55 protein-coding genes and 4 tRNA genes (1 of these 59 running past the window's edge) are annotated in these 56303 nt (G+C 69.9%); 42 read left to right on the top strand and 17 right to left on the bottom strand.

Translation table 11 applies throughout. The features are described 5' to 3' along the window. Positions 1-174 precede the first annotated feature (174 nt). Positions 175-1005 (top strand): NAD(P)-dependent oxidoreductase, encoded by an 831-nt coding sequence (locus tag ACFWZ2_RS28155; RefSeq protein WP_384550473.1) that lies wholly within the window; start codon positions 175-177, stop codon positions 1003-1005. Positions 1006-1153: 148 nt separating this feature from the next. Continuing rightward, the gene (locus ACFWZ2_RS28160; protein WP_384550335.1) at positions 1154-2248 is read left to right on the top strand and encodes a hypothetical protein; all 1095 of its coding nucleotides are present in this window, start codon (positions 1154-1156) and stop codon (positions 2246-2248) included. Here ACFWZ2_RS28160 and ACFWZ2_RS28165 read toward each other — a convergent pair. Beyond that, complete coding sequence (locus ACFWZ2_RS28165; RefSeq protein WP_384550337.1) at positions 2152-2652, bottom strand: winged helix-turn-helix transcriptional regulator; 501 nt, start codon at positions 2650-2652, stop codon at positions 2152-2154. The two genes, ACFWZ2_RS28160 and ACFWZ2_RS28165, sit on opposite strands and share 97 nt — an antisense overlap. A gap of 91 nt (positions 2653-2743) precedes the next feature. Here ACFWZ2_RS28165 and ACFWZ2_RS28170 point away from each other — a divergent pair, with 91 nt between their 5' ends. After that, positions 2744-4333, top strand: a complete 1590-nt coding sequence (locus tag ACFWZ2_RS28170) for an MFS transporter (RefSeq protein WP_384550339.1) — start codon at positions 2744-2746, stop codon at positions 4331-4333. On the opposite strand, the gene ACFWZ2_RS28175 is transcribed toward ACFWZ2_RS28170, so the two are convergent. Beyond that, positions 4273-5244: an AraC family transcriptional regulator gene (locus tag ACFWZ2_RS28175; RefSeq protein WP_384550341.1), complete on the bottom strand. Its 972-nt coding sequence runs from the start codon at positions 5242-5244 to the stop codon at positions 4273-4275. The genes ACFWZ2_RS28170 and ACFWZ2_RS28175 overlap by 61 nt on opposite strands. A gap of 80 nt (positions 5245-5324) precedes the next feature. Between ACFWZ2_RS28175 and ACFWZ2_RS28180 the strand changes: the two genes are divergently transcribed. Further along, complete coding sequence (locus ACFWZ2_RS28180) at positions 5325-6188, top strand: NAD(P)H-binding protein (RefSeq protein WP_384550343.1); 864 nt, start codon at positions 5325-5327, stop codon at positions 6186-6188. A 62-nt stretch (positions 6189-6250) separates the two neighbouring features. Here ACFWZ2_RS28180 and rarD read toward each other — a convergent pair whose 3' ends face one another. Together rarD and ACFWZ2_RS28190 are read right to left on the bottom strand one after the other, a co-directional pair. Further along, positions 6251-7159, bottom strand: coding sequence for an EamA family transporter RarD (gene rarD / locus ACFWZ2_RS28185; RefSeq protein WP_384550475.1), 909 nt, complete (start codon positions 7157-7159; stop codon positions 6251-6253). Between the two features lie 191 nt (positions 7160-7350). Further along, positions 7351-8211 carry an SDR family oxidoreductase gene (locus ACFWZ2_RS28190; RefSeq protein WP_384550345.1) on the bottom strand — a complete coding sequence of 287 codons (861 nt, stop codon included), beginning with the start codon at positions 8209-8211 and terminating at the stop codon, positions 7351-7353. A 101-nt stretch (positions 8212-8312) separates the two neighbouring features. Here ACFWZ2_RS28190 and ACFWZ2_RS28195 point away from each other — a divergent pair, with 101 nt between their 5' ends. Beyond that, a complete protein-coding gene (locus tag ACFWZ2_RS28195) occupies positions 8313-8696 on the top strand; it encodes a winged helix-turn-helix transcriptional regulator (RefSeq protein WP_384550347.1) in 384 nt (127 codons plus the stop codon). 36 nt (positions 8697-8732) lie between these two features. Here ACFWZ2_RS28195 and ACFWZ2_RS28200 read toward each other — a convergent pair whose 3' ends face one another. The 6 genes from ACFWZ2_RS28200 to ACFWZ2_RS28225 all read right to left on the bottom strand — a co-directional run bounded on the left by ACFWZ2_RS28200 (position 8733) and on the right by ACFWZ2_RS28225 (position 17092). Then, the gene (locus tag ACFWZ2_RS28200; protein ID WP_384550349.1) at positions 8733-9824 is read right to left on the bottom strand and encodes a 2-oxoacid:ferredoxin oxidoreductase subunit beta; all 1092 of its coding nucleotides are present in this window, start codon (positions 9822-9824) and stop codon (positions 8733-8735) included. Further along, the gene (locus tag ACFWZ2_RS28205) at positions 9817-11748 is read right to left on the bottom strand and encodes a 2-oxoacid:acceptor oxidoreductase subunit alpha (protein WP_384550351.1); all 1932 of its coding nucleotides are present in this window, start codon (positions 11746-11748) and stop codon (positions 9817-9819) included. The genes ACFWZ2_RS28200 and ACFWZ2_RS28205 overlap by 8 nt, the downstream gene beginning before the upstream one ends. A 380-nt stretch (positions 11749-12128) precedes the next feature. Further along, positions 12129-12788 carry a LuxR C-terminal-related transcriptional regulator gene (locus ACFWZ2_RS28210; protein WP_384550477.1) on the bottom strand — a complete coding sequence of 220 codons (660 nt, stop codon included), beginning with the start codon at positions 12786-12788 and terminating at the stop codon, positions 12129-12131. Between the two features lie 110 nt (positions 12789-12898). Continuing rightward, positions 12899-14344, bottom strand: coding sequence for a hypothetical protein (locus ACFWZ2_RS28215; RefSeq protein ID WP_384550353.1), 1446 nt, complete (start codon positions 14342-14344; stop codon positions 12899-12901). An 86-nt stretch (positions 14345-14430) separates the two neighbouring features. Then, on the bottom strand, positions 14431-15789 hold the full coding sequence (locus ACFWZ2_RS28220) for a sensor histidine kinase (RefSeq protein WP_384550355.1): 1359 nt from the start codon (positions 15787-15789) through the stop codon (positions 14431-14433). A gap of 100 nt (positions 15790-15889) precedes the next feature. After that, the gene (locus ACFWZ2_RS28225) at positions 15890-17092 is read right to left on the bottom strand and encodes a sensor histidine kinase (RefSeq protein ID WP_384550357.1); all 1203 of its coding nucleotides are present in this window, start codon (positions 17090-17092) and stop codon (positions 15890-15892) included. 230 nt (positions 17093-17322) lie between these two features. On the opposite strand from ACFWZ2_RS28225, the gene ACFWZ2_RS28230 reads away from it, so the two are divergent. The 14 genes from ACFWZ2_RS28230 to ACFWZ2_RS28295 all read left to right on the top strand — a co-directional run bounded on the left by ACFWZ2_RS28230 (position 17323) and on the right by ACFWZ2_RS28295 (position 30310). Then, positions 17323-17712 (top strand): NADH-quinone oxidoreductase subunit A, encoded by a 390-nt coding sequence (locus ACFWZ2_RS28230; protein WP_384550359.1) that lies wholly within the window; start codon positions 17323-17325, stop codon positions 17710-17712. After that, a complete protein-coding gene (locus tag ACFWZ2_RS28235) occupies positions 17703-18437 on the top strand; it encodes an NADH-quinone oxidoreductase subunit B (RefSeq protein WP_384550361.1) in 735 nt (244 codons plus the stop codon). Before ACFWZ2_RS28230 ends, ACFWZ2_RS28235 begins: the two co-directional genes overlap by 10 nt. Then, the gene (locus ACFWZ2_RS28240; RefSeq protein WP_384550363.1) at positions 18434-19540 is read left to right on the top strand and encodes an NADH-quinone oxidoreductase subunit C; all 1107 of its coding nucleotides are present in this window, start codon (positions 18434-18436) and stop codon (positions 19538-19540) included. Before ACFWZ2_RS28235 ends, ACFWZ2_RS28240 begins: the two co-directional genes overlap by 4 nt. Continuing rightward, positions 19537-20505 (top strand): NADH-quinone oxidoreductase subunit H, encoded by a 969-nt coding sequence (locus ACFWZ2_RS28245; RefSeq protein WP_384550365.1) that lies wholly within the window; start codon positions 19537-19539, stop codon positions 20503-20505. Before ACFWZ2_RS28240 ends, ACFWZ2_RS28245 begins: the two co-directional genes overlap by 4 nt. After that, a complete protein-coding gene (locus tag ACFWZ2_RS28250) occupies positions 20505-21107 on the top strand; it encodes a NuoI/complex I 23 kDa subunit family protein (protein WP_384550367.1) in 603 nt (200 codons plus the stop codon). Before ACFWZ2_RS28245 ends, ACFWZ2_RS28250 begins: the two co-directional genes overlap by 1 nt. Continuing rightward, positions 21104-21739 (top strand): NADH-quinone oxidoreductase subunit J, encoded by a 636-nt coding sequence (locus ACFWZ2_RS28255; RefSeq protein WP_384550369.1) that lies wholly within the window; start codon positions 21104-21106, stop codon positions 21737-21739. Before ACFWZ2_RS28250 ends, ACFWZ2_RS28255 begins: the two co-directional genes overlap by 4 nt. Further along, positions 21739-22164 carry an NADH-quinone oxidoreductase subunit NuoK gene (nuoK, locus tag ACFWZ2_RS28260; RefSeq protein ID WP_384550371.1) on the top strand — a complete coding sequence of 142 codons (426 nt, stop codon included), beginning with the start codon at positions 21739-21741 and terminating at the stop codon, positions 22162-22164. Before ACFWZ2_RS28255 ends, nuoK begins: the two co-directional genes overlap by 1 nt. After that, entirely contained in the window at positions 22161-24224 is a 2064-nt protein-coding gene (locus tag ACFWZ2_RS28265; RefSeq protein ID WP_384550373.1) for an NADH-quinone oxidoreductase subunit L, read from the top strand. Before nuoK ends, ACFWZ2_RS28265 begins: the two co-directional genes overlap by 4 nt. Before the next feature lie 6 nt (positions 24225-24230). Next, positions 24231-25820: an NADH-quinone oxidoreductase subunit M gene (locus ACFWZ2_RS28270; protein ID WP_384550375.1), complete on the top strand. Its 1590-nt coding sequence runs from the start codon at positions 24231-24233 to the stop codon at positions 25818-25820. Then, positions 25817-27358, top strand: a complete 1542-nt coding sequence (locus tag ACFWZ2_RS28275; RefSeq protein ID WP_384550377.1) for an NADH-quinone oxidoreductase subunit N — start codon at positions 25817-25819, stop codon at positions 27356-27358. Before ACFWZ2_RS28270 ends, ACFWZ2_RS28275 begins: the two co-directional genes overlap by 4 nt. 173 nt (positions 27359-27531) lie before the next feature. Beyond that, entirely contained in the window at positions 27532-28395 is an 864-nt protein-coding gene (gene htpX / locus ACFWZ2_RS28280; RefSeq protein WP_384550379.1) for a zinc metalloprotease HtpX, read from the top strand. Next, positions 28392-28787 carry a YccF domain-containing protein gene (locus tag ACFWZ2_RS28285; RefSeq protein ID WP_384550381.1) on the top strand — a complete coding sequence of 132 codons (396 nt, stop codon included), beginning with the start codon at positions 28392-28394 and terminating at the stop codon, positions 28785-28787. Before htpX ends, ACFWZ2_RS28285 begins: the two co-directional genes overlap by 4 nt. A gap of 15 nt (positions 28788-28802) precedes the next feature. Next, a complete protein-coding gene (locus ACFWZ2_RS28290; protein WP_384550382.1) occupies positions 28803-29669 on the top strand; it encodes a barstar family protein in 867 nt (288 codons plus the stop codon). Positions 29670-29764: 95 nt separating this feature from the next. Then, entirely contained in the window at positions 29765-30310 is a 546-nt protein-coding gene (locus ACFWZ2_RS28295) for an SMI1/KNR4 family protein (protein WP_384550384.1), read from the top strand. Positions 30311-30353: 43 nt separating this feature from the next. Here ACFWZ2_RS28295 and ACFWZ2_RS28300 read toward each other — a convergent pair whose 3' ends face one another. Next, on the bottom strand, positions 30354-31589 hold the full coding sequence (locus ACFWZ2_RS28300) for an APC family permease (protein ID WP_384550386.1): 1236 nt from the start codon (positions 31587-31589) through the stop codon (positions 30354-30356). A 155-nt stretch (positions 31590-31744) separates the two neighbouring features. Here ACFWZ2_RS28300 and ACFWZ2_RS28305 point away from each other — a divergent pair, with 155 nt between their 5' ends. After that, entirely contained in the window at positions 31745-32011 is a 267-nt protein-coding gene (locus ACFWZ2_RS28305) for a GlsB/YeaQ/YmgE family stress response membrane protein (RefSeq protein ID WP_384550388.1), read from the top strand. Between the two features lie 119 nt (positions 32012-32130). Here ACFWZ2_RS28305 and ACFWZ2_RS28310 read toward each other — a convergent pair whose 3' ends face one another. Then, positions 32131-32619: a YajQ family cyclic di-GMP-binding protein gene (locus ACFWZ2_RS28310; RefSeq protein ID WP_384550390.1), complete on the bottom strand. Its 489-nt coding sequence runs from the start codon at positions 32617-32619 to the stop codon at positions 32131-32133. A 196-nt stretch (positions 32620-32815) separates the two neighbouring features. Here ACFWZ2_RS28310 and ACFWZ2_RS28315 point away from each other — a divergent pair. Then, a tRNA-Tyr gene (locus ACFWZ2_RS28315) sits at positions 32816-32897 on the top strand. 167 nt (positions 32898-33064) lie between these two features. Next, positions 33065-33277: a hypothetical protein gene (locus tag ACFWZ2_RS28320; RefSeq protein ID WP_384550392.1), complete on the top strand. Its 213-nt coding sequence runs from the start codon at positions 33065-33067 to the stop codon at positions 33275-33277. Between the two features lie 48 nt (positions 33278-33325). On the opposite strand, the gene ACFWZ2_RS28325 is transcribed toward ACFWZ2_RS28320, so the two are convergent. Both ACFWZ2_RS28325 and ACFWZ2_RS28330 read right to left on the bottom strand, forming a co-directional pair. Next, positions 33326-33982, bottom strand: coding sequence for an SDR family oxidoreductase (locus ACFWZ2_RS28325; RefSeq protein ID WP_384550394.1), 657 nt, complete (start codon positions 33980-33982; stop codon positions 33326-33328). Between the two features lie 172 nt (positions 33983-34154). Continuing rightward, a complete protein-coding gene (locus ACFWZ2_RS28330; protein ID WP_384550395.1) occupies positions 34155-35438 on the bottom strand; it encodes an amidohydrolase family protein in 1284 nt (427 codons plus the stop codon). Between the two features lie 242 nt (positions 35439-35680). Between ACFWZ2_RS28330 and ACFWZ2_RS28335 the strand changes: the two genes are divergently transcribed. The 8 genes from ACFWZ2_RS28335 (at position 35681) to ACFWZ2_RS28370 (ending at position 40491) form a co-directional block, all read left to right on the top strand. After that, positions 35681-35753 (top strand) — tRNA-Thr (locus tag ACFWZ2_RS28335). A gap of 47 nt (positions 35754-35800) precedes the next feature. Beyond that, positions 35801-35873, top strand: a tRNA-Met gene (locus ACFWZ2_RS28340). A gap of 88 nt (positions 35874-35961) precedes the next feature. Continuing rightward, positions 35962-36126, top strand: coding sequence for a 50S ribosomal protein L33 (gene rpmG, locus ACFWZ2_RS28345; protein ID WP_004571794.1), 165 nt, complete (start codon positions 35962-35964; stop codon positions 36124-36126). An 86-nt stretch (positions 36127-36212) separates the two neighbouring features. After that, a complete protein-coding gene (locus ACFWZ2_RS28350) occupies positions 36213-36665 on the top strand; it encodes a MaoC family dehydratase N-terminal domain-containing protein (protein WP_384550397.1) in 453 nt (150 codons plus the stop codon). Between the two features lie 4 nt (positions 36666-36669). Next, entirely contained in the window at positions 36670-37098 is a 429-nt protein-coding gene (locus tag ACFWZ2_RS28355; protein ID WP_384550399.1) for a MaoC family dehydratase, read from the top strand. Between the two features lie 109 nt (positions 37099-37207). After that, positions 37208-37780 carry a TetR/AcrR family transcriptional regulator gene (locus tag ACFWZ2_RS28360; protein ID WP_384550401.1) on the top strand — a complete coding sequence of 191 codons (573 nt, stop codon included), beginning with the start codon at positions 37208-37210 and terminating at the stop codon, positions 37778-37780. A 121-nt stretch (positions 37781-37901) separates the two neighbouring features. Continuing rightward, positions 37902-39329, top strand: coding sequence for an MFS transporter (locus ACFWZ2_RS28365; RefSeq protein ID WP_384550403.1), 1428 nt, complete (start codon positions 37902-37904; stop codon positions 39327-39329). Positions 39330-39363: 34 nt separating this feature from the next. Beyond that, on the top strand, positions 39364-40491 hold the full coding sequence (locus tag ACFWZ2_RS28370) for a UDP-N-acetylmuramate dehydrogenase (protein WP_384550405.1): 1128 nt from the start codon (positions 39364-39366) through the stop codon (positions 40489-40491). A gap of 21 nt (positions 40492-40512) precedes the next feature. On the opposite strand, the gene ACFWZ2_RS28375 is transcribed toward ACFWZ2_RS28370, so the two are convergent. After that, on the bottom strand, positions 40513-41145 hold the full coding sequence (locus tag ACFWZ2_RS28375; RefSeq protein ID WP_384550407.1) for an NAD(P)-dependent oxidoreductase: 633 nt from the start codon (positions 41143-41145) through the stop codon (positions 40513-40515). Between the two features lie 87 nt (positions 41146-41232). Here ACFWZ2_RS28375 and ACFWZ2_RS28380 point away from each other — a divergent pair, with 87 nt between their 5' ends. Further along, positions 41233-41829, top strand: a complete 597-nt coding sequence (locus ACFWZ2_RS28380; protein ID WP_384550409.1) for a TetR/AcrR family transcriptional regulator — start codon at positions 41233-41235, stop codon at positions 41827-41829. Here ACFWZ2_RS28380 and ACFWZ2_RS28385 read toward each other — a convergent pair. Then, positions 41822-42841 (bottom strand): adenosine deaminase, encoded by a 1020-nt coding sequence (locus tag ACFWZ2_RS28385; protein ID WP_384550411.1) that lies wholly within the window; start codon positions 42839-42841, stop codon positions 41822-41824. The genes ACFWZ2_RS28380 and ACFWZ2_RS28385 overlap by 8 nt on opposite strands. Positions 42842-42984: 143 nt before the next feature. Then, on the bottom strand, positions 42985-44211 hold the full coding sequence (locus tag ACFWZ2_RS28390) for a pyridoxal phosphate-dependent aminotransferase (RefSeq protein ID WP_384550413.1): 1227 nt from the start codon (positions 44209-44211) through the stop codon (positions 42985-42987). Positions 44212-44392: 181 nt separating this feature from the next. Between ACFWZ2_RS28390 and ACFWZ2_RS28395 the strand changes: the two genes are divergently transcribed. The 11 genes from ACFWZ2_RS28395 to ACFWZ2_RS28445 form a co-directional block, all read left to right on the top strand. Further along, positions 44393-44465 (top strand) — tRNA-Trp (locus ACFWZ2_RS28395). Positions 44466-44572: 107 nt separating this feature from the next. Beyond that, positions 44573-44860 carry a preprotein translocase subunit SecE gene (secE, locus tag ACFWZ2_RS28400; RefSeq protein WP_055564537.1) on the top strand — a complete coding sequence of 96 codons (288 nt, stop codon included), beginning with the start codon at positions 44573-44575 and terminating at the stop codon, positions 44858-44860. 77 nt (positions 44861-44937) lie between these two features. Continuing rightward, positions 44938-45831, top strand: coding sequence for a transcription termination/antitermination protein NusG (gene nusG, locus ACFWZ2_RS28405; protein ID WP_384550415.1), 894 nt, complete (start codon positions 44938-44940; stop codon positions 45829-45831). 167 nt (positions 45832-45998) lie between these two features. Further along, complete coding sequence (gene rplK / locus ACFWZ2_RS28410) at positions 45999-46433, top strand: 50S ribosomal protein L11 (protein ID WP_055698212.1); 435 nt, start codon at positions 45999-46001, stop codon at positions 46431-46433. A gap of 87 nt (positions 46434-46520) precedes the next feature. Then, entirely contained in the window at positions 46521-47243 is a 723-nt protein-coding gene (gene rplA / locus ACFWZ2_RS28415) for a 50S ribosomal protein L1 (RefSeq protein WP_362332636.1), read from the top strand. Between the two features lie 159 nt (positions 47244-47402). Beyond that, positions 47403-48305, top strand: a complete 903-nt coding sequence (locus ACFWZ2_RS28420) for a hypothetical protein (RefSeq protein ID WP_384550418.1) — start codon at positions 47403-47405, stop codon at positions 48303-48305. A 79-nt stretch (positions 48306-48384) separates the two neighbouring features. After that, entirely contained in the window at positions 48385-49362 is a 978-nt protein-coding gene (locus ACFWZ2_RS28425; protein ID WP_384550419.1) for a hypothetical protein, read from the top strand. Between the two features lie 261 nt (positions 49363-49623). Further along, complete coding sequence (gene rplJ, locus ACFWZ2_RS28430; protein WP_362332628.1) at positions 49624-50154, top strand: 50S ribosomal protein L10; 531 nt, start codon at positions 49624-49626, stop codon at positions 50152-50154. A 108-nt stretch (positions 50155-50262) separates the two neighbouring features. Further along, positions 50263-50649: a 50S ribosomal protein L7/L12 gene (gene rplL, locus ACFWZ2_RS28435; protein WP_384550421.1), complete on the top strand. Its 387-nt coding sequence runs from the start codon at positions 50263-50265 to the stop codon at positions 50647-50649. A gap of 574 nt (positions 50650-51223) precedes the next feature. Beyond that, positions 51224-54709: a DNA-directed RNA polymerase subunit beta gene (gene rpoB / locus ACFWZ2_RS28440; RefSeq protein WP_384550423.1), complete on the top strand. Its 3486-nt coding sequence runs from the start codon at positions 51224-51226 to the stop codon at positions 54707-54709. 97 nt (positions 54710-54806) lie between these two features. Next, positions 54807-56303, top strand: partial view of a DNA-directed RNA polymerase subunit beta' gene (locus tag ACFWZ2_RS28445; protein WP_384550425.1) — the beginning only. 2403 nt of this gene lie beyond the right edge of the window; 1497 of the gene's 3900 nt are visible here — the first part of the coding sequence; the start codon lies at positions 54807-54809; its stop codon lies beyond the right edge, outside the window.

A 56303-nucleotide genomic window follows, 5' to 3' on the forward strand; every position in this document is an offset into this window, starting at 1 on the left:
CCCCGAAACCGTGGACGTTTCGGGGGCGGCGCTTCCTCATCACTCGCACAGGACAGGAGTTACGACATGACGGACGGCACGCACACGCGCGCACGCACGCGTACCGATACCGGCGCCGATGCGGGCGCCGATACCGGGACCCGTACACCCGTGACGGTCGTCGGGCTCGGCGCGATGGGCGCGGCCCTGGCCGATGCGTACCTCGACGCGGGCCATCCGACGACCGTGTGGAACCGCAGCGCGGGGAAGGCGGCACCGCTCGTCGCCAAGGGCGCGACGCACGCGGCGGAGATCGGGGACGCGGTCGCCGCGAGCCCGCTGGTCATCACCTGTCTGACCACGTACGAGGCCACGCGCGAGGCGCTGGAGCCGGCCGCCGAGGCGCTCGCGGGACGCACGCTGGTCACCCTGAACTCGGGCACCCCGGCGGGGGCCCGCACGATGGCGGCCTGGGCGGCGGACCGAGGGGCGCGATTCCTCGACGGCGCGGTCAAGAACGTGCCCGTGGCCGTGGGCAAGCCGGACACGCTGCTCTACTACGGCGGCGACCGCGCGACCTTCGACGCGTACGCGGACACCTTGCGGGTCCTCGGCGGCGACACCGTGCACCTGGGCACCGACCCCGATCTCGCCGCCCTCTACGAATCGGCCGTGGGCGCCACCCTGCTGCCCGCCCTGGTCGGCTTCTTCCAGGGGGCCGCGCTGGTGCAGGCGCGCGGCCTGCCGGTGAGTTCGATGGTGCGCTACGAGGTGAAGTGGCTGGAGATGATCGGCTCCATCCTGCCGACGCTCGCGGCGGAGATCGACTCCGGCGACTACACCAGGCCCGGCTCCTCCGTCGGCGTGTTCCATGAGGCGATCGGTTACGAGAAGGAGCTGGGTGAGGAGGGGAACGTCGACGGCTCCTGGATCGAACCCCTGAATGAGCTGGTCCGCCGCGCGGTCGAGCAAGGACATCGCGAGCACAGCATCTCGTCGCTGATCGAGGTGCTGAAGCGGGCGTGAACTCCCGTCACCTAGGGGCTCATTGAGGGTCGAGTCGGGGTGGTCCCGGATCTCCCGGACGTGCCGCTCGGGCCACTCTTGAAGGGCACGAGCGGGATGCGCCCGGCCGTGCGGCGGAGTAGACCGGCGGCTGGGAGGGGGCAAGGTCATGCGGCGTGGAACCCTCGTGCGCGCGGCCGACGCGGCCGTCTCGCTGAACGTCTTCGCGCTGACCGGTATCGCCACGGTCCTCGTCACCCGCGCCTTCCTCGCCCAGACCGGCTATCCCAAGCTCGGCGGGGGCGGCGGCAGCCGGCTGCACATCGCGCACATGCTGTGGGGCGGGCTGCTGATGATGGCGGCGATCCTGCTCGCGCTCGCCTTCCTCGGGCGCGCCGCCCGTCTGACGAGTGCCTTCGTCGGCGGCATCGGCTTCGGGCTCTTCATAGACGAGATCGGCAAACAGATCACGGACGAGCCGGGGTACTTCTACCAACCGGCCGCGGGGATCATCTACTTGAGCTTCGCCCTGCTGCTCCTGCTCACGCATCTCATACGCCGCCGCACCGCGGACGCCGCGGCCCTCGGCGCGCGGCAGCGCACGGCGAACGCCGCGGACCTCGCCCTCGCCGGGGTCACCGGTGGACTCACGGCCGACCAGCGCCGGGCGGCGATACGCCTCGTGGAGGGCTCGGACCGCGAGGTGGACGCCGCGCTGCTCCGGCTGCTCGCCGCCGTCCCCGAGCGCCCCTCTCCGCCGCCCGCGTGGTGGCGGGACTGGGCGGCGGGCGCGGGCCGTGCGCTGCGGTGGCTGGCAAGGACCCGGCTGGTGTGCGGCATCGCCGTGTTCTGTCTGCTGACCGAGGCGCTGCTGTTCGCCGTCTGGATGTCCTTCGACCTCTTCGCGGGACAGCTGGCGCACGAACCGCAGCCGGGCGCCAATCTGGCCGTCGCGCTCACCGAGGTCGCGTCGGCGGCCCTGGGCGTGGCCGGGCTGATACGCCTGCGCGGGGACCGGACGGCGGCCCTGCGGCTGTTCAGGGCGGCCCTGCTCGTGGACATCCTGGTCGGCCAGATATTCAAGTTCACGATGGACCAGTTCGCGGCGGTCGTCGAGCTGGGCGTTGACCTGGGGCTGCTCTGGGTGGTCTCCGCGTTCCTCGCCGCTCAGCGTGCCCCGGCGGCGGGCGTGGCGACGGGCGTGGCGACAGGTGCGGCGGCGGGCGTGGCGGCGGACTCCTCCTCGGCGGCGCGTGCGTCGTAGTCGGCGCGGGCCGCGGCGATCTCGTTCTGGTGCTCCTCGGTCCAGGAGACGAGCGTCCGGATGGTGTGGTGCAAGGTGCCGCCGAGCGGGGTGAGTTCGTACTCGACGCGGGGCGGCACGACGGGGTGCACGGTGCGCTTCACCAGGCCGTCGCGCTCCAGCTGCCGCAGGGTGACCGTCAGCATGCGCTGGCTGATCCCGTCGATCTCGCGCCGCAGCTCCGTGAAGCGCAGGCGGCGGCGGTCCAGGAGCGCGATGACGAGCAGCGACCACTTGTCGGCGACCCGGTCGAGGATCTGCCGCACCTGGCAGTCCTCGCGGGTGTCCCACTGGAAGGGGTCGGCGTCCCCGTAGTCCACGGTGCCTTCGCAGTTACTCGGTGACTTCAAAGTGCCTTCTTCCATGCCTGTTGATGGTGCCGCAGGATTCCATTGGTTACAAGAGGGAACCGACCCTCGGGCGAGTAACCACCTCTGGCCACAAAGGAGTTCGATCATGGGTGCACGCGCCTGGGCGCTGCTGCTCGTCCTCTGCGGGACGATCTTCCTGGAGGGCATCGACATCGCCATGGTCGCGATCGCGATCCCCTCGATCAGGTCGGACCTGGGTCTTTCGACCGGCATGGCGGCCTGGGTCGTCAGCGCCTACGTCCTCGGGTACGCGGGCTTCACCCTGCTCGGCGGCAGGGCGGCGGATCTGCTCGGCAGGCGGCGGATGTTCCTCACCTGGCTCGGGGTCTTCATGGTCTTCTCGGGGCTCGGCGGCTTCGCGACCGAGGGGTGGATGCTGGTCGTCGCGCGGTTCGTCACCGGGGTGGCCGCGGCGTTCATGACGCCCGCCGCGATGTCGATCATCACCACCTCGTACGCGGAGGGGCCCGAGCGGAACAAGGCGCTGCTGGTCTTCGCCGGGACGTCGGCGGGCGGCTTCTCGCTCGGCCTGGTCGTCGGCGGGCTGCTCACCGAGATCGGCTGGCAGTGGGTGTTCTTCACGCCGGTGTTCTTCGCGGCCGCGGTCCTCGCGGCGGCGCTCCGGCTCATCCCGGCGGAGCGGGAGCGTGCCGGTACGGGCCGGGCGCGGCGGTTCGATCTGCCGGGGGCCGCGGCGGCGGCCGGGGCGATGCTGCTGCTCGCGTTCGGCATCGTGCGGCTCGAACACGGCGTCGCGGACTGGCCGTTGACGGTCGCCGCGGCGGTCGCGGGGCTGCTGCTCGTCGGGACCTTCGTGCGGATCGAGCGGCGTACGGCGGATCCGCTGGTGCGGCTCGGGATCTTCCGTACGGGGTCGGTGGTGCGGGCCGGGCTCGGGGCGCTGCTCTACCTCGGGGCCTTCATGGGCTTCCAGTTCGTCCTGACGCTCTACCTCCAGGACCTGCGCGGCTGGTCGTCCTGGCAGACCGCCGTCGCGATGATCGTCCTCGGCTGCGACGTGATCCTCTCGCCGACGCTCACGCCACGCCTGGTCAGCCGGTTCGGCAACGCGCGCGTGATTTTGGGCGGCTTCCTCGTGGCCGCGGTGGGGTACGGCCTCTTCCTGCCGGTCGGCGCGGACTGGCCGTACGCCGCGATGTTCCCGACCCTGCTGCTCGCGGGCACCGGCTTCGCGCTCACGCTCGGGCCGCAGATGATCGCGGCGACGGACGGCGTCGCCGAGCGCGAGCAGGGTCTGGCGAGCGGACTGCTGCAGACCGCCACGCAGTTCGGCGCGGCGATCGGCATATCGGCCGTGACGGCGGTGTACGGCCTGGTCTCGGCGGGCTCGCATGGGGGCTCGCACGCGGGCCCGGGTGCTGCCGGTGCCGGTGCCGGTGCCGGTGCCGGTGCGGCTGGCGGGGCGGACCTGGCGGCGTTCCGTTGGGCGCTGGTGGTGCCGGTGGTCATGGCGGTCCTGGGCACGGTCGTCGCGGCGGTCGGTGTGCGCGGGAGCCGGGGCGGAGGGCGGGGCGAGGGTGGCGGCAGGACCCGGACGGTCGCGGGCAGGACCCGGAGGTCCGAGGGCAGCGCTCAGACCGTCGCGGGCAGTGCTCAGACCGCCGTCCTGAGCGACCCGGAGTCCGACCGGCGCGCGGTCAGGGAGGCCCGGTAGCCGCTCGGCGCGATGCCCCGGATCCGCTTGAAGGCGTCGCTGAAGCCGAACCCGTCGGCGTACCCCACCTGCCCCGCCACGGCGGCGACCGTCGCGCCCGGCTCGGCGAGCAGTTCGGCGGCGAGCGTCATCCGCCACTCGGTGAGGTAGGCCATCGGGGGCTTGCCGACCAGCTCGCTGAAGCACTTGGCGAACGCCGCGCGCGACACCCCGGCGTGCGCGGCGAGCGCCGCCACCGTCCAGGGCCTGGCCGGCTCGTCGTGCAGGGCGCGCAGGGCGGGGCCGACCACGTCGTCGCCGAGCGCGCGGTACCAGGCGGGCGGGCAGGACTCCGGCAGGTCGAACCACTCGCGCAGGGTGCAGGCCAGCATCCAGTCGAGCATGCGGTCCATCACGTACTGGCGGCCCGGCCGGTCGGCGGCCACCTCGGCGGCGATCAGCTCCACGATCGGCAGGCACTCCTCGTCGGACGGCACGACGAGCAGCGGCGGCAGGGCGCTGATCAGCCGCCGTCCGACGGAGCTGTCCAACTGATAGGCACCGGTGACCAGTTCACACTCCCCGGCACTCGCACCCGCACTCGCACTCGCACCCGAACCCACGCCCGCACCCGAGCCCACGCCCGCACCCGAGCCCACGCCCGCACCCGAGCCCACGCCCGCCCCCGCGCCGGGCTCCGCGGCAGTCAGCGTGAACGGCTCCGTCGTACAGACGACCGCGGTACCGCCCTCGTACAGGGTCCGTGGCTCGCCCGGTACCGCGGTGATCCGCGCCGCACCGCGCACCACCGTGATCAGTTCGAGCGCCGCGCCATCGGTGCACGTCATCTCCCACGGGCCCGCCAGGACGGCACGGTCGAACCGCGCGCCGTCCGCGCGCACCCCTCGCAGCAGATCACCCAGAGCGTCCATGCCTCCACGGTAGACGCACACCCATCCATGGGAGACAGCTGCCCATGTCCCCGCTGCGGCCAAGGCAGTTGGCTTGACCCATGACGAACACCGAGCAGAACACCACGACCCCCACCCCCGACACCGCCCCCTTCCTCGTCCTCGGCGCGACCGGCAAGACGGGCCGCCGCGTGGTGGCCGGGCTGCGCGAGGCGGGCCACACCGTCCGCGCCGCGTCGCGCAGCGCCGACACCCGCTTCGACTGGGCCGACCGCGCCACCTGGGGCCCCGCTCTTGAGGGTGTGCGGGCCCTCTACCTGGTCGCCCCGAACGACCCCGAGCCGATCGCCGACTTCGTCGCGCAGGCGAAGGCGGCGGGCGTGCGCCGCTTCGTGGTCCTTTCGGGCCGCGGCATCGAGGTGTACGGCGAGTCGTTCGAGCCGGGCATGGCGGAGGCGGAACGCGCGGTGCGCGAGGCGGGGGTCGACTGGACCTTCATCCGCCCCAACAACTTCTCGCAGAACTTCGACGAGGACATGTTCCACGCGCCGCTGCTCGCCGGGCGCCTCGCCCTGCCCGTCGGCGATGTGCCGGAGCCGTTCATCGACGTGGCGGACATCGCCGACGTGGTGGTCGCGCTCCTCACCGAGGAGGGTCACACCCACCGTACGTACGAGCTCACGGGCCCGCGCGCCCTCTCCTTCGGCGACGCGGTCGCGGAGATCGCCGCGGCGTCGGGGCGCCCGATGCGCTTCGAGCACCTCACGGGGGACCAGTACGTGGCCGAACTCCTCGCGGAAGGAGTCCCCGAGTCCGTCGCCCGCGCCCTGGCCGACGTCTTCGTCTTCCTCTCCACGGGCCACAACTCATCCACCACAACGGCGGTCAGCGACATCCTGGGCCGAGAGCCGCGCGACTTCTCCACCTACGTCAAGTCCCGCGCGGAGGCAGGCGCCTGGGCCTGACGAGCCCCGAAGGGGCGCGGGAAACTGCGCGCCCAGCCACAACGAGCCCGCAGCAGAAGACGTCAGACGGCAGGCTCCCGCTCACCCCGGTCCGAGGCGGACGCCCGCGCAGCGCCCCCCTTGGCCGCAGCCACCCGCACCGCGTTGCGCCGCGCGACGCGCAACGCGTCCCACGTCAGCAGCGAGAGCGCGAGCCACACCAGCGCGAAGCCCGCCCACCGCTCGGCCGGCATCGCCTCGTGGAAGTACAGGATCCCGAGCAGGAACTGGAACACGGGCGCGAGGTACTGCAGCAGCCCCAGCGTGGAGAGCGGCACCCGGATCGCCGCGGCCCCGAAGCAGACGAGGGGAGCGGCGGTCACCACGCCGGTGGCGGCGAGCAGCGCCGCGTGCCCGACGCCCTCCGTCCCGAACGTCATGTCGCCCTGCGTGCCGATCCACACCAGATAGCCGACGGCGGGCAGGAACTGCACGGCGGTCTCGGCGGCAAGGGACTCCAGGCCGCCGAGGTTGACCTTCTTCTTGACCAGGCCGTACGTCGCGAAGGAGAACGCGAGGACGAGCGAGATCCAGGGCGGGCGGCCGTAGCCGAAGGCGAGCACCAGGACCGCGGCGAGCCCGACGCCGACCGCCGCCCACTGCACGGGCCGCAGCCGCTCGCCGAGCAGCAGGACGCCCATGGCGATGGTGACGAGGGGGTTGATGAAGTAGCCGAGCGAGGCCTCCACGACGTGGCCGGAGTTCACGGACCAGATGTAGACGCCCCAGTTGACGGTGATGACCGCCGCGGCGAGCGCCACCAGGCCCAGCCTGCGCGGCTGCCGGATCAGCTCGCCCGCCCAGGCCCAGCGCCGTACGAAGAGCAGCGCGATGCCGACCACGACGAGCGACCAGGCCATCCGGTGGGCGAGGATCTCGGCGGCACCGGCCGGTTTGAGCAGCGGCCAGAAAAGGGGAACCAGGCCCCACATTCCGTACGCGGCGAAGCCGTTCAGCAGCCCGATCCGCTGCTCGCTCCCCGACTGCCCGGCTGCTCCGCTGTTCACGGCCCCTCCTCGGTGCTCGGCAGCCCCACGCTGCCCACTGAAGGTAGCGCCGGGAGCCCTCACCTGTCATGCCCGTATCGACGAGACGCTCATGACACGGTGGAGCCCGCCCCGCGTCAGCCCTTGAGCGCGCCGGACACGGCGTCGGCGAGCGGCGTGGTGGGCCGCCCGATCAGCCGCGCCAGGTCCCCGCTCGTCCCGGCGAGGCGCCCCCGCCCGATGGCCGCGTCCACGTCGACGAGGATCGCCGCCATCGGCTCCGGCACCCCCGCGCCGGTCAGCACCGCGAGGTGCTGCTCGGCGGGGACGTTCGCGTACGAGATGTCCTTGCCGCTGCGGGCCGCGACCTCGGCGGCGTACTCGGCGAGGCTCCACGCCACGTCGCCGCTCAGTTCGTAGGCCTTGCCCTCGTGGCCCTCGCCGGTCAGCACGGCGACGGCGGCCGCGGCGTAGTCGGCGCGGGAGGCGGAGGCGATGCGGCCGTCGCCCGCGGAGCCGACGACGGCGCCGTGCTCCAGGACGGGGGCGAGGTGCTCCGTGTAGTTCTCGTGGTACCAGCCGTTGCGCAGGAAGGTGTGCGGCAGGCCGGAGTCGAGGATGAGCCGCTCGGTCTCCTTGTGCTCGGCGGCCAGGTCGAAGTCGGCGTCGGGGCCGCCGAGGATCCCCGTGTACGCGAGGAGCGCGACGCCCGCCGCGCGCGCGGCGTCGATCACGGCGCGGTGCTGCGGGACGCGGCGGCCGACCTCGCTGCCGGAGATCAGCAGGACGCGGTCGCCCGCGGCGAAGGCGCCGCGCAGCGTCTCGGGGGCGCTGTAGTCGGCGACGCGCAGTTCGATGCCGCGCGCGGCGAGGTCGGCGGCCTTGTTCTTGTCGCGGACGACGGCCGCGATCTGCTCCGCGGGGACCTGGGCGGCGAGCAGACCTTCGACGACGAGGCGGCCGAGGTGTCCGGTGGCTCCGGTGACGACGATGCTCATGACTGAAATCTCCTGTTTCGACCGGCGAAGTTCGGTATGGCACTCACCCTAGCTCCGGCACTAACTATTCGTAAGTACCCACTTTGAAGTAAGGTACTTGCATGGCTGTAAGTAACGAGGCGGGCCGCGGCAGCGAGGCGATGTGCCCCTACCGACTGGTCCTGGAGCACGTCACCAGCCGCTGGGGCGTCCTCATCCTGATCGCGCTCGAAGAGCGCTCGTACCGCTTCAGCGAGCTGCGCCGCGCGATCAGCGACATCAGCAGGGTCAGCGAGAAGTCGCTGACCCAGACCCTGCAGACCCTGGAGCGCGACGGCCTGGTGCACCGTGACGCCAAGCCGGTCATCCCGCCCCGCGTCGACTACTCCCTCACGGAGCTCGGCCGCGAGGCCGCCGTCCAGGTCAGGACCCTCGCGACCTGGACGGAGCGGCGCATGGACGAGGTGCAGAAGGCCCGCCGGGCGTACGACGAAGCCCGGTCCTGACGGATCAGGACCGGGCTTCGCGCACAGCGGTTCGGGCTAGCCGACGACCGTCCAGGTGTCGCCGCCCGCGAGCAGCGCGGCGAGGTCGCCCTTGCCGTTCTGCTCGATGGCGCTGTCGAGCTGGTCGGCCATGAGCGTGTCGTACACCGGGCGCTCGACGTCGCGGAAAACGCCGATCGGCGTGTGGTGCAGGGTGTCCGGGTCGGCGAGCCGGGAGAGCGCGAACGCCGTCGTCGGCGACGTGGAGTGCGCGTCGTGGACGAGGATGTCGCCCTCGTTCTCCGGGGTGACGGCGACGACCTTCAGGTCACCGGTCACCGCGTCGCGGACCACGCCCTTGGTGTTGTCGGCGCCGAAGCGGATCGGCTGCCCGTGCTCCAGGCGGATCACCGCCTCCTCGGCCTGCTGCTTGTCCTTGAGGACCTCGAAGGCGCCGTCGTTGAAGATGTTGCAGTTCTGGTAGATCTCCACCAGTGCGGTGCCGGGGTGCTCGGCGGCCTCGCGGAGCACCTGCGTGAGGTGCTTGCGATCGGAGTCGACCGTCCGTGCCACGAAGGACGCCTCGGCGCCGATCGCCAGCGAGACCGGGTTGAAGGGCGCGTCGAGCGAACCCATCGGCGTCGACTTGGTGATCTTGCCGACCTCGGACGTCGGCGAGTACTGGCCCTTGGTGAGGCCGTAGATCCGGTTGTTGAAGAGCAGGATCTTCAGGTTCACATTGCGGCGGAGGGCGTGGATGAGGTGGTTGCCGCCGATGGACAGCGCGTCGCCGTCACCGGTGACCACCCAGACGCTCAAGTCCCGCCGCGATGAGGCGAGTCCGGTGGCGATCGCCGGGGCGCGGCCGTGGATGGAGTGCATCCCGTACGTGTTCATGTAGTACGGGAACCGGGAGCTGCACCCGATGCCCGAGACGAAGACGATGTTCTCCTTCGCCAGACCCAGTTCGGGCATGAAGCCCTGCACGGCGGCCAGTACGGCGTAGTCGCCGCAGCCGGGGCACCAGCGCACCTCCTGGTCGGACTTGAAGTCCTTCATGGACTGCTTGGCCTCGGCCTTGGGCACCAGGGAAAGCGCTTCGATCGTGCTCCCGGTCCCCTCCGACTCGGCCGTCTTCGTGTCAGCCATCGATGGCCTCCTTGAGAGCCGTGGCAAGCTGCTCGGCCTTGAACGGCATTCCGTTCACCTGGTTGTACGAGACCGCGTCCACCAGGAACTCGGCGCGGACGAGGGTGGCGAGCTGACCGAGGTTCATCTCGGGAATCACCACCTTGTCGTAACGCTTGAGTACCTCCCCCAGATTCCGCGGGAACGGGTTGAGGTGGCGCAGATGGGCCTGCGCGATGGGCTCGCCCGCCGCGCGCAGCCTGCGGACCGCCGCGGTGATCGGGCCGTACGTCGAACCCCAGCCGAGCACAAGGGTCTTGGCGTCGCCGCCCGCGTCGTCGACCGCCAGGTCGGGGACCTCGATGCCGTCGATCTTGGCCTGGCGGGTGCGGACCATGAAGTCGTGGTTGGCCGGGTCGTACGAGATGTTGCCCGTGCCGTCCTGCTTCTCGATGCCGCCGATGCGGTGCTCAAGACCCGGCGTGCCCGGGATCGCCCAGGGACGGGCAAGGGTCTGCGGGTCGCGCTTGTAGGGCCAGAACACCTCGGTGCCGTCGTCCTCGGTGTGGTTGGGGCCCGAGGCGAACTGGACGCGCAGGTCCGGGAGTTCGTCGACGTCGGGGATGCGCCACGGCTCCGAGCCGTTGGCCAGATAGCCGTCGGAGAGCAGGAAGACCGGGGTGCGGTAGGTGACGGCGATCCTGGCCGCCTCGAGGGCCGCGTCGAAGCAGTCGGCGGGCGTCTTCGGCGCCACGATCGGCACCGGGGCCTCGCCGTTGCGGCCGTACATCGCCTGCAGCAGGTCGGCCTGCTCGGTCTTGGTCGGCAGGCCCGTGCTCGGACCGCCGCGCTGGATGTCCACGATCAGCAGCGGCAGTTCGAGGGAGACGGCGAGGCCGATGGTCTCCGACTTCAGCGCGACACCGGGCCCTGAGGTGGTGGTGACCGCGAGCGAACCGCCGAAGGCCGCGCCGAGCGCCGCGCCGATGCCCGCGATCTCGTCCTCGGCCTGGAAGGTGCGCACGCCGAAGTTCTTGTGCTTGGACAGCTCGTGCAGGATGTCCGAGGCCGGCGTGATCGGGTACGAGCCCAGGTACAGCGGCAGATCGGCCTGGCGGCCCGCCGCGATCAGGCCGTACGACAGGGCGAGGTTCCCGGAGATGTTGCGGTACGTGCCGGTCGGGAACGCCTGCGACGCCGGGGCGACCTCGTAGGAGACCGCGAAGTCCTCGGTGGTCTCGCCGAAGTTCCACCCCGCGTGGAACGCCGCGATGTTGGCCTCGGCGATGTCCGGCTTCTTGGCGAACTTGGTCCGCAGGAACTTCTCGGTGCCCTCGGTCGGCCGGTGGTACATCCACGACAGGAGGCCGAGCGCGAACATGTTCTTCGAGCGGCCCGCGTCCTTGCGCGAGAGGTCGAAGTCCTTCAGCGCCTCCACCGTCAGCGTGGTCAGCGGCACCGGGTGCACGCTGTAGCCGTCCAGGGAGCCGTCCTCCAGCGGCGAGACCTCGTAACCGACCTTCTGCATCGCCCGTTTGGAGAACTCGTCGGTGTTGACGATGATCTCCGCGCCGCGCGGCACGTCGGCGATGTTGGCCTTCAGCGCCGCCGGGTTCATGGCCACCAGCACGTTCGGGGCGTCGCCCGGCGTGAGGATGTCGTGGTCGGCGAAGTGGAGTTGGAAGGAGGAGACACCCGGGAGTGTTCCGGCGGGTGCGCGGATCTCGGCGGGGAAGTTCGGCAGCGTCGACAGGTCGTTGCCGAAGGACGCCGTCTCGGAAGTGAACCGGTCGCCGGTGAGCTGCATGCCGTCGCCTGAGTCACCCGCGAAGCGGATGATCACGCGGTCCAGGCGGCGTACATCCTTCTCACCAGCGTGCTTGCGTTGCTCTCCGACGACTGCCCCGTCGGCCTGCTCGGCTGGGCTACTGACCTGGCTGGTCACTGAACTGGACCTCCCTCGAGGCGGCTGAGCGGAAACGCCAGGACGGCTGACGCCTCCAAGGTCCACCCTACGTCTGTAAGGGTCGCCTTCCTCGGGTAGCTCGCATGATGGACGTGCTTTTGAGACGCCCTTACGTACGGACTTGTCATGGTTTGCCTCGCCCCCCGGCCCTTCATAGATGACGCTCCCCGCTCATCCTTTGGTTCTAGGACTCTTGGCTCGATGACTCTCGACTCGGTGGCTCTCGGTGGCTCCCGCCGCGACTCCCGATGTCCTGGCGAAAGGACTTTCTGCGACTTTCCTTGCGGCGCTCTAGTGGATCCCTAGTGGCTGCCTGAGGGCGGCCTGCCCGCGACGACATCTGACAGGGTGTCAGGTCCTCATGAGTTGAGGTAGGTGAGCACCGCGAGCACCCGGCGGTGATCCCCGTCACTCTGGGACAGGCCGAGCTTCAGGAAGATGTTGCTGACGTGCTTCTCGACGGCGCCGTCGCTCACCACGAGCTGGCGGGCGACCGCGGAGTTCGTCCGACCCTCGGCCATCAGACCGAGTACCTCGCGCTCGCGCGGAGTAAGCCCCGCGAGGACATCCTGCTTACGGCTGCGGCCGAGCAGCTGCGCCACGACCTCCGGGTCGAGCGCCGTGCCGCCGTCGGCCACCCGCACCACGGCGTCGACGAACTCCCGCACCTCGGCGACCCGGTCCTTGAGCAGATAGCCCACACCCCGGCTCGACCCGGCGAGCAGCTCGGTGGCGTACTGCTCCTCGACGTACTGCGACAGCACGAGCACACCGAGGCCCGGGTGCTGGGCCCGCAGATACACCGCGGCGCGCACCCCCTCGTCGGTGTGCGTCGGCGGCATCCGTACGTCGGCGACGACCACGTCCGGCAGCGCGTCCTGCGCCGCGAGCTCCGTGATCGTCTTGATCAGCGCGTCGGCGTCACCCACACCGGCGACCACGTCATGCCCGCGGTCGGTCAGCAACCGGGTCAGGCCCTCCCTGAGCAGCACTGAATCCTCGGCGATGACCACCCGCACTTTGTCCTCCACTGTTTCGGCCCCCCGGCGTGCTTGTCTGGCCCGGTCGGCCGACGACCATCGCGTCGGCCGGACACCCGGCACCTCAGTATCGCGCGATCTGCGGTGCCCTACCGGCCCTGTGGACAGACTGCTCGGCCCTCTTCCGTCCGGGCCGGGGTGAAGGAGGCGTCTTCCAGCCGCATGCTCAGGGCCCGCTTCGTCCCGGGGTCCCAGAGTGAGATGCGGTCGCCGTCGGGGCCGAAGGTGACCAGGGGGCGGGTGGTGGGCAGGGGGCCGCCGTAGACGGGCGGCGCCTTGGTGGTGGGGTGGGCGCAGACGAAGTGGGCCTCGATCCCGTAGAAGGGGACGGGGGTAGCGCCTGCGGCGAGCGCGCGCCGGTCCTGTGCGGCCTTGACGTCGGCCAGGTCCAGGGCCGCGTACGTCTGGAGGGCTGCGCCGATGGTGCCCAGGAGCAGCCCCGCGGCCATGGCGAGGCCCAGGGAGAGCCCGGTCCGTGCGAGGGAGCGGTGCAGCAGCCCTCCCACGCCGATGCCCGTGCCCAGTCCGAGCAGCGCGCCCAGGGCGACGAACACCCCGGCTTCAAGGGAATCGGCCCAGCTCGTGGCGGCGGCGCCCGGCAGCCCGAACGCGGAGACGTACGCGTCCTGTGTGACGCCGCCGATCTGCGGCAGGCTCGCGATGAGGGCGGGCACGGCCAACGGCACGAGCCAGGGCAGGACTTGACGCAGCGCGCCGGAGTAACGGGACGCGTGCTGCAGCCCCATGGTCGTGACCACCGACATCGACAGGCTGATGACGACGAGGACTCCGTAGCCCGTCGCGGTCAGCCACAACGGGGGCTGATCCCGCAGGAGATCGCGCCCGTAGGAGATGCCGGCCCAGAGCGCGACCTCCAGGAGGAGCCCCAGGCCGATGATGCGCAGGAACCGCGAGATGGCCGCGTCGGACGTCACGCGGTGCAGCCGGTGCGTGGCGGGGTCGAGCCGCTGGGTGCCGAGCGTGGCGGACAGCTCGGTGGTGTCGGGTTCGCCCTCGTCGTTCTTCGGCATCCCGAGGAAGTGCTCGGGCCACTTCGAGCGGCTGCCCGTGAGATCCAGGACGCGGTCGAACCACGGGGTGTGGACCGGCACGACCTCCCAGTACCGGTGGGCGATCGGCACGGGCTCCCGCTCGACGAGCGCCGCCTCCCGCACCCGCAGCGGCAGCCCCGCCCGCCGTGCCACCCGGTCCACCTCGTACGCGGCGTGCGCCGCCACTCCCCGCCGCGAGCCGAGCAGCCGTACTTCGACGACCCGGGCGACGTACGACGGAGTGATGGCATCCGGCACGTACTCACCGGACTTCGGCTCCCGCACCGGCCAGCCGCACGCGGTCAGCAGCTCCTGCGCCAGGGCGATCTCGTCGGGATCCTCCTGGATCTCCACCAGCACCCGGACCCGGAAGTCGAAGGGCCTGCCGCCCTCCGCCACCTGACTGTCGCCCGGGGGCGCCGCGGGCGGCGGCGTCCGGCCCTCGCGCCGCGCCCGGATCAGGCCCAGAAGACTCTGCTGCATACGGTGCTGCCCCCTGCTCGACGTACGAACTGGGGGCAGCGTGCCAGTGGACCGCGCGGCGGGACCAGAGGCGGTGTGCGGTCAACTCAGCTGTGCCGCCAGGGGAGTTCCGCCGTGATCATCGTCGGGCCGCCCGCGGGCGAGTCGACCACCAGGATTCCGTCGACCGCGTCGAGCCGCTCCGCGAGCCCCGCGAGGCCCGAGCCCGCCGAGACGTCGGCGCCGCCCGTTCCGTTGTCGGTGACCTGGAGCATCAGCCGGTTCTCCGTGCGCCACACGTCGACCGTGCCCTGGCTCGCCCGGCTGTGCTTGCTGATGTTCTGCAGGAGCTCGGAGACCGTGAAGTACGCGATGCCCTCGATGGCGGCCACCGGACGGCTCGACAGATCGACCTCCACCTGGACCGGCACCGTGCAGCGGGCGGCGAGCGCGGAGAGCGCCGCGTCCAGGCCGCGGTCGGTGAGGACCGCGGGGTGGATGCCGCGGGCCAGGTCGCGCAGCTCCTGCAGGGCGACCTTCACCTCGCCGTGCGCCTCGTCCACCATGCGCGCCGCGGCCTCGGGGTCCTCGGCCAGCTTCTCCTTGGCCAGACCCAGGTCCATGGCGAGGGCGACGAGCCGGGCCTGCGCGCCGTCGTGCAGATCGCGCTCGATGCGGCGCAGGTCGGCGGCGGCCGTGTCCACGACGACACCGCGGTCCGACTCCAGCTCGACGACGCGGGTCGCGAGCTGCGAGGGGCCGAGCAGGCCGTGCACCATCACGCGGTCCACGGTCGTCAGGGCCCGCAGGATCCAGGGCGTGGCCAGCGTGACCAGCAGGCCGGTCGCGGCGGTGACGCCGATCTCGAAGGGGTTGTCGAGGTAGATGCTGTGGCCGTTGTCGCCGTAGAGCTGGATGCCGTCCTGCCCGCCGTACATCGGGAAGAGCCAGAACCACAGCGGGTACGTCAGCATCATCCAGCCGTACGACCAGAAGACGACCGCCACGACGAACGAGAACACCGACCACGGCATGAGCAGCAGGCAGTACAGCAGATTCCGCCAGGACGTACCGCTCTTGAGGACGGCGCCGATGTGCGACATCAGGCCGGTCGTGTGCGGGCGCAGCGGCTCGGGCGATGCGATGTCCAGGTGGAGCAGGGCCCGCGCCCTGGTCCGCTCCAGGGCGCCGATGCCGCGGCAGGCGGCCAGCGCGCCCGCCAGGACCGGGATGCCGATGAAGGTGATCAGGAGGCCGGCGCCGAGCGACACCATCGTGATGGCGAAGACGAAGGCGACGATGCCGATCGGCAGGCTCAGCACGGTATAGACGAGCTCCCGCAGGGTGCGGGCCTCGATCGGGGCGCGCAGTCCGGCGGGGATGCGGTGCCGCCGCTTCTCGACGTCGTTCGCCCGGAAGTCCGGCCGGTCCATCTGCGCGTACCCCTGTCCGTATTCCGTGGCCATCGCTGTCGTCCGTTTCTGCTCGGTTGCCGTGCCTCAAGACTCGCCGCTCGGCCGGTCGTGGACCATGGAGTGCGTCGGCGTCTTGAACCGGGGGTTTTCCCTACCCCCGGCGGGGGCCGATCTGCGGCACGGGGTCCGTCGCACGGTCCCGCCAGGGCAGTTCCGCGGTGATCTTCGTGTAGCCGCCCTCCGGAGAGTCGATCACGAAGATCCCGTCGACCGCACCGAGCCGGTCCGCGAGCCCCGCCATGCCGGTGCCCCCGTCGAGCCGCGCCCCGCCCCGCCCGTCGTCCTCCACCTGGATGAGGAGCCGGTCCTCGGAGCGCCACACCTCCACGCTCGCCGTCCTGGCACCGCTGTGCTTGCTGATGTTCTGCAGGAGCTCGGAGACCGTGAAGTACGCGATGCCCTCGATGGCCGCCGCGGGGCGCGCCGGAAGGTCGGCGGTCACCTTCACCGGCACCGTGCAGCGGGCGGCCAGCGAGGACAGCGCGGCGTTCAGACCGCGGTCGGTGAGGACCGCGGGGTGGATGCCGCGGGCCAGGTCACGCAGCTCCTGAAGCGCCAGCTTCACCTCGCCGTGCGCCTCGTCGACCATCAGGGCCGCGGCGTCCGGGTCCTCGAGGAGCTTCTCCTTGGCGAGGCCGAGCCCCATGGCGAGGGCGACGAGGCGGGCCTGCGCGCCGTCGTGCAGATCGCGCTCGATGCGGCGCAGGTCGGCGGCCGCGGTGTCCACGACCACGCCCCGGTCCGACTCCAGTTCGGCGATGCGCCGCTCCAGTTCGTCGGAGGGCGAGAGCAGCCCGCGCACCATCGCCCGGTCGGCGTTGGTCAGGCCGCGCACGATGAACGGCAGCACCGGCCAGGCCACGAAGAGCCCCATCGCGGTGACGCCGAAGGTGAGCACGCCCCAGGGCAGCCGGATGAACGAGTACAGCATGGCGCGCCAGCCCACCGGGTCCTTCAGGCTCGACCACAGCCTGCCGAAGAAGCCCGACGAGCCGATCGCCGGCATCGGGCTCGGCTCGTCGACCCGTACGCCGAGCAGCTTCCTGGCCCGCGCCCGCTCGGCCCTGCCCCACATACGGGCGCCGAGCAGCCCGACCGCCAGCAGCGGAAGGCCGACGACGGTCACCGTCAGGGTGACGCCGATGGACAGCACGGTCACCACGTAGACGAAGCCGACGATTCCCAGCGGCAGGTTCACCAGGAGATACGCGATCTCCTTCCAGGTGTGGCGGCCGTACGCAAAGCGCGCGGGCGGCGGCCGGTCATCGTAAAGAGGCGTGCTGCTTGCGGTCATACGCGCCAGGGTGCCCGGCCCGTCCCCGTATTGCCATGAGGGGGGCCGCCCGGATGGACGGGGGATAACCCCACCTCGCGGTCGGCTGCGCATCCCGCCTCGTGCCCCGCCTCGCCCTGACCGATGCGTGACGCTCTGCTTACCGAGGCTTTAGCAGGCCCTAGACTCCCGTGCGTACAGATCGTCGAACAGGGTCAGGGAAAAGGGCGGTCAGGGAGTGAGGGACTGACGTGCACGTGACGAACGTCGCGGTGAGCTACTACCAGTCGTACTCCGTCGTCGGGCTGCTCGCCCTCGTGGGCGTGCTGTTCGTCGCCGTCGCCTTCGGCGCGGGGCGGCTGCTGCGCCCGGTGGTACCGACCCCCGAGAAACTCCTGACGTACGAGTGCGGCGTCGACCCGGTCGGCGAGGGCTGGGCCCACACCCAGGTCCGCTACTACGTCTACGCGTTCCTCTACGTGATCTTCGCCGTCGACTCGATCTTCCTCTTCCCCTGGGCGACGGTCTTCGCCGCGCCCGGCTTCGGCGCGACGACGCTCGTGGAGATGTTCATCTTCCTCGGCTTCCTCGCCGTCGGCCTGCTGTACGCATACAAGAAGGGCGTCCTGACGTGGACGTGACTCCCTCGGAGCCGGTGCTCCTGCCGGAGCCCAAGCGACTCGGCGCGCTCGCGCGCCTCGCCCCCGAGCCGATGAAGGTGGTCCTCAACTGGGGCCGCCGCTACTCGCTCTGGGTCTTCAACTTCGGCCTCGCCTGCTGCGCCATCGAATTCATCGCCGCGTCCATGGCGCGCCACGACTTCATCCGGCTCGGCGTCATCCCGTTCGCCCCGGGCCCGCGCCAGGCCGACCTGATGGTCGTCTCCGGCACGGTCACGGACAAGATGGCACCCGCGGTGAAGCGCCTCTACGAACAGATGCCCGAACCGAAGTACGTCATCTCCTTCGGCGCCTGCTCCAACTGCGGCGGCCCCTACTGGGATTCCTACTCCGTGACCAAGGGCGTCGACCAGATCATCCCGGTCGACGTCTACGTCCCCGGCTGCCCCCCGCGCCCTGAGGCCCTGCTCCAGGGCATCCTGAAACTCCAGGAGAAGATCGCACGCGAGTCCCTGGGCGAGCGATACGGAAGGAAGCCGCGCCCTTCCACAGCAGCGTTGCGCAGCGGGCTGGTCGGGGCGCCGGGGGTGGTGTCGGGCGGGGGGTCGACTGAGGACTCGGCTGCGGATGCTGCCAAGGCCTCCGCCGGGGACCCGGCCCCGGACGCCGCCAAGGCCCCATCCGAGGACGACGCCGCCAAGGATTCGGCCGCGGACGCCGCCAAGAACGGGGAGGCCCCGGCATGACCGGCTGGCTGCCGAGCGCCGTCGACGAGCTCTTCGGTCCCGATGCGACGGCGGATGAGTCGTACGACGTCCTGACCGTCGACGTACCTGCCGCCCAGTGGATCGCGGCGCTCGAAACCGCCCGCACCACCCTCACCTGCACCTACTTCGACTGGCTGAGCGCGGTCGACGAACCGGGCACCGGCTTCCGCGTCTCCGCGCACGTCGTGGCCCTCGCACCGGTACGCCGTCTCCTCGTCCGTACGACGGTCCCGCACGACGCCCCCGTCCTGCCGACCGCCGTCGACGTCTACGCCGGTGCCGCCTGGCACGAGCGCGAGACGCACGAGATGTTCGGCGTCACCTTCGACGGCCACCCAGGCCTCACCCCGCTGCTGCTCCCCGAGAACTTCGAGGGCCACCCCCTCCGCAAGGACTTCGTCCTGGCCGCCCGCGTCGCCAAGGCGTGGCCGGGCGCCAAGGAGCCGGGGGAGTCCGAGCACGGCGGCCCCAAGCGCCGCCAGATGCTGCCCCCCGGCGTACCCGACCCGAACGAGTGGGGTCCGCTGAAGGGCCAACTCCCTCCGGCCCCGGCCCGCCCGACCCGTGGCGCGGGCCGCGCGGCAGGCGCCGCCGCAGGCCGTGCCGCGGGCGGCGAACGCCCGCCCCGCAGGACCCGCTCGGCCAGCCAGGGCTCGGCAAGCCAGACCACCCCGGAGGCAACCGAGGCACGGCCCGCCGAGGCTCCGCAGCCGACGGCACCGGCCCGCCCGCCGAGGCGCTCGCGCAGCGCGAGCCAGGGCTCCGCATCGCAACGCGCGGCGACACCCGCGCCCCCGGAGCCCCAGCCGGAACCCGCCCCAGAGGCGAAGCCCACCCCAGAGGCGAAGCCCACCCCCGAGGCGAAGCCCGAGCCCGCGCAGCCGTCGGCACCGCGCAGCTCCGACGCCCCGTGGCACCACGCCCGCCCGGCGTTCGACGACACGGAACAGAAGCCGCAACCAAAGGCCGAGCAGCCGGAACCTGCCGAGCAGCCCGAGCCCGCCACGGACCCCGAGCCCGCCACGGACCCCAAGTCACCCGAGACCCCGGAAAACGGCGAACGCACAGGAGGCACCGAGTGAACGACGCCCTCGACGTCGCCCTGCGCCTCGTCATCGTCTTCGCGGTGTTCCTGGTCCTGCCCCTCGTCATCGGCCAGACCGAGCACAAGGTGATGGCCCACATGCAGGGCCGCCTCGGCCCGATGTACGCGGGCGGCTTCCACGGCTGGGCCCAGCTCGTCGCCGACGGCGTGAAGTTCGCCCAGAAGGAAGACGTCGTCCCGGCCGAGGCGGACCGCCGCATCTTCCAACTGGCGCCCGCCATCGCCCTCCTGCCCTACCTCCTCGTCCTGATCGCGATCCCGATCGGCCCCGGCGAGGGCGCGGTCGGCGAGGTCGTCGACGCGGGCATCTTCTTCGTGCTCGCGGTGATGGGCGTCGGCGTGCTCGGCTCGCTCATGGCGGGCTGGGCGAGCGCCAACAAGTTCTCCCTCCTCGGCGGCCTCCGCACCGCCGCCCAGCTGCTCGCCTACGAACTCCCGATGCTGCTCGCCGCCGCCTCCGTCGCGATGGCCGCAGGAACGGTCTCCCTGCCCGGCATCGTCGACGCCTTCGAGTGGTGGTGGCTGCCGTGGCAGATCGTCGGCGCCCTGGTCTTCTTCGTGGCGGGCCTCGCCGAACTGCAGCGCCCGCCCTTCGACATGCCCGTCGCCGACTCGGAGATCATCTTCGGCGCGTACACCGAGTACACCGGTCTGCGCTTCGCCCTCTTCCTCCTCGCCGAGTACGCCGGAATCGTCGTCCTGTGCGGCCTCACCACCGTCCTCTTCCTGGGCGGTTGGCACGGCCCGTGGGGTGCCGACGGCCTCGGCTGGGTCTGGACCCTGCTGAAGACGGCCGTCCTGGCCTTCCTGGTCATCTGGCTGCGCGTGTCCTACCCCCGTCTCCGCGAGGACCAGCTCCAGAAGCTCTCATGGACCCTCCTCGTACCGCTCGCCCTCGCGCAGATCGCGCTCACCGGAATCGTGAAGGTGGCGATCAACTAGTGCCCCCGATCCCTGGCAGCGGCCTGGCCAAGGGCCTCGCCGTCACCCTCCGCACGATGACGAAGAAGACCGTCACCGAGCAGTACCCGGACGTCCAGCCCGAACTCCCGCCCCGCACCCGCGGCGTCATCGGCCTGTTCGAGGAGAACTGCACGGTCTGCATGCTGTGCGCCCGCGAGTGCCCCGACTGGTGCATCTACATCGACTCCCACAAGGAGACGGTCCCGCCCGCCGCCCCCGGCGGCCGTGAGCGCAGCCGCAACGTCCTCGACCGCTTCGCCATCGACTTCTCCCTCTGCATGTACTGCGGCATCTGCATCGAGGTCTGCCCCTTCGACGCACTGTTCTGGTCCCCGGAGTTCGAGTACGCCGAGACCGACATCCACGAACTCACCCACGAGCGCGACAAGCTCCGCGAGTGGATGTGGACGGTCCCGGCCCCGCCCGCCCTGGACCCCGGAGCCGAGGACCCGAAGGAACTCGTCACCGCCCGCAAGGCCGCCGAGAAACTGGCCGCCGAGCAGCTGGCGGCCGAGCAGGCGGCCGAGCAGGCCGCCGCCCAAGAGGCACCCAAGCCCGGACGACCGGAGGAGGACGCGTGACCTTCGCAGCAGCCTCCACCGAGGCGGCCTCCACGACGCTCGCCACAGCCTCCACGACGCTCGCCAAGGCGGCCGAGACCCAGAGCTTCCTGTCCCCGACGGGCGTCGAGATCGCCTTCCTCCTCGTCGGCCTCGTCACCCTCGGCGCGGCGGTCATCACGGTCACGACCAGGCAGCTGGTGCACGCCGCACTGTGGCTGGTGGTCGCGCTCGGCGGACTCGCCGTCGAGTACCTCCTGCTCACCGCCGAGTTCATCGCCTGGGTGCAGGTCCTCATCTATGTCGGTTCCGTCGTCGTCCTCCTCCTCTTCGGTCTGATGCTGACCCGGGCCCCCATCGGCCGCTCCCCGGACGCCGATTCGGGCAACCGCCCGGTCGCGCTCGCGGTGGCGCTCGCCGCTGCCGCTGCACTGGTCTGGGTCGTCGTGGACGCGTTCCGCACCACGGTGATCGACCTGGACGGCGCAGCCCAGGGCTCCACCGACGTGACCGGCTCGATCCTCTTCCGGCACTGGGTCCTGCCCTTCGAGGCGCTCTCCGTCCTCCTCCTCGCCGCCCTCGTCGGCGCGATCGTGCTGTCCCGCAAGAAGGCCGCCCAGGAGCACGCCCAGGACCAGGAGGAGAACAGCTGATGCACCTCCACCTCGCCTATCCCGCCGTCCTCGCCGTCCTCCTCTTCTGCGTCGGCCTGTACGGCGTCCTCGCCCGGCGCAACGCGATCCTGGTCCTGATGTCCGTCGAGCTGATGCTCAACGCCGTCAACCTCAACCTCGTCGCCTTCGACGTCTGGCTCCGCGACTCCCTCCACGCGGGACAGGCCCTGACCCTGTTCACCATCGCCATCGCCGCCGCCGAGATCGGCATCGGCCTCGCGATCGTCCTGGCGGTCTACCGCAACCGCGGCAGCTCCGCCGTCGACGACCTCCGCGACACCGCCGAGGGCCCGGACGACCCCGACGACGACGGCGACGCCGAAGGTGCCGCCGCCGAGGAGCCCACCCCGGCGCAGAAGTCGCAGCAGGCGCAGACGTCGCAGAAGGCTGAGGCCACCGCGTGACCACGACCACCCTCGCCGTCCTCGTCCCCCTCCTTCCGTTCCTGGGCGCGGCCGCGGGCCTGCTCCTCGGCCGCCGCGTCCCCGGCCTCGTCCGCCCCCTCGCGGTGCTTCCCACGCTGACGGCCCTGGTGCTCGCCGTCCTCGTGGCCGTCCGCCAGGGCGGCGGCACCGGCGGCGGGACGGCCCCGCTCGACGCCGCCACCGAGCTCACCCCGACCGGCTCGGTCCCCATCGAACTCGCCCTGCACATCGACGGCTTCGCCGCCCTCGTCGCCGTCCTGGTCGGCGTCGTCGCCTCCTGCGTGCAGATCTACTCGACGGGCTACCTCCGCGACGACCCGCGCTACCCCTCGTACGCCGCTCTCGTCTCCCTCTTCACCTCCGCGATGCTGCTCGTCGTCTACTCCGGCGACCTGATGGTGCTCCTGGTCGGCTGGGAGATCATGGGCATCTGCTCGTACTTCCTGGTCGGCCACTACTGGGAGACGCCCGAGGCACGCGCCGCGTCGCTGAAGGCGTTCCTGGTCACCAAGCTCGGCGATGTCCCCTTCCTGATCGGCCTGTTCGCGCTCGCCGTCGACACGGGCTCCTTCCGCATCACCACGATCCTCACGACGGTCGCGGACGGCGGCCTCGACCACCCGACGCTGATCGCCCTGCTGCTCCTCGCGGGCGTGGCAGGCAAGTCCGCGCAGTTCCCGCTGCACACCTGGCTGCCCGACGCGATGGCGGGCCCCACGCCCGTCTCCGCGCTGATCCACGCCGCGACGATGGTCGCCGCCGGTGTCTACTTCGTGGCCCGCCTCCTCCCCGTCTTCGCCGCCTCCGCTGCGGCCCTGGTCGTCCTCGCCGTGATGGCCGCCGTCACGATGGGGGGCTCGGCCCTCGCCGCGCTCGCCCAGGACGACATCAAGCGCGTCCTCGCATACTCGACGATCGGTCAGCTCGGCTACATGACCGGCGCCCTCGCCGTCGGCGACCGCGGTGCCGCCGTCTTCCACCTCCTGTCGCACGGCGCCTTCAAGGCGCTCCTGTTCCTCGCGGCGGGCGTGATCATCCACGCCGCCGGCACCAACTCGCTCGCCGCCATGTCCCGCATGAAGGGCCTGCGCGACCGCATCCCCGACGCCTACTGGACGATGACCGTGGCGCTCCTCGCGCTCGCCGCGATCCCGCCGTTCAGCGGCTTCTTCTCCAAGGAGGCGGTGCTCGGCGCCGCCGAGCACACGGCCACGGGCCACGCCGAGTCCGCGCCCACCGCGGCGGGCTGGATCGTCCTGGTCGCCGGTCTGCTCACCGCCCTCCTCACCGCCGCGTACGCGACGCGTCTGTGGCTGCTCGCCTTCCACGGCAAGGGAGCCGAGGCCCCCGACCACGGAAAGCAGCCCGTCACCATGACGGCCGTGCTGTGGGTGCTCGCCGTCCCCTCTCTCGTCTTCGGTCTCGCCGTCGGTGTCCTGCCGGACTGGTTCGACGGCCACGAACTCACCCCGACGCTCACGACCTCCGTCCTGGGCACGGGGCTCGCCCTCGTCGGCGCCCTCGTCACGTACGGCGCGTGGCGGCACACCACCGCGCTGGCCGCCCGTGTCCCGATGGGCGCCGCCCGCCCGTCACCCGACCACCGTCCCTCAACGAGCCGCTCCGCGGCGCACCTGCCCGATGCGAGCCCGGACGGCGACGGCGGCCTGGTCGAGGCGGAGGCCATCGCCACCCACACCCCCGCGTACGGGGATGTCGCCTCGGCCCCGGATCCGGCCGACCCGGGACGCCTCCTGCTCGGGCCCCTGCACCGCCACGCCGCCGTCGGCTTCCACCTCGACGCCGTCTACGCCGCCCTGTTCGTCCGCCCGGTGCAGGCCGCCGCGCGTCTCGTCCGCTTCCTCGACCGCGAGGTCGTCGAGACGTACGTGCGCGGTGCGGGCGCGGCCCCCCGCTGGCTGGGCGCGGCCGTCCGCCGCGCGCAGACCGGCAACGTGCAGACCTATCTGAGCGCGCTGCTCGCAGGCGCGGTCGTCCTGGCCGTCGCCGCCGTCCTCGTCGCCACCGCCGGAGCGTGAGCAGCCGTGATCGGTATCAGTGAGTCCGTGATGCAGTTTCTTCTGGCGTTGATCGTCGTCGGCCCGCTCATCGGCGCCGTGGCGGCTCTCCTCCCGGCCCCGCCCGGACTGAAGGGGAAGTCGCCCGACCAGGCGGTGCTGCGCCACGGCGTGGTCGTGACCGGCGCGATCCTCATCGCCGCGATCGTCCTCGCGCTCGGCTTCGACCATGACCAGCCGTCAAAGATGCAGGCCACGACCGATATCAGCTGGATCCCCGCACTCGACGTGCGCATCCATCTCGGCATCGACGGCATCTCGCTCCCCCTTCTGGTCCTGACCGCGCTACTGACCTTCCTCTGCGCGCTCTACAGCTATTTCAAAATGCCGTCGGGCCCGTCCCCCAAGGCATTCGTCGCGCTGATCCTCGTGCTCGAGTCCGGCACTCTCGCGACCTTCGCCGTCCTCGATCTGCTGCTGTTCTTCCTGGCGTTCGAGATGGTGCTCATCCCGATGTACTTCCTCATCGCCCGCTGGGGCGGTGAGCAACGGACCCAAGCCGCTTGGAAGTTCATCCTCTACACGCTGCTCGGCTCCGTCGTGATGCTGCTGGGCCTGCTCCTCATCGGGCTCAAGTCCGGCACATTCGACATGGTGGCACTCGCCACTGACAACGGCCGGGGCCTGACCACATCCGTGCAGGTCATCGCCGTTCTGGCGATCGGGATCGGGCTCGCGGTCAAGACGCCGATGTGGCCGCTGCACAGCTGGCTGCCGGACGCCCACACCGCCGCGCCGACCGTCGGCTCGGTCCTGCTGGCCGGCGTCCTGCTGAAGATGGGTACGTACGGATTCGTCCGGATCATCCTCCCCATCGCGCCTGACGGAATGCGGGAGTTCGCGCCGTACCTCGCGGCCTTCGCGGTCGTCGGGATCATCTACGGATCCCTGGCCTGCCTCGCCCTCGCCAAGCAGGGCGCGAAGGGCGACCTCAAACGCCTCATCGCCTACTCCTCCGTCGGCCACATGGGCTTCGTGCTGCTCGGCATCTCGACGATGAGCCCGACCGGCGTGAACGGCGCGCTGTTCGCCAACATCGCCCACGGCCTGATCACCGGCCTGCTGTTCTTCCTGGTCGGCGCGCTCAAGGACCGCACCGGCACCACCGACCTCGACTCCCTCGCGCAGGAGTCAGGCGCCGCGCTCTACGGCAAGGCCCCCCGCCTCGGCGGCCTCCTCGCCTTCGGCGCCGTCGCCTCGCTCGGCCTGCCGGGCCTCGCCGGGTTCTGGGGCGAAATGCTCGCCCTGTTCGGCGCGTTCAAGCCCGCCGAAGACCTCAGCCGCCCCGCCTTCCTCACCTTCATGGCCATCGCGGCCTTCGGCACCCTGCTCACCGCCGCGTACATGCTCATCGTCGTACGCCGGGTCTGCATGGGCCCGATGCCGCAGCCCGCCGCCGAACCCGCGCCGAAGGCACTCGCCGACGTCCACGGCTACGAGTTCGCCGCCTGGACCCCGCTCGTCGCCCTCACCGTCCTCGCCGGACTCTGGCCCGCGGCTCTCCTCGGCCTGACCGACCCGGCCGTGCAGAAGCTCCTCACTGGAGGCAAGTCGTGACCGTGGCCGCCGAAAGCGCCGCAAGCCTCGTCCAGTCCGTCGACTGGGTCGCGATCGCACCGCCGACCATCGCGGCGGTCGTCGGCCTCGTCGTGCTCGTCGCCGACCTCTTCGTGGCCGACGGCAGGAAGGCGGTCCTCGGCTGGATCTCCGTGGCGGGCCTGGTCGCGGCCGCGCTCTCACTGCTGCCCCTCCTGGACGACGACCGCTCGACCTTCTGTCTGACCGGCGGCGGCACGCACGCGTGCAGCTATACCGCCGACCGCTTCACCCTCGTCATCCAGCTCCTCGTCCTCGGCGGGGCACTCCTCGCCGCGCTGCTCTCCATGAGCACCCTCAAGGACGCCGAGGGCTCCAAGGGCGAACTCCCCGCAGGGGAGTTCTGGTTCCTGCTGCTCTCCTCCGCGGCGGGCGCCGCCCTGCTGCCCGCCTCGCGCGACCTCGCGACGCTCATCGTCGCCCTCGAGGTCGCGTCCCTGCCCGCCTTCGCGCTCGTCGGCCTCAAGCGCGGCGACAAGCGCTCCTCCGAAGCGGCCCTGAAGTTCTTCCTCTCCTCGGTCACCGCGACCGCGGTGAGCCTGCTGGGCGTCAGCTTCGTGTACGCCTCGACCGGCACCCTGCACCTCACCGAGATCGCCACCGAGCTCCAGGACGTCGACGGGCAGCTGCACACGCTCGCCCAGACCGGCGTCGCCCTCACTCTCGTCGGCTTCGCCTTCAAGGTGGCGGCCGTGCCCTTCCACTTCTGGGTGCCCGACACCTACGTAGGCGCGCCTCTGCCTGTCGCCGCGTACCTCTCCGTCGTCGGAAAAGCCGTCGGCTTCACCGGGCTCATCCTCGTCACTGTGGTCGCCTTCCCCTCGTACGCGGACGTCTGGGGCCCGGCGATCGCCGTCCTCGCCGCCCTCACCATGACCGCGGGCAACGTCGCGGCGCTGCGACAGCAGTCCACGCGCGCGTACAGCGCGGTCCGCCTGCTCGCCTGGTCCTCGGTCGGCCAGGCCGGCTACCTCCTGGTGCCGATCGCCGCCGCCGGATACGCCGACGACAACGCCGACGCCCAGAAGGCCATCGGCTCCACCGTCGCGTACGCCCTGATGTACGCGGCCGTGAACCTCGGAGCCTTCGCCGTGGCGGCCCTCGTCGGCCGTACGCGGCGCCTGAACCGCATCAGCGACTACCGCGGCCTGTACGCGCGCAGCCCGTTTGCCGCCCTCGTGCTCGGCTTCTTCCTGCTCTGCCTCGCGGGCCTGCCGCCCGGCATCATCGGCCTCTTCGCCAAGGTCACGGTCTTCTCGGCGGTGGTCGACGCGGGCCTCGGCTGGCTCGCCGTGGTGATGGCCGTGAACGTCGTGATCGCGCTCTTCTACTACCTCCAGTGGACCGCGCTCCTGTTCCGCGCCTCCGAGGGAGAGCCGGTCAAGCACCGGGTCCCCGCCCCGCTCACCGTGGCCATCACCCTGACCGCGGTCCTCGGCGTCGCGCTCTCCGGAGCGCCCCAGCTCGTGCTGCGATTCGCGGACACCGGACTGTTCTGACGGATCACCCCCGGCGAGTACGCGGGCCGTCACCCGCGCGGCCTACACCGCTCCTGCGCGCACAAGGGAACTAGTGCCCTCCGCCTGGCGTTGACCAGTACGGGAGGGTCCACTGAACAGTGGAAGCACCAGTCAGCAGAGGGTTCCCCCACGCACCACCAGGAGGGCGTACCGTGCACCGCCGGCACAACGGGTTGAAGACTGCCGTACTCCTCGGGGGACTGTCCGCGCTCATCCTCGTGATCGGCAGTTTCTTCGGGCGTACGGGCCTGATCGTCGCGCTCTTCGTGGCGCTCGGCACCAATGCGTACGCGTACTGGAACAGCGACAAGCTCGCCCTGCGCGCCATGCGTGCCCGCCCGGTGAGCGAATTCGAGGCCCCCGAGCTCTACCGCATGGTCCGCGAGCTCTCCACCCAGGCCCGCCAGCCCATGCCACGCCTGTACATCTCACCGACCGAGGCGCCGAACGCGTTCGCCACGGGCCGCAACCCGCGCAACGCCGCGGTGTGCTGCACGGACGGCATCCTGCGGATCCTGGACGAGCGCGAGCTGCGCGGCGTCATCGGCCACGAGCTGAGCCATGTCTACAACCGCGACATCCTGATCTCGTCGGTCGCCGGAGCTCTTGCCTCCGTGATCATGTTCCTGGTCAATTTCGCCTGGCTGATCCCGGTCGGCCGGTCGAACGACAACGAGGGCCCCGGCATCTTCGGGATGCTCCTGATCATGCTGCTCGGCCCGCTCGCGGCCTCCATCATCCAGCTCGCGATCAGCCGCTCCAGGGAGTACGAGGCCGACGCGTCCGGTGCGCAACTCACCGGAGACCCCCTCGCGCTGGCGAGCGCACTGCGTAAACTCGACGCGGGGACAAAGCAGTTGCCGCTGCCTCCCGAGCCCCGTCTCGAGACGGCGAGTCACATGATGATTGCGAACCCTTTCCGCCCGGGGCAGGGCATGTCCAAGATGTTCTCCACGCATCCGCCGATGGCGGAGCGCATTGCCCGACTCGAGCAGATGGCAGGTCGCCACCAGTGAAGACAATCCTGAACGTCATATGGCTCGTGCTCTGCGGCTTCTGGATGTTCCTCGGATACCTCATCGCGGGCGCGCTGCTGTGCATCACGATCATCGGCATCCCCTTCGGTCTCGCCAGCTTCCGCATCGGCCGCTATGCCCTGTGGCCCTTCGGCTACACGACGGTCGAGCGCCGTGACGCGGGCGCGCCGTCCTGCCTCGGCAACGTCCTGTGGCTGGTCCTCGCGGGCTGGTGGCTCACCATCGGCCACATCGTCACCGGCTTCCTGCTGTGCATCACGATCATCGGCATCCCCCTGGGCATCGCCAACTTCAAGCTGATCCCGGTCTCGCTGCTGCCGCTGGGCCGCGAAATCGTCCGTACCGACCAGCCGTTCGCCGCGCGCTACTAGAGCGGGCGCACTCCGGTGCAACTGCCGAGGTACGCGCTTGCGGCGTACGACCCCGACCAGCCCGCGTACGACGACATCTGGGCGCTGTGCGCCGACGCGGAGCACCTCTTCGCCGATCAACTCCCCGGAGAGCAGGGCGGACAGGGGGAGCAGGACGAGGGGGAGCCCGGCGTCCCCCAGGGGTTCGAGGGATTCGAGGGATCGCCCCAGGAGCTCGTGGAGCCGCCCGTACGGCTCCTGGGCTGCTCACCCCGCGGCGCCCTGCGCGACGCGCTCGAGGCGGGCGGCAGCGACCTCGGACACGGCAGGGTCCTGCGCCTCGGCGGCATGGGACAGACCCTCCAGCACGCCGTGGAGGGCGAGGTCGTCGCCTGGATCCCGTCCGCGCGCGGACGCGGCCTCGTCGATCTCGCCCTCGACCCGTGGACCGTGCGCCCGCCGCGCGCAGCCCGGGAGGTCTGGGACGTCTGGTGGCGCGGCCGCCCCGCCGAGCCCAACCTCTGGACGCGGTACGGAACGGACGGCAGGGCCCACTGGCTCGGCGTCGCCCGGGAGAACGGCCGACGGCGCGTGCCGGATGCCGGGCCGGGCGGCACGTACCACCTCGACGGCAGCCGCGTCACGGACCAGCCCGCCTTCCACTGCGCGCTCGGCGAAGCGATGAACGGCCCCGGCGGCTACTTCGGACACGACCTGCGCAGCCTCGCCGACTGCCTGCGCGGCGGCTGCGGCGCACTGCTGCCCTTCACCCTCGTCTGGCACGACGCGCACATCGCCAGGACCTGCCTGGGCGTGACACCGCGCACGGACCACCGCCCACCGTCCTTCGAGGAACTGCTCGACTTCCTCGCGCAACGGGACATCGGGGTCGTCCTGGCCTGACGGGCGGGCAGGCGAGCGGCCGGATCGCAGCCCGGGCCGGGCCCGGGGGAGGGGCGCCGGGGCCGATTGTCAGTGCCGTGGTCCAGCATGAACTCATGACCGACACCGAGCAGTTGCTGGCCCGTGTCACCTCCGAGGCGCGCGCCACCCGCCCCTGGGGCTGGGACTCCCTGCCCGCCCCCGTGGACGCGGACGCCCTGGCCCGGGCCGAGGACGCGCTGGGCTTCCGTCTGCCGCCGCTGCTCGCCGCGCTCTACACCCGCGTCGGGGACGGCGGATTCGGCCCGGAGTACGGCCTGTTGCCCCTCCTGGAGGGCAAGTCGTCCGCAGGGGAACCGGCCGCCGTCGAGAAGTACCTCGGCATGCGCGGCTCGGAGCAGGGCTGGCCCGAAGGCGTGCTCCCGATATCCCACTGGGGCTGCGCGATGTACGCGTGCGTGGACTGCCGCACCGACACCGCCCAGGTCCTGCTCTTCGAACCCAACGGCGGCGACCCCCGCCACATGTGGTTCGTCGACTCCCCGAGCCTGGCGTCCTGGCTGACCTCCTGGCTCGACGGCACGGGGTGGTACGAGGAGGACAACGACGACCCGGACCTGCCGAGTTGGCAGGACGAGCACGCGCGCGTGAGGCCCGCCTGACCCGTGGCCCGGCCCGGAGAAGCTCTGTACGGGGCCGCGCCCGTCAGCGCCCCCGCCGCCGCACCCCGTACGCGACGGCCCCCACCGCGAGCACCGCCCCACCGGCCACCACCGAAGACACCGGCAGCGCGAACGCCAGCACCACGCACCCGACGCCGCCCACCGCGGGCACGACCCGCGCGGCGGGCGACGAACTCAGCGTCCACGCCGAGGCGTTGGCGACCGCGTAGTACACCAGCACCCCGAAGGAGGAGAAGCCGATCGCCCCTCGCACATCCACCGTCGCGGCCGCCACCGCGACCACCAGGCCGACGGCGAGCTCCGCGCGGTGCGGCACCCGGAAGCGCGGATGCACGGCCGCCAGCGGGCCCGGCAGATGCCCGTCACGGGCCATGGCCAGCGTCGTCCGCGAGACGCCCAGGATCAACGCGAGCAGCGATCCGAGGGCCGCCACCGCCGCGCCCACCCGCACCACAGGCACCAGACCCGGGGCACCCGCCGCCCGCACCGCGTCGGCCAGCGGCGCCGTCGCGTCGGCGAGCCCGTCGGGCCCCAGCACGGAAAGGACGGCCACCGCCACCGCCGCGTACACACAGAGCGCGATGCCCAACGCCAGCGGAATCGCCCGCGGAATGGTCCGCGCCGGATCCCGCACCTCCTCGCCGAGCGTCGCGATCCGCGCGTACCCCGCGAAGGCGAAGAACAGCAGCCCGGCGGCCTCGAGCACCCCGCCGACCCCGCCCGAGAGCCCCACGCCGACGCGGTCGGCCCCGGACGCCCCCGACCCGAGGCAGGCGACCACGACCGCCGCCAGCACGCCGAGCACGACCGCCACGATCCCCCGCGTCAGCCACGCCGACTTCTGAACGCCCAGACAATTCACGGCAGTCAGCAGGACCACGGCCCCGACCGCCACGGCATGTGCCTGCCCCGGCCATGCGTACGCCCCCACGGTCAGCGCCATGGCCGCACACGAGGCCGTCTTGCCGACGACGAAGGCCCAGCCCGCCAGATACCCCCAGAACGCCCCGAGCCGCTCCCGCCCGTACACGTACGTCCCGCCCGACGCGGGATACCGGGCGGCCAGCCGCGCCGACGACGCCGCGTTGCAGTACGCGACCACAGCGGCCGCCGCGAGGCCGATCAGGAGCCCCGATCCCGCGGCCCCCGCGGCCGGCCCGAGCGCGGCGAAGATCCCCGCACCCACCATTGCCCCGAGGCCGATCATCACCGCGTCGAAGACCCCGAGCGTGCGCCGAAGCTCCGGCTGCTGTGTCATGCGCCGCACCTTACTGATCTCCGCAACCGCGTCACTCCGTAGTGACGTCCTCCAGGACAACAGCGCGCAAAAGCTCCCTGCACGAGAAGAAGCCGCGAGGGGAAGTCGAGCGAAGAAGCCGCGCACAGAGGCTGCAAGAAAGGTCAGGTCACTGCATGGGCATCATCAGCTGGATCATTCTGGGGCTGCTGGCCGGTGCCGTCGCCAAACTGCTGCTGCCGGGCCGCGACCCGGGCGGCTTCATCGGCACGACCGTCATCGGCATCGCGGGCGCCTTCATAGGAGGCTGGATATCCGCCCGCTACCTCGACCGCACGATCGCCAACGACTTCTACGACGGCGCCACCTGGGCGGCGGCCATCGGCGGCTCACTCGTCCTGCTGGTCGCCTACCGCATCCTCTTCGGCCACTCCCGCCGCTGAGCACCCGTTCCCCCGAACTGCGGCCAGCAGCAAGGGCGGGCACCCCTCGGGGTGCCCGCCCTTCGGCGTCGTACGACTGCGGAAAGCCGGCGGCGGCCAACCGCGGAAAACAGCTGCGACTACCGGTAGTTCACGAACTGCAGCGCGAAGTCGAAGTCCTGCCCCTTGAGCAGCGCCTGCACGGCCTGCAGGTCGTCCCGGCTCTTCGAGCTGACCCGCAGCTCCTCGCCCTGGACCTGCGCCTTGACGCCCTTGGGACCCTCGTCACGAATGATCTTGGCGACCTTCTTCGCGTTCTCCTGGGAGATGCCCTCCTCGATCGAGGCGAAGATCTTGTACTCCTTGCCGGACAACTGCGGCTCACCGGCGTCCAGCGACTTCAGCGAGATGCCGCGCTTGACCAGCTTGGACTGGAAGACATCGAGGATCGCCTTGACCCGCTCCTCGCCGCTCGCCTCCATCAGGATCTTCTCGCCGGACCACGAGATCGAGGCACCCGTGCCCTTGAAGTCGTAGCGCTGCGAGATCTCCTTGGCGGTCTGGTTGAGGGCGTTGTCGACCTCCTGCCGCTCGACCTTCGAGACGATGTCGAAACTGGAGTCGGCCATGTCCTGTGGCTCCTTGTATCGGGGTATGCGTACTCAGCGGATACACGGCCCTCTGTCGCTGGCCGCATCCGCAAAGCCTAGCCACCGCCCCCGCGAGGGGGGCCGATCAATCGGGTGGCGAAGCACCCCTGTCCATCAGGTATCGTTTACGTCGTTGCCACGGAGCACCGCGCAAGCGGGGCCAGGCAGCAACCCCGGCGGTGTGCCCGAGCGGCCAAAGGGAGCAGACTGTAAATCTGCCGGCTCAGCCTTCCCAGGTTCGAATCCTGGCGCCGCCACACGAAGGAGACCCTCTCCGATCTTGCGGAAACGCAGATCGGGGAGGGTCTTTTCGTGCGCTCACGGCGCCCTTTGGCCCCTACGACAGCCCATACGACGGCCCGTACGACGGGCCCGTCCGTACGCATGGCGGGCCTCACGCGTCCCCCATGGGCACACTGATCACATGTCATCCCGCCGCAGAAACTGCCCGGAGTGCCGCCGCGAGATCGCCGTCGTCGGCGGACGGTTCGCCCGTCACGACCCGCCGGGCCCGCGCGGCACCGGTGACCTGATCTCCTGCCCGGGATCGCGCAGACAGGCCCAGCTCGGCGCCGCGCAGCCCTCTCTGGACGGTTACGTGGTCCCGGAGGTCCCGGGGCAGCTCCTGCTGTTCTGAGCGTCCACCGCCGCCTCGGTTCACCGCGCCGGAGCGACGGCCCCGGCTTCAGTTCCCCGCAATGGACTTGACCGCCACGGTCACCGGCACGGACCCGCTGACCAGCTCCAGCGTCAGCCCGGCCGTCGCCGACGTCTCCACGAGCTCGGCGAGCACCGCGGCGACGTCGTCACGCGGGATCGGCCCCCGCCCGGTCGTCGCCTCCAGGCGTACGAGACCGGTGCCCGCGTCGTCCGTGAGCATCCCGGGGCGCAGGATCGTCCAGTCCAGGGCGTCACGCGAGCGCACATACGCGTCGGCCTCGCCCTTGGCCCGCAGATAGGTGTCGAAGATCTCGTCGCCCTGGTGCGCCGGATCGGCACCCATCGACGACACGACGACGTAGCGCCGCACCCCGGCCCGTTCCGCCGCGTCCGCGAAGAGCACGGCGGCGCCGCGGTCCACGGTGTTCTTGCGGTCGGCGCCGCTGCCGGGACCCGCGCCCGCCGCGAAGACGGCGACATCGGCGCCGCGCAGATGCCCGGCCACCTCGTCGACGGACGCCGACTCCAGGTCGCACAGCAGCGGTTCGGCACCGGCCGCGCGCAGATCGGCTTCCTGCCCGGCGTTGCGGATCAGCCCGGCGACCTCGTCACCGCGCGCGGTGAGCAGACGCTCGAGCCGCAGCGCGATCTGACCATGACCCCCAGCGATGACAATGCGCATGTTTCCGACCGTACGGCAGGGCGGGCAGGTTCGCCGCACACGGACCGGAAGCCACCCTCCGTGGTCACGGCGCTCATGGGTGAACCCGCCATCCACGCACGCGTGAAGGCCGTTTGCGGCGTCGGCCCAGCCCGGAGTCGGCCCTCCCGGGGAGCGGAGTCGCCGACGCCCCTCAGGAAGCCGTCTCGCCGCCCTTGGACCGCCCCGGCTCGTTCCCCTTGGCGCGCCCCTGCCGCGGCAGATCGAGGGCGACCGCGGCCGCCGAGTCGCAGTACTCGCGCACCGCGCTGGTGCGTGCCACCACGCGCCCTCTGTGCACCACGATCCGGCTGTACGCGAGCGAGAGCGCCCCCGCGAGCCGTTCGCCCCGCACGGCGAGCAGCTCCGCAGGGAAGCCCGCCTCCACGCGCACCTCGGGCAGCCCCATGGCCGCGCGTGCGGAGTCGCTCACCGCTCCGTAGGCGTCCTCGGGCCGCAGTCCGCACCGCGAGGCCAGCAGAAACGCGGCCTCCAGCGGATCCCCGCGCCCGACCGGATTCGACACGTCCCGCATCGCGCCGCTGCCCGCCGCGACCCGCACCCCGGCCGCCCGCAGCAGTCGCACGGGAGCCGACCCCAGGCGCTCGGCACTGCCGCACCCGCCCTGCGGCAGGCAGACCACCGTCACCCCGGCCGCCGCGAGCTGGTCGGCAGTGCGCGACATCACATCCAAGGGCAGCCGCCCGAGCCCGCCGCACGGACCGATCGTCACCCCGGGGCGCAGCCCGCCCGCCATCGCGGCGAGCCGCCCGAGCCGGGCCGGATCGGCACCGTCCGTGTGCAGGTCGACAGGGCAGCCGTGCTCCGCGGCGATCTCCAGCGCGGCCTCCGCGTACCCCGTCGGATCGGGGTCGAGATCTGGACAACCGCCCACTACGGAGGCGCCCATTTTCACCGCGTCCCGCAGCATCGCGAGCCCGTCGGCCCCCGCGACACCGGTGAGCAGCCGCGGCACGGCGACCGCCGTCAGATCGACGAGCCCCCGCAGCGAGCGCCGCGCCTGGAGCACCGCCTGCATCGGGCCGAGCCCCTGGACGTCGCCGATCCGCACATGAGACCGCACCGCGGTGGCGCCGTGCCCGAGCTGCAGCAGCGCCGCCTCCGTGGCCCTGCGCTGCACGTCAGGGACGTCGTACGAGACCGGGCCCTCCACCTCGGCCGAGAGCGCCGTGTCGCCGTGCGCGTGCGGCTCGGCGGCGGCCGGCAGCAGCAGGTAGCCGCCGAGGTCCACGCGCGCGGCGTGGGCGGTCAGGCTGCCGGCCGTGCCGACCGCCTCGATGCGCCCGCCGCCGAGCCGGACGTCCACGGCCCGGCCGTCGGTGAGTCGCGCGCCACAGAGCAGCAGGGCGCCGGATTCGGCGGTGGGGTCGGGGCCCGAGGAGCCGGACGAGTGGGGCTGCGGCTGGCTGTCGGGCATCGCGCTCCTGGGGCTCGGGGGCGGCTGCAGTCGGTCGAGGCGTCAAGATCACGCAGCGTGCGTCGAGCCTAGGGCGGCGAAAGGCCCGCTTCGAGGAGGAGCGCAATAGTCGTACCGGTGTGGTGCCACGGCACTCATGAGGTGCTGAGAGACGGTTGAGGCGGCCGTGCCGATGCCCCGGACGGCCCTGGCGAAACGGATTTGGGCGATCGGCGACCGACCGTGTAATGTCTTCATCGCTCGCCCCAATAGCTCAGTCGGTAGAGCGTCTCCATGGTAAGGAGAAGGTCTGCGGTTCGATTCCGCATTGGGGCTCTGATGTCGAGTGATCCTCGCCTTCGGGCGGGGAGATCCGGCATCGCAGCGGTGTAGCTCAGTCGGTAGAGCAAGCGGCTCATAATCGCTGTGTCACCGGTTCAAGTCCGGTCACCGCTACTCCTGGTAGCCGATTGTGGGGTCGGTCCTTCGATCGGCTACTCTTTTTTGCGTTCATCCGTCCATCCGTCCGTCAAGGAGCACTCACGTGGCTGCCACCGACGTCCGCCCGAAGATCACGCTGGCCTGCGTGGAGTGCAAGGAGCGGAACTACATCACCAAGAAGAACCGGCGTAACGACCCGGACCGTCTTGAGATGAAGAAGCACTGCCCGCGCTGCAACGCGCACACTGCGCACCGCGAAACGCGCTAAACACAGGCTCGTACACGAGGCCGTCCCCGATTGCTGGGGGCGGCCTCGCGTCGTTTACGAAACCAACCGCAGGAGGTGCCGAGTCCATGGCGCTCGACCAGTCCTTCGTGGGGCGGTCCTATCCGCCCACCGATCCCTATGAGGTCGGCCGGGAGAAGATCCGTGAGTTCGCCGAGGCCGTGGGCGACGCCAATCCCGTGTACACCGACACGGAGGCGGCCGAGGCACTCGGTCATTCCGATGTGATCGCCCCGCCGACTTTTGTGTTTGCGATCACTTTCAAGGCCGCGGGCCAGGTCATCGAGGACCCGCAGCTGGGGCTCGACTACAGCCGCGTCGTCCACGGCGACCAGCGGTTCGTCTACACCCGCCCGGTGCGCGCGGGCGACCGGCTCACGGTCACCTCGACCATTGAGACCATCAAGTCGCTGGCGGGCAACGACATCCTGGACATCCGCGGCGAGGTTCACGACGAGGCCGGTGCGCACGTCGTGACCGCCTGGACCAAGCTCGTCGCGCGTGCGGCAGAGGGGGCCTGAGGCGATGACGGCGAAGATTTCCTACGACGACGTCGAGGTCGGCACCGAGCTGCCGGCCCAGACCTTCCCGGTGACGCGCGCCACTCTCGTGCGGTACGCGGGCGCTTCCGGTGACTTCAACCCGATCCACTGGAACGAGAAGTTCGCGGTCGAGGTCGGCCTTCCCGACGTCATCGCGCACGGCATGTTCACCATGGCCGAGGCGATCCGCGTCGTGACCGACTGGGCGGGTGACCCGGGAGCGGTCGTCGAGTACGGCGTGCGCTTCACCAGGCCCGTCGTCGTCCCGAACGACGACAAGGGGGCGACCATCGAGGTCGCCGCCAAGGTCGGGGCCAAGCTCGACGACGGCCGCGTCAGGGTCGACCTCGTCGCGACGAGCGAGGGGCAGAAGGTCCTGGGCATGTCCCGGGCCGTCGTCCAGCTCGCCTGACCGGCGCCAGGCCCGGTGTGTGACAAGTAGGAAGCAGTAAGGGGCGCCCGCAATTGCGGGCGCCCCTTACTGCTTGACGAAGGTAGTGATTGGCCACTAACTTAGCCGCATGGTCAGGATGAGCGCAGAGGAGCGGCGCGAAAGCGTCATCCGCGCGGCGATGAGCGAGTTCGCCCGGGGTGGGTACTACGGAACCTCCACCGAGGCGATCGCCAAGCGCGTGGGTGTCTCGCAGCCGTATCTCTTCCGGCTCTTCCCCGGCAAGAAGGCGATGTTCCTCGCGGCGTCGGCCCGTTGCATGGAGGACATCCGCAAGGTCTTCGAGGCCGCGGCCGAGGGACTGCACGGCGAAGAGGCGCTGCATGCCATGGCGGAGGCGTACACCGTGCTGATCGCGAAGGACCCGGACAAGCTGCAGATGCAGCTGCAGACGTACGTCGCCGTGGCCGCGGCGGAGGCGGCGGGCGACCACGAGTTCGGCGAGATGGTGCGCGCGGCCTGGATGGATCTGTGGAGCACGGTGCATGTGCCGCTCGGGGCGGACGTGGAGGAGACCACGACGTTCCTGGCCTACGGAATGCTCATCAACAACCTTGCCGCGATGGGCTTTCCGGCCGAGCACCGAGTCTGGGAAGGGCTGTACGTCTCGGCCCGGGTCAAGGATCACCCCACGAAGAAGTAGTCCCGCGTCACCGTTGCGCAGGGTGGGCCCCGTCGGTACGTCGGCGGGCTTCCGTCTGCCCTGCAAAGTTAGTCATCAATAACTAACCAGGGCTTGCGAGCCGGATATCCAGGGGGAAGTCATGGAACAGCACACACCAAGTCGGGGGAGCGCCGTCTGGGCCCTCGTCGTCACCAGCGTCGCCGGGTTCATGGCGGCACTGGACAACCTCGTCGTCACCACCGCCCTGCCCTCCATCCGCGAGGACTTCGGGGGAGCGCTGCACGACCTCGAATGGACCGTCAGCGCCTACACCCTCACCTTCGCCGTGCTGCTGATGTTCGGCGCCGCCCTGGGGGACCGCTTCGGGCGGCGCAAGCTGTTCATGGTGGGCCTCACGGTCTTCACCGGGGCCTCGGCCGCCGCGGCCCTCGCGCCCGGCCTCGGGTCGCTGGTCGCCGCCCGCGCGGTGCAGGGAGCCGGTGCCGCGATCATGATGCCGCTGACGCTGACCCTTCTGACGGCGGCCGTACCGGCGGCCAAGCGCGGTATGGCGTACGGAATCTGGGGCGCCGTCAACGGCCTCGCGGTGGCCAGCGGACCGCTCATCGGCGGCAGCATCACCGAACACGTGTCCTGGCAGTGGATCTTCTGGCTGAACGTTCCGCTCGGCCTGGCCCTGCTGCCGCTCGCCCGGCTTCGGCTCGCCGAGTCGTACGGCTCCGGAGCGCGCCTCGACATCGCGGGCACCCTGCTGGCCAGCGGTGGACTCTTCGGAATCGTGTACGCCCTGGTGCGCGGGCCGCTCGACGGCTGGGCCAGCGCCACCGTCCTCACCAGCCTGATCGCGGGCGTCGCGCTGCTCGGCGGATTCATCCACCACGGCATCCGCAACAAGGCGCCGATGCTGCCGATGCGCCTCTTCCATAGTCGTGCGTTTTCCGGGATCAACGCCGCGAGCCTGCTGATGTTCCTCGGGATGTTCGGCTCGATCTTCCTGCTCAGCCAGTACATGCAGATCGTCCTCGGCTACTCGCCCACCGAGGCCGGGCTGCGGATGCTGCCCTGGACCGGCATGCCGATGCTCGTCTCGCCCCTCGCCGGCTATCTCTCCGACCGGATCGGCGGCCGCCCGGTCGTCGCCGCGGGCCTCTTCCTGCAGGCCCTGGGGCTGGCCTGGTACGCCGTCGCGGTGGCCCCTGACGTCGCGTACGGCGTGCAGCTCCCTGCCCTGATCATCAGCGGCATCGGCATGGCCCTCTACTTCGCCCCGGCCGCCAACCTGGTCATGTCCAGCGTTCGGCCGCACGAGCAGGGCATCGCCTCCGGCGCCAACAACGCGCTGCGCGAGGTCGGCGGCGCGCTCGGCATCGCCGTGATGTCCTCGATCTTCTCGGCGCAGGGCGGCTACCGGACCGCACAGACCTTCGTGGACGGCCTGCGGCCCGCACTGTGGGTGGGCGCCGCGGTGGTGGCCCTCGCGGCGGTGGCGGCGCTGTTCATCCCCGGGCGCCGCGCGACGCCCGAGCCGGTCGCCCCGGAGCCGGAGCGGGAACTGCTGGCCGCCTGAGCCGCACCGGGTGCGCGCCCCTGCCGCACCGGATGTGACAAGGGCCAAGTCCCGACGAGAACGGCCCCGCCCTGACCGGCGGGGCCGTTCTCGTACTCTTGAGCACGTGCAGGAACTCCACGATGCCCCGCTCGCCCCGCTGACCACCTTCCGCCTCGGGGGTCCCGCGACCCGACTGATCACGGCGGCGACCGATGCCGAGGTGATCGCCGCCGTCCGCGAGGCCGATGACTCCGGAACGCCACTGCTGCTCATCGGCGGCGGTTCGAACCTGGTCATCGGCGACAAGGGCTTTGACGGCACGGCCCTGCGCATCGCCACCCAGGGCTTCGAACTCGACGGCACGAAGCTGGAGCTGGCGGCCGGCGAGGTCTGGAACGACGCGGTCACCCGCACCGTCGAGGCCGGTCTCGCGGGCATCGAGTGCCTCGCCGGAATCCCCGGCTCCGCGGGCGCGACGCCGATCCAGAACGTGGGGGCGTACGGCCAGGAGGTCTCGTCGACGATCACCGAAGTGGTCGCGTACGACAGGAAGACCCATGAGACGGTCGCGATCCCGAACGCCGAGTGCGACTTCTCGTACCGCCACAGTCGTTTCAAGGCCGATCCCGACCGCTTCGTGGTCCTGCGGGTCCGCTTCGAGCTGGCGGACGCCCAGGGGATGAGCGCCCCCATCAAGTACCCGGAGACGGCGCGCACGCTCGGCGTCGAGGCGGGGGACCGGGTCCCGGCGGCGATCGCCAGGGAGACCGTCCTGAAGCTCCGCGCGGGCAAGGGCATGGTGCTCGACCCCGAGGACCACGACAGCTGGTCGGCCGGGTCCTTCTTCACCAACCCGATCCTCACGGACGAGGAGTTCGCGGCCTTCCACGCGCGCGTGGTGGACCGGCTCGGCCCCGACGTCACCCCGCCGGGCTTCCCGACGGGCGACGGCCACGTGAAGACCTCCGCGGCCTGGCTCATCGACAAGGCGGGCTTCACCAAGGGCTACGGAGAGGGCCGGGCCCGCATCTCCACCAAGCACACCCTCGCGCTCACCAACCGCGGCGGCGCGACCACCGAGGACCTCCTGGACCTCGCCCGCGAGGTCGTCGCGGGCGTGCGCGAGGCCTTCGGGGTCACGCTGGTCAACGAGCCGGTGACGGTGGGCGTCAGCCTGTAGGGGCCGGTCGGCGGGCACCGCTCAGTAGGCCACGCCCACCCCCTGCTTCACGGTGGCGCGGTCGTCGACCATGGCCAGCATCGCGTGCGCCACGTCGGCGCGCGCGATCGTGCGTCCCGCGCGCGGGAAGCCGCCCACGACCTTGCGGTAGGTGCCGGTCAGGGGCTTGTTCAGGAGCCTCGGGGGACGGACCGACGTCCAGTCCGTCGCGCTCGCCGCCAGCTCGGCCTCCATGGCGGTCAGGTCGACGTACACGTCCTTGAGGACCAGGCCGACCACGGCCCGCAGAGCCCGGTCGATCAGCGGGCTGTTCGCGGGCTCAAGGCCCACCGGGCCCGCACTGACCACCAGCAGGCGCCGCACGTCCTCCGCGTCCATCGCCCGCAGCACCGAGCGCGTCAGCTCCGTGGCGATCCCCGCGTCGGCGCGCTTGCGGGCGCCGAGCCCCGAGAGGACCGCGTCCCGGCCCGCGACCGCGGGGCGCAGCGCCTCCGGGTCGCGCACGTCCGCCCGGAAGACCTCCAGGCGCTCTCCCGTCACCGCAAGGCGCGCGGGGTCGCGTACGACGGCCGTCACCTCGTGGCCCGCCGTCAGCGCCTGCCGGACGATCTCCATGCCGATGCCGCCGGTCGCTCCGAAAACCGTGAGCTTCATTGCGTGCCCTCCCTAGGTGGGTGAGTATTCACTCACCATTAGGGTGAGTAAGCACTCACCCACTCGTCAAGTCTGGTTGGACGGCACATGCAGCAGAAGCCCACCCGGGCCCGCATCCTGGACGCGGCCCACGAGCTCATGTTCACCCTCGGCCTCTCCCGCGCCACCACCAAGGAGATCGCCAAGGCGGCGGGCTGCTCCGAAGCCGCGCTCTACAAGCACTTCGCGAACAAGGAGGAGCTGTTCGTGAGCGTCCTCCAGGAACGACTGCCCAGGCTCCACCCGCGGCTGCGCCAGCTCGTCGAGGAGCCGGGGGAGCGCTCGGTGGAGGAGAACCTCACCGAAATCGCCCGGCTGGCCAGCCACTTCTATGCGGAGAGTTTCCCGATCGCCGCCTCCTTGTACGCCGAGATCAAGCTCAAGCGCCGCCACGACGACGTCATGAGGGAGATGGGCAGGGGCCCTCACATGCCCATCGAGGCCCTCGACGCCTACCTCCGCATCGAGCGCGACGCCGGCCGCATCGCCCCCGACGCCGACACCTTCGCCGCCGCCTCACTGCTCATGGGCGCCTGCGCGCAGCGCTCCTTCGCCTACGACGCCACCGTCGGCAAGCAGCCCCCGCAGCCCGTCGACGAGTTCGCCGCGGCCCTCGCCCGCACCCTCCTGAAGGGCATCAGCTGACCAGCCACTCGTCCACCCCGGACAGCAGCTTGTCCTGCACGTCGACGGGAGCGGCCGAGCCGCGCACCGACTGCCGTGCCAGCTCGGCCAGTTCGGCATCCGTGAAGCCGTGGTGCTTGCGCGCGATCTCGTACTGCGCGGCCAGACGCGACCCGAAGAGCAGCGGGTCGTCCGCCCCGAGCGCCAGCGGCACCCCGGCGTCGAAGAGCGTCCGCAGCGGCACGTCCTCCGGCTTCTCGTAGACGCCGAGGGCGACGTTGGACGCCGGGCACACCTCGCACGTCACGCCGCGGTCCGCGAGCCGCTTCAGGAGCCGCGGGTCCTCGGCGGCCCGCACCCCGTGCCCGATCCGCGCCGCGTGCAGGTCGTCCAGGCAGTCCCGTACGGAAGCGGGCCCGGTCAGTTCGCCCCCGTGCGGCGCGGCGAGCAGCCCGCCGTCACGCGCGATCGCGAAGGCACGGTCGAAGTCCCGCGCCATGCCGCGCCGTTCGTCGTTGGAGAGCCCGAAGCCGACGATGCCCCGGTCCGCGTACCGCACCGCGAGCCGGGCCAGCGTCCTGGCGTCCAGGGGGTGCTTCATGCGGTTCGCGGCGACGAGCACGCGCATTCCCAGGCCGGTCTCCCGCGAGGCGCTCTCGACCGCGTCCAGGATGATTTCCAGGGCCGGGATGAGACCGCCCAGGCGCGGCGCGTACGACGTCGGGTCGACCTGGATCTCCAGCCACGCCGACCCGTCCCGCAGATCCTCCTCGGCGGCCTCCCGCACCAGGCGCTGGATGTCCTCGGGCTCGCGCAGACAGGAGCGCGCGGCGTCGTAGAGCCGCTGGAAGCGGAACCATCCGCGCTCGTCGGTCGCGCGCAGCTTCGGTGGCTCGGCGCCGGTCAGCGCCTCCGGGAGCCGTACCCCGTACTTGTCGGCGAGCTCGAGCAGGGTGGCGGGCCGCATCGACCCGGTGAAGTGCAGGTGCAGATGGGCCTTCGGCAGCTCTCTTACGTCTCGTACACGCTCCATTCCAGGATCTTGCCGTACGCACATGGAGTCCCGGTAGCGGCTTTCCACCTTCGGGACCTTCCCCGAACGAAGAATCGGGCCGCCCTCCCGGAGGGGAGGACGGCCCGCACGCACGCGTGGAGTGCTGTTTTCTGCCTCGGACGTCAGTCGCGGGCCTCGGCCAGCAGCTTCTGGATCCGCGAGATGCCCTCGACGAGATCCTCGTCACCGAGCGCATAGGACAGCCGCAGGTAACCGGGCGTACCGAAGGCCTCGCCGGGCACCACCGCGACCTCGGCCTCCTCCAGGATCAGCGCGGCCAGCTCGACGCTGTTCTGCGGGCGCTTGCCGCGGATCTCCTTGCCGATGAGCTCCTTCACCGAGGGGTACGCGTAGAAGGCACCCTCGGGCACGGGGCAGAGCACGCCGTCGATCTCGTTGAGCATCCGCACGATGGTCTTGCGGCGCCGGTCGAAGGCCTCGCGCATCTTCGCGACGGCGACCAGGTCACCGGAGACGGCCGCGAGCGCGGCGGCCTGCGCGACGTTCGAGACGTTGGACGTGGCGTGCGACTGCAGGTTCGTCGCCGCCTTCACGACGTCCTTCGGGCCGATGATCCAGCCCACCCGCCAGCCGGTCATCGCGTACGTCTTGGCGACGCCGTTGACCACGATGCACTTGTCGCGCAGCTCGGGCAGGATCGCGGGGAGCGAGGTGAACTTCGCGTCTCCGTAGACGAGGTGCTCGTAGATCTCGTCCGTCAGGACCCACAGACCGTGCTCCAGGGCCCAGCGGCCGATGGCCTCGGCGTCGGCCTCGCTGTAGACGGCGCCCGTGGGGTTGGACGGCGAGACGAAGAGCACGACCTTCGTACGCTCCGTGCGAGCGGCCTCGAGCTGCTCGACGGAGACGCGGTAGCCGGTGGTCTCGTCGGCGACGACCTCGACCGGGACACCGCCGGCCAGACGGATCGACTCCGGGTACGTCGTCCAGTAGGGAGCCGGGACGATGACCTCGTCACCCGGGTCGAGGATCGCGGCGAACGCCTCGTAGATGGCCTGCTTGCCGCCGTTGGTCACCAGGACCTGCGAGGCGTCGACCTCGTAGCCCGAGTCGCGCAGCGTCTTCGCGGCGATCGCGGCCTTGAGCTCGGGGAGCCCGCCGGCCGGCGTGTAGCGGTGGAACTTCGGGTTCTTGCAGGCCTCGATGGCCGCTTCGACGATGTAGTCCGGGGTCGGGAAGTCGGGCTCACCCGCGCCGAAACCGATCACCGGACGACCGGCGGCCTTGAGTGCCTTGGCCTTGGCGTCGACGGCGAGGGTCGCGGACTCGGAGATCGCACCGATGCGGGCGGACACCCGGCGCTCGGTCGGAGGAGTTGCAGCGCTCATAACCCCATCGTTCCAGACCCGAAACGCCCCGGGCACACGGGTTTCCAAGAGCATCGGATCTGATTCTGTTCGACGGGGGGCCGCGGACCACGTACACTCACTGCTCGTTGGCCCTCACCGGCCGCTCCCTCTCGACGCACTCCGTGCACATGGGCGGATGCGGTAGGTTGGGGGAAATCAAAGGGTCGTAGCTCAATTGGTAGAGCACTGGTCTCCAAAACCAGCGGTTGGGGGTTCAAGTCCCTCCGGCCCTGCTACACACTCCTTCGCCAGGATGTGTGCGCATGTACGTACTGCAATGCACCGCCGTGCGGCTCAACCGGGCGCGGCACGGCCACGACCCGGAATCAGGTGAGGACGAGTGACGGACGCCGTGGGCTCCATCGACATGCCTGATGCCCAGGACGAGGCGCCGGAGTCGAAGAAGAAGGCCCGCAAGGGCGGCAAGCGCGGCAAGAAGGGCCCCTTCGGCCGTCTCGCGCTCTTCTACCGCCAGATTGTCGCGGAGCTCCGTAAGGTTGTCTGGCCGACCCGTAGTCAGCTGACGACCTACACCACAGTGGTGATCGTCTTCGTCGTCATCATGATCGGCCTTGTGACCGTGATTGACTATGGCTTCAGCCACGCTGTCAAGTACATCTTCGGCTGAGCCGAGAGCGAAGGGCGCCGTTCCCGGCGCCCATTTCGCGCGTTCCACCCCTCTGTATCCAGGAAGAAGCAGCCACCGTGTCTGACCCGAACCTGAACGACGCCGTTGAGCCTCGCGTGGACAACGCGGAGTCCGTGGAGGACCAGCTCGACATCGTCGAGGCGGCGGACGCCGAGGAGCCGGATCAGGCCGAGGCCGCCGACGCTGCCGCCGGCGAGCCCGCCGAAGAGGCTGCCATGCACCTGGAGGACGACGCCGAGGCTGTCGCCGAGTCCGACGAGGACGAGGCTGCCGACGCCGAGGCCGCCGACGAGGAGTCCGTCGAGGACGAGCCCGTCGAGGAGGCCGAGCCGGTCGACCCGATCGTCGCCCTGCGCGAAGAGCTCCGCACCCTCCCCGGCGAGTGGTACGTCATCCACACGTACGCCGGTTACGAGAACCGCGTGAAGACCAACCTCGAGCAGCGCGCCGTCTCGCTCAACGTCGAGGACTTCATCTTCCAGGCCGAGGTGCCGCAGGAAGAGGTCGCCCAGATCAAGAACGGCGAGCGCAAGACCATCCGCCAGAACAAGCTCCCCGGCTACGTCCTGGTGCGCATGGACCTGACGAACGAGTCCTGGGGCGTCGTCCGCAACACCCCCGGCGTCACCGGCTTCGTGGGCAACGCCTACGACCCGTACCCGCTGACCCTGGACGAGATCGTCAAGATGCTCGCCCCGGAGGCCGAGGAGAAGGCCGCCCGCGAGGCCGCGGAGGCCGAGGGCAAGCCCGCTCCGCAGCGCAAGGTCGAGGTCCAGGTCCTGGACTTCGAGGTCGGCGACTCGGTCACCGTCACCGACGGCCCGTTCGCGACGCTGCAGGCGACGATCAACGAGATCAACGCCGACTCGAAGAAGGTCAAGGGCCTCGTCGAGATCTTCGGCCGCGAGACCCCGGTCGAGCTCAGCTTCGACCAGATCCAGAAGAACTAGCGTCCTCTGGAACACACGCTTCCGACCAGGTCAGACGGGCTGCCAAAGCCGGTCTGACCTGCTCGGTTTTTAGCCGCGCGACTATACCCGTTATCGTTGTGCGGTATGCCTCCATCCGGATGACCGGATGGTCGGCTGAAAACTCTCACTAGGACCCGGAGAGAGCAATGCCTCCCAAGAAGAAGAAGGTCACGGGGCTTATCAAGCTCCAGATCCAGGCTGGTGCCGCCAACCCGGCCCCGCCGGTCGGCCCCGCGCTGGGCCAGCACGGCGTCAACATCATGGAGTTCTGCAAGGCCTACAACGCCGCGACCGAGTCGCAGCGTGGCTGGGTGATCCCGGTGGAGATCACGGTCTACGAAGACCGCTCCTTCACCTTCGTCACCAAGACGCCGCCGGCCGCCAAGATGATCCTGAAGGCCGCTGGTGTCGAGAAGGGCTCCGGCGAGCCCCACAAGACCAAGGTCGCCAAGGTCACCGAGGCGCAGATCCGCGAGATCGCGCAGACCAAGATGGAAGACCTCAACGCCAACGACCTGGACGCCGCGTCGAAGATCATCGCCGGCACCGCCCGTTCCATGGGCATCACGGTCGAGGGCTGAGCCTCCTCCCCCGTCTGACCTTTCTCAGTGGTAGGGCCACGCGCTGGCCCGCACCACGACTCCATACCTGAACCCACAGGAGCAGAAGTGAAGCGCAGCAAGACTCTCCGCGCTGCGGACGCCAAGATCGACCGGGAGAAGCTGTACGCCCCGCTCGAGGCCGTCCGTCTCGCCAAGGAGACCTCCTCGACCAAGTTCGACGGCACCGTCGAGGTCGCCATGCGTCTGGGTGTCGACCCGCGCAAGGCCGACCAGATGGTCCGTGGCACCGTGAACCTCCCGCACGGCACCGGCAAGACCGCCCGGGTCCTGGTCTTCGCGACCGGTGACCGTGCTGCGGCCGCGGAAGCCGCTGGGGCCGACATCGTCGGCGCCGACGAGCTCATCGACGAGGTCGCCAAGGGTCGCCTGGACTTCGACGCCGTCGTCGCCACCCCGGACCTCATGGGCAAGGTCGGCCGCCTCGGCCGCGTGCTCGGTCCGCGTGGTCTGATGCCGAACCCGAAGACCGGCACCGTGACCCCCGATGTCGTGAAGGCTGTCAACGACATCAAGGGCGGCAAGATCGAGTTCCGCGTCGACAAGCACTCGAACCTGCACTTCATCATCGGCAAGGTGTCCTTCGACGACACCAAGCTGGTGGAGAACTACGCCGCGGCCCTGGAGGAGATCCTCCGTCTGAAGCCGTCGGCCGCCAAGGGTCGCTACATCAAGAAGGCCGCCATCACCACCACGATGGGCCCCGGCATTCCGCTGGACTCGAACCGCACCCGCAACCTCCTCGTCGAGGAGGACCCGGCCGCCGTCTGAAACTGACGGCAGCCGCGTCGCGTACGCGTTCTGTGGACGGGCCCCGCAACCTTTCGAGGTGCGGGGCCCGTCCTCTTTGTGTACGAGCCTTTCCGATACGCCTGTCGTAGGCCTGCGCTAGCGTGCAGGCTCACCATGACTGCCAAGGGGTGGGACTACATGAACAGCACGACCATGCGGCGCGCCGGTCTCTCGATAGCGGTGGCCGCCGCACTGACCGGACTCACGGCCTGCGGTTCGGGCGACTCAGGCGGCTCCGACAAGGCGGACGGCGGCTCCAAGGGCGGCGGTGGCATCAAGCTCAGCCCGATAGCGGCCCTGAAGACCGTGGAGAGCTCCACGGACAAGGCCGACACTGCCAAGGTGACCGGCACGACGAGCATGGGCACCCAGTCGACCATGGACATGGACGGCGTCATGGGCTGGTCCGACGGCATCACGGGTGACGTCACGGTGACCTTCACCGGCGGTGCGCAGGCCCAGCAGATGGCACAGCTCGGCCAGACGAAGATCAACTACCGCTACCTGAAGAACGGCTTCTACGCGAACATGGGGGACAAGTTCGCGTCCCAGGCCGGCGGCGGCAAGCACTGGGTCGAGTACGACTACGACACCCTGGCCGAGATGAGCGGCGCGGCCGGTGAGGCCTTCAAGGACCAGATGCAGAACACGACGCCCAACCAGTCGGTGAAGATGCTGCTGGCCTCGGGCGACGTGAAGCGCGTGGGCGAGGAGACGGTCCGCGGGACCAAGGCGACGCACTACGCGGGCACGGTCGATGTCGCGGACCTCACCAAGCAGAGCGCGAACCTCGACGACAAGCAGTCGGCGGAGCTGAAGAAGCAGTTCGAGCAGGCCGGGATGAGCACCGAGAAGATCGACATCTGGGTCAACGACGACGATCTGCTGGTCAAGAAGATCGAGAAGGCCGAGACGAAGAACGGCGCCTTCTCCCAGACCGCCTACTACAGCGACTACGGCACCCCGCTCTCCGTGGAGAAGCCCGCGGCGTCGGACACCGTGAGCTTCAAGGCCCTCATGAACAAGCAGCCCGCCGTATAACCCACAGGCAGGACGAATTGCCCCTCAGGTACCCTCGGCACCAGAAATGTGTCGATCATGTGTTCCTAGGGGTGGGGTCATGACTGCTGTAGTCATACGCAAGAACAAGAACGGCAAGCGGGTGGCGGGCGCCGTGCTCGCCACCGCGCTGCTCTGTACCGGAGCGGTGGCCTGTGGGGGCTCGGACGGGGACAAGGCCGACAAGGCCGGGGGGATCCAGTCCCAGTCGAAGGTCACCGAGGTCATCACGGCCGCGTACAAGAAGACCTCGAAGGCCAAGTCGGCCAAGGTCGAGATGACCATGACCACGCCGCCCGGCAAGATGGGCAAGGCCATGGGCGGCGCCGGTGACATGAAGATGTCCGGCGTCATGGGCTGGGACCCCACCGTCATGGATATGACGGTGTCGGGCTCCGCGCTCACCGAGGGCGACCCGAACGCCCCGGAGAAGGTCCGGATGCTCTGGAGCGACAACGTCATCTACATGGACATGGGCGCGGCCGCGGCCAAGGACATGGACGGCAAGCGCTGGATGAAGATGGACCTCGGCGCCATCGCCAAGCAGACCGGCGACGAGAAGATCATGAAGCAGATGACCAGCGGCCTGGACAGCATGAACCAGGACCCGTCGCGTCAGCTCGCGATGCTCCTCGAGTCGCCGAACCTCAAGCACGTCGGCTCCGCCAAGGTCGACGGCGCGGAGACCCAGCGCTACAAGGGCCGTCTCACCGTCAAGGAAATGATGGAGACGAACGACGCCCTCGACGACCTGCTGAGCAAGAGCGAGCGCGAGCAGCTCTTCAAGAACGTCGAGAAGTCGGGCATCAAGGGCTACGACACCGAGGTCTGGGTCAACGAGGACGACTACCCGGTCCGCATGGACATCGACATCAAGACGCCCGAGGGCACGGTCAAGACGTCGCAGAAGTTCTCCGACTACGGGACCGCGGCGAAGGTGTCCGCGCCGCCGGCCGGACAGACCTTCGACCTGATGGAGATGTTCAAGGAGCTCGGCAAGCTGGGCAAGGACGGCGGCGACGCCCCCAGCGGCTTCTGACTGGATTTGCTTGACGCGGACCCGTTCGCGTACTCTTCCACAGAAGCCAAAGACCGCTGGTCGTTGCCGTGTGCTCGTAAGAGTGTGCGGTGGCCGAAGGATCCGCTGAAACTGCGGACGACCCGCGCAGGTGACTGTGGAAGTGCTCCTGGATGGATTCCGTCCGGTCGAGCTCACGCCCCGTGCGCCTGCGCCGGGGCGTTCTGTTTTTCCCAGCCCCTTCTGAGCGGTCCTCATCACCCGGAAGGAGGCCGACGCTCTATGCCGACGCCCGACAAGGCTGCCGCGGTAGCCGAGCTCACGGACAAGTTCCGCAGCTCGAACGCCGCCGTGCTGACCGAGTACCGGGGTCTCACCGTGGCCCAGCTCAAGCAGCTGCGCCGTTCCCTCGGTGCGAACTCCGAGTACGCCGTGGTGAAGAACACGCTGACCAAGATCGCGGCCAACGAGGCCGGGATCGACACGCTCGACGACCTGTTCAACGGTCCGACGGCGGTCGCCTTCGTCACCGGTGACCCGGTGGAGTCGGCGAAGGGTCTTCGTGACTTCGCCAAGGAGAACCCGAACCTCGTCATCAAGGGCGGTGTCCTTGACGGCAAGGCGCTGTCCGCCGACGAGATCAAGAAGCTTGCGGACCTCGAGTCCCGCGAGGTTCTGCTCAGCAAGCTGGCCGGCGCGTTCAAGGGCAAGCAGTCGCAGGCTGCCTCTGTCTTCCAGGCGCTGCCGTCGAAGTTCGTCCGCACCGCGGAGGCGCTTCGTGCCAAGCAGGCCGAGCAGGGCGGTGCCGAGTAATTCGGCTCGCACATTGACCGCCGCCTGACGCGACGGTCACAGCGGGCCCAACGTACGCCCGCCTTCATGTACACACGGCACCAGCCGAATTAGTGGAAGGACGCCATCATGGCGAAGCTGTCCCAGGACGACCTGCTCGCGCAGTTCGAAGAGATGACCCTCATCGAGCTCTCCGAGTTCGTGAAGGCCTTCGAGGAGAAGTTCGACGTCACCGCCGCCGCTGCCGCGCCGGTCGTCGTCGCCGGTGGTGCCGCTGGTGGCGCCGCTGAGGCCGAGGCCGAGCAGGACGAGTTCGACGTCATCCTCACGGGTGCCGGCGAGAAGAAGATCCAGGTCATCAAGGTCGTGCGTGAGCTGACCTCCCTGGGTCTGAAGGAGGCCAAGGACCTCGTCGACGGCACCCCGAAGCCGGTCCTCGAGAAGGTCGCCAAGGACGCCGCGGAGAAGGCCGCCGAGGCCCTCAAGGGCGCCGGCGCCTCCGTCGAGGTCAAGTGACCTCGCGAGTCGTCTGACTCTCTCGAGCCGTAAGGCTCTCGCGCTGTAACGCGCGCGTACTGAAGGGCGATCACCCATCTGGGTGGTCGCCCTTCGGCGTTCCCGGGTACTCCCGCGACGGGTGCCTTGCGATGTCGGTCCCGGCGAGTATGGTGATCTTCGTTGTGCCTCGGGACGGCCCGTGACGGTGACGATCTCAGAGCCAAGTCTGGGCAAGGGGGGCCTTGACGAACCGCACGCAGCGCGCAATTCTCAGGACGCGTCGTCACAACGATCCGGATCCGAGGCATGGATCGGCGGCGAAGAGGGCAGTATCGATGTGCATCGAGGGCGTGGCTTGCAGCAGGGGTTGAGAACAACGAGGGTCTTCAAAAACCCGCACTGGACATCAGTGGGCCGAGTGGCTACACTGACCCTTTGCGCTGCCTGTTAGCTGCCTCCTGCCCGTCACCAGGGGCATGCCCATGCTTGAGCACTGTGGATTGAACCTTCCCTGACCTGGGATGTCTGTCTCTGTGTCCAGCTTGGGACCGGTACGCGCGTAGTGAGTCCGAGCCCTCGGAAGGACCCCCTCTTGGCCGCCTCGCGCACTGCCTCGACCGCGAATACGAACAACGGCGCCAGCACCGCCCCGCTGCGCATCTCCTTTGCAAAGATCAAGGAGCCCCTCGAGGTTCCGAACCTTCTTGCGCTGCAGACCGAGAGCTTTGACTGGCTGCTCGGCAATGACGCGTGGAAGGCTCGTGTCGAGGCGGCTCTGGATAGCGGACAGGACGTCCCCACCAAGTCCGGTCTGGAGGAGATCTTCGAGGAGATCTCCCCGATCGAGGACTTCTCCGGGTCGATGTCCCTGACGTTCCGCGACCACCGTTTTGAGCCCCCGAAGAACTCCATCGACGAGTGCAAGGAGCGCGACTTCACGTTCGCCGCCCCGCTCTTCGTCACCGCCGAGTTCACCAACAACGAGACCGGCGAGATCAAGTCCCAGACGGTCTTCATGGGCGACTTCCCGCTCATGACGAACAAGGGCACCTTCGTCATCAACGGCACCGAGCGTGTCGTGGTGTCGCAGCTGGTCCGTTCGCCGGGTGTCTACTTCGATTCCTCGATCGACAAGACGTCCGACAAGGACATCTTCTCCGCCAAGATCATCCCGTCCCGGGGTGCCTGGCTGGAGATGGAGATCGACAAGCGCGACATGGTCGGTGTGCGCATCGACCGCAAGCGCAAGCAGTCGGTCACCGTTCTGCTCAAGGCTCTCGGTTGGACGACCGAGCAGATCCTCGAGGAGTTCGGCGAGTACGAGTCCATGCGCGCCACCCTGGAGAAGGACCACACCCAGGGCCAGGACGACGCGCTGCTCGACATCTACCGCAAGCTCCGTCCGGGCGAGCCGCCGACCCGTGAGGCCGCTCAGACGCTCCTTGAGAACCTCTACTTCAACCCGAAGCGCTACGACCTCGCGAAGGTCGGCCGCTACAAGGTCAACAAGAAGCTGGGTGCGGACGCTCCGCTCGACGCGGGCATCCTCACGGTCGAGGACATCATCGCCTCGATCAAGTACCTGGTGAAGCTGCACGCCGGTGAGACCGAGACCGTTGGCGACAGCGGCACGTCGATCGTCGTCGAGACCGACGACATCGACCACTTCGGCAACCGTCGTCTGCGCAACGTCGGCGAGCTCATCCAGAACCAGGTCCGCACGGGTCTGGCTCGTATGGAGCGCGTCGTCCGCGAGCGCATGACGACCCAGGACGTCGAGGCGATCACGCCGCAGACCCTGATCAACATCCGGCCGGTCGTCGCCTCCATCAAGGAGTTCTTCGGCACCAGCCAGCTGTCGCAGTTCATGGACCAGAACAACCCGCTGTCGGGTCTCACCCACAAGCGCCGTCTGTCGGCGCTTGGCCCGGGTGGTCTGTCCCGTGAGCGGGCCGGCTTCGAGGTCCGTGACGTGCACCCGTCCCACTACGGCCGCATGTGCCCGATTGAGACGCCGGAAGGCCCGAACATCGGTCTGATCGGTTCGCTCGCCTCGTACGGCCGCGTCAACGCGTTCGGCTTCGTCGAGACGCCGTACCGCAAGGTCGTTGAGGGCCAGGTCACCGACGACGTCGACTACCTGACGGCCGACGAGGAAGACCGCTTCGTCATCGCGCAGGCCAACGCGCCGCTGACGGACGACCTGCACTTCGCCGAGGCCCGCGTCCTGATCCGCCGTCGTGGCGGAGAGATCGACTACGTGCCCGGCACGGACGTCGACTACATGGACGTCTCGCCGCGCCAGATGGTGTCCGTCGCGACCGCGATGATCCCCTTCCTCGAGCACGACGACGCCAACCGCGCGCTCATGGGCGCGAACATGATGCGTCAGGCCGTGCCGCTGATCACCGCCGAGGCCCCCCTCGTCGGCACCGGCATGGAGTACCGCTGTGCGGTCGACGCCGGTGACGTGATCAAGGCCGAGAAGGCGGGTGTGGTCCAGGAGGTCTCCGCGGACTACGTCACGGTCACGAACGACGACGGCACGTACACCACGTACCGCATCGCCAAGTTCTCCCGGTCGAACCAGGGCACCTCCGTCAACCAGAAGGTTGTCGTCGACGAGGGCGCCCGCGTGGTCGAGGGCCAGGTCCTGGCCGACGGTCCCGCGACCGAAGAGGGCGAGATGGCCCTCGGCAAGAACCTGCTCGTGGCGTTCATGCCGTGGGAGGGTCACAACTACGAGGACGCGATCATCCTGTCGCAGCGCCTCGTGCAGGACGACGTCCTCTCCTCGATCCACATCGAGGAGCACGAGGTCGACGCCCGTGACACCAAGCTCGGCCCGGAGGAGATCACCCGGGACATCCCGAACGTCTCCGAGGAGGTCCTCGCCGACCTCGACGAGCGCGGCATCATCCGCATCGGCGCCGAGGTCATCGCCGGCGACATCCTCGTCGGCAAGGTCACGCCCAAGGGTGAGACCGAGCTGACCCCGGAGGAGCGTCTGCTCCGCGCGATCTTCGGTGAGAAGGCGCGCGAGGTCCGTGACACCTCCCTGAAGGTGCCGCACGGCGAGACCGGCAAGGTCATCGGCGTCCGCGTCTTCGACCGTGAAGAGGGCGACGAGCTGCCGCCGGGCGTGAACCAGCTGGTTCGTGTCTACGTGGCGCAGAAGCGCAAGATCACGGACGGTGACAAGCTCGCCGGCCGGCACGGCAACAAGGGTGTTATCTCGAAGATCCTTCCGATCGAGGACATGCCGTTCCTCGAGGACGGAACTCCGGTCGACATCATCCTGAACCCGCTGGGTGTGCCGTCCCGAATGAACCCGGGACAGGTCCTGGAGATCCACCTCGGCTGGCTCGCCAGCCGCGGCTGGGACGTCTCCGGCCTCGCGGACGAGTGGGCGCAGCGCCTGCAGGCCATCGGTGCCGACCAGGTCGACCCCGGTACGAACGTCGCCACCCCCGTCTTCGACGGTGCGCGTGAGGACGAGCTCGCCGGTCTGCTGCAGCACACCATCCCGAACCGCGACGGCGAGCGCATGGTGCTCCCGTCCGGCAAGGCGCAGCTGTTCGACGGCCGCTCCGGTGAGCCGTTCCCGGACCCGATCTCGGTCGGGTACATGTACATCCTCAAGCTGCACCACCTGGTCGACGACAAGCTGCACGCCCGCTCGACCGGTCCGTACTCGATGATCACCCAGCAGCCGCTGGGTGGTAAGGCTCAGTTCGGTGGTCAGCGCTTCGGTGAGATGGAGGTGTGGGCGCTGGAGGCATACGGCGCCGCGTACGCCCTCCAGGAGCTGCTGACGATCAAGTCCGACGACGTGACCGGCCGCGTGAAGGTCTACGAGGCCATCGTCAAGGGCGAGAACATCCCCGAGCCCGGCATTCCCGAGTCCTTCAAGGTGCTCATCAAGGAAATGCAGTCGCTCTGCCTCAACGTGGAGGTGCTGTCCTCGGACGGCATGTCCATCGAGATGCGTGACACCGACGAGGACGTCTTCCGCGCGGCGGAGGAGCTCGGTATCGACCTGTCCCGGCGCGAGCCGAGCAGCGTCGAAGAGGTCTGACGGGTCTGGCCGGGACCTCCTCGTGAGGTCCCGGCCCTGCCCCGGACCCGTACAGACCATGATTGAGACACGACCCCGAAAGAGGGATTGACGACAAGTGCTCGACGTCAACTTCTTCGACGAGCTGCGGATCGGCCTTGCCACCGCGGACGACATCCGACAGTGGTCGCACGGCGAGGTCAAGAAGCCGGAGACCATCAACTACCGCACCCTGAAGCCCGAAAAGGACGGACTCTTCTGCGAGAAGATCTTCGGTCCGACCCGGGACTGGGAGTGCTACTGCGGCAAGTACAAGCGTGTCCGCTTCAAGGGCATCATCTGTGAGCGCTGCGGCGTCGAGGTCACTCGCGCCAAGGTGCGTCGTGAGCGGATGGGCCACATTGAGCTGGCCGCGCCCGTCACGCACATCTGGTACTTCAAGGGCGTCCCGTCGCGCCTCGGCTACCTCCTCGACCTCGCCCCGAAGGACCTCGAGAAGGTCATCTACTTCGCGGCGTACATGATCACGTTCGTGGACGAGGAGCGCCGCACCCGCGACCTGCCCTCCCTGGAGGCGCACGTCTCCGTGGAGCGTCAGCAGGTCGAGAACCGTCGCGACTCCGACCTGGAGGCCCGCGCCAAGAAGCTCGAGACCGACCTGGCCGAGCTCGAGGCCGAGGGCGCCAAGGCCGACGTACGCCGCAAGGTGCGCGAAGGTGCCGAGCGTGAGATGAAGCAGCTGCGCGACCGTGCGCAGCGCGAGATCGACCGTCTCGACGAGGTGTGGAACCGCTTCAAGAACCTCAAGGTCCAGGACCTCGAGGGCGACGAGCTGCTCTACCGCGAGCTGCGTGACCGCTTCGGCACGTACTTCGACGGCTCGATGGGTGCCGCGGCGCTGCAGAAGCGCCTGGAGTCCTTCGACCTCGACGAGGAGGCCGAGCGCCTCCGCGAGATCATCCGTACCGGCAAGGGCCAGAAGAAGACCCGTGCGCTCAAGCGCCTCAAGGTCGTCTCCGCGTTCCTGCAGACCAGCAACAGCCCCAAGGGCATGGTGCTCGACTGCGTGCCGGTCATCCCGCCGGACCTGCGTCCGATGGTGCAGCTGGACGGTGGCCGCTTCGCGACCTCCGACCTGAACGACCTGTACCGCCGCGTGATCAACCGCAACAACCGCCTGAAGCGCCTTCTCGACCTCGGTGCGCCCGAGATCATCGTGAACAACGAGAAGCGCATGCTCCAGGAGGCGGTCGACGCCCTCTTCGACAACGGCCGTCGTGGTCGCCCGGTGACGGGCCCCGGCAACCGTCCGCTGAAGTCCCTCAGCGACATGCTGAAGGGTAAGCAGGGTCGATTCCGTCAGAACCTTCTCGGTAAGCGTGTGGACTACTCCGCGCGTTCCGTGATCGTCGTCGGTCCGCAGCTGAAGCTGCACCAGTGTGGTCTGCCGAAGGCCATGGCCCTGGAGCTCTTCAAGCCGTTCGTGATGAAGCGCCTGGTCGACCTGAACCACGCGCAGAACATCAAGAGCGCCAAGCGGATGGTCGAGCGCGGCCGCACGGTCGTGTACGACGTCCTCGAAGAGGTCATCGCCGAGCACCCGGTTCTGCTGAAC

The sequence above is a fragment of the Streptomyces sp. NPDC059002 genome, from assembly GCF_042740435.1.
In the GTDB taxonomy this organism is placed as follows: domain Bacteria; phylum Actinomycetota; class Actinomycetes; order Streptomycetales; family Streptomycetaceae; genus Streptomyces.

Bases quoted from the DNA above. Each gene is read 5' to 3' on its own strand.
- ACFWZ2_RS28155 (WP_384550473.1), top strand. From the start codon at position 175: ATGGGCGCGGCCCTGGCCGATGCGTACCTCGACGCGGGCCATCCGACG.
- ACFWZ2_RS28160 (WP_384550335.1), top strand. From the start codon at position 1,154: ATGCGGCGTGGAACCCTCGTGCGCGCGGCCGACGCGGCCGTCTCGCTG.
- ACFWZ2_RS28165 (WP_384550337.1), bottom strand. From the start codon at position 2,652: ATGGAAGAAGGCACTTTGAAGTCACCGAGTAACTGCGAAGGCACCGTG.
- ACFWZ2_RS28170 (WP_384550339.1), top strand. From the start codon at position 2,744: ATGGGTGCACGCGCCTGGGCGCTGCTGCTCGTCCTCTGCGGGACGATC.
- ACFWZ2_RS28175 (WP_384550341.1), bottom strand. From the start codon at position 5,244: ATGGACGCTCTGGGTGATCTGCTGCGAGGGGTGCGCGCGGACGGCGCG.
- ACFWZ2_RS28180 (WP_384550343.1), top strand. From the start codon at position 5,325: ATGACGAACACCGAGCAGAACACCACGACCCCCACCCCCGACACCGCC.
- rarD (WP_384550475.1), bottom strand. From the start codon at position 7,159: ATGTGGGGCCTGGTTCCCCTTTTCTGGCCGCTGCTCAAACCGGCCGGT.
- ACFWZ2_RS28190 (WP_384550345.1), bottom strand. From the start codon at position 8,211: ATGAGCATCGTCGTCACCGGAGCCACCGGACACCTCGGCCGCCTCGTC.
- ACFWZ2_RS28195 (WP_384550347.1), top strand. From the start codon at position 8,313: ATGGCTGTAAGTAACGAGGCGGGCCGCGGCAGCGAGGCGATGTGCCCC.
- ACFWZ2_RS28200 (WP_384550349.1), bottom strand. From the start codon at position 9,824: ATGGCTGACACGAAGACGGCCGAGTCGGAGGGGACCGGGAGCACGATC.
- ACFWZ2_RS28215 (WP_384550353.1), bottom strand. From the start codon at position 14,344: ATGCAGCAGAGTCTTCTGGGCCTGATCCGGGCGCGGCGCGAGGGCCGG.
- ACFWZ2_RS28220 (WP_384550355.1), bottom strand. From the start codon at position 15,789: ATGGCCACGGAATACGGACAGGGGTACGCGCAGATGGACCGGCCGGAC.
- ACFWZ2_RS28225 (WP_384550357.1), bottom strand. From the start codon at position 17,092: ATGACCGCAAGCAGCACGCCTCTTTACGATGACCGGCCGCCGCCCGCG.
- ACFWZ2_RS28240 (WP_384550363.1), top strand. From the start codon at position 18,434: ATGACCGGCTGGCTGCCGAGCGCCGTCGACGAGCTCTTCGGTCCCGAT.
- nuoK (WP_384550371.1), top strand. From the start codon at position 21,739: ATGCACCTCCACCTCGCCTATCCCGCCGTCCTCGCCGTCCTCCTCTTC.
- ACFWZ2_RS28295 (WP_384550384.1), top strand. From the start codon at position 29,765: ATGACCGACACCGAGCAGTTGCTGGCCCGTGTCACCTCCGAGGCGCGC.
- ACFWZ2_RS28300 (WP_384550386.1), bottom strand. From the start codon at position 31,589: ATGACACAGCAGCCGGAGCTTCGGCGCACGCTCGGGGTCTTCGACGCG.
- ACFWZ2_RS28305 (WP_384550388.1), top strand. From the start codon at position 31,745: ATGGGCATCATCAGCTGGATCATTCTGGGGCTGCTGGCCGGTGCCGTC.
- ACFWZ2_RS28310 (WP_384550390.1), bottom strand. From the start codon at position 32,619: ATGGCCGACTCCAGTTTCGACATCGTCTCGAAGGTCGAGCGGCAGGAG.
- ACFWZ2_RS28320 (WP_384550392.1), top strand. From the start codon at position 33,065: ATGTCATCCCGCCGCAGAAACTGCCCGGAGTGCCGCCGCGAGATCGCC.
- ACFWZ2_RS28325 (WP_384550394.1), bottom strand. From the start codon at position 33,982: ATGCGCATTGTCATCGCTGGGGGTCATGGTCAGATCGCGCTGCGGCTC.
- ACFWZ2_RS28330 (WP_384550395.1), bottom strand. From the start codon at position 35,438: ATGCCCGACAGCCAGCCGCAGCCCCACTCGTCCGGCTCCTCGGGCCCC.
- ACFWZ2_RS28350 (WP_384550397.1), top strand. From the start codon at position 36,213: ATGGCGCTCGACCAGTCCTTCGTGGGGCGGTCCTATCCGCCCACCGAT.
- ACFWZ2_RS28355 (WP_384550399.1), top strand. From the start codon at position 36,670: ATGACGGCGAAGATTTCCTACGACGACGTCGAGGTCGGCACCGAGCTG.
- ACFWZ2_RS28360 (WP_384550401.1), top strand. From the start codon at position 37,208: ATGGTCAGGATGAGCGCAGAGGAGCGGCGCGAAAGCGTCATCCGCGCG.
- ACFWZ2_RS28365 (WP_384550403.1), top strand. From the start codon at position 37,902: ATGGAACAGCACACACCAAGTCGGGGGAGCGCCGTCTGGGCCCTCGTC.
- ACFWZ2_RS28375 (WP_384550407.1), bottom strand. From the start codon at position 41,145: ATGAAGCTCACGGTTTTCGGAGCGACCGGCGGCATCGGCATGGAGATC.
- ACFWZ2_RS28380 (WP_384550409.1), top strand. From the start codon at position 41,233: ATGCAGCAGAAGCCCACCCGGGCCCGCATCCTGGACGCGGCCCACGAG.
- ACFWZ2_RS28385 (WP_384550411.1), bottom strand. From the start codon at position 42,841: ATGGAGCGTGTACGAGACGTAAGAGAGCTGCCGAAGGCCCATCTGCAC.
- ACFWZ2_RS28390 (WP_384550413.1), bottom strand. From the start codon at position 44,211: ATGAGCGCTGCAACTCCTCCGACCGAGCGCCGGGTGTCCGCCCGCATC.
- rplK (WP_055698212.1), top strand. From the start codon at position 45,999: ATGCCTCCCAAGAAGAAGAAGGTCACGGGGCTTATCAAGCTCCAGATC.
- ACFWZ2_RS28420 (WP_384550418.1), top strand. From the start codon at position 47,403: ATGAACAGCACGACCATGCGGCGCGCCGGTCTCTCGATAGCGGTGGCC.
- ACFWZ2_RS28425 (WP_384550419.1), top strand. From the start codon at position 48,385: ATGACTGCTGTAGTCATACGCAAGAACAAGAACGGCAAGCGGGTGGCG.
- rplJ (WP_362332628.1), top strand. From the start codon at position 49,624: ATGCCGACGCCCGACAAGGCTGCCGCGGTAGCCGAGCTCACGGACAAG.
- rplL (WP_384550421.1), top strand. From the start codon at position 50,263: ATGGCGAAGCTGTCCCAGGACGACCTGCTCGCGCAGTTCGAAGAGATG.